This window comes from Caldovatus aquaticus (assembly GCF_019458025.1).
In the GTDB taxonomy this organism is placed as follows: Bacteria; Pseudomonadota; Alphaproteobacteria; order Acetobacterales; family Acetobacteraceae; genus Caldovatus; species Caldovatus aquaticus.
In genome coordinates, this window is record NZ_JAHZUY010000011.1 from 54,730 (window position 1) to 97,668 (window position 42,939).

The 42,939-nt window shown below is 75.8% G+C and carries 35 protein-coding genes (1 of these 35 only partly in view); 18 read left to right on the top strand and 17 right to left on the bottom strand.

Features of this window, described 5'->3' with window-relative positions; translation table 11 throughout:
- Both K1J50_RS06665 and K1J50_RS06670 read left to right on the top strand, forming a co-directional pair.
- Positions 1-348 carry the end of an NAD(P)-dependent oxidoreductase gene (locus K1J50_RS06665; RefSeq protein ID WP_220116927.1) on the top strand. Its footprint begins 585 nt before the window's first position, so only the last 348 of its 933 coding nucleotides appear in the window; its start codon lies off the left edge, out of view; its stop codon occupies positions 346-348.
- Entirely contained in the window at positions 345-1,145 is an 801-nt protein-coding gene (locus K1J50_RS06670) for an N-acyl homoserine lactonase family protein (protein ID WP_220116928.1), read from the top strand. The genes K1J50_RS06665 and K1J50_RS06670 overlap by 4 nt, the downstream gene beginning before the upstream one ends.
- 19 nt (positions 1,146-1,164) lie before the next feature.
- Here the strand turns inward: K1J50_RS06670 and K1J50_RS06675 are convergent, their stop codons facing one another.
- The 3 genes from K1J50_RS06675 to K1J50_RS06685 are packed head-to-tail and all read right to left on the bottom strand — an operon-like array spanning position 1,165 to position 3,419.
- Complete coding sequence (locus K1J50_RS06675; protein ID WP_220116929.1) at positions 1,165-1,794, bottom strand: thiamine pyrophosphate-dependent enzyme; 630 nt, start codon at positions 1,792-1,794, stop codon at positions 1,165-1,167.
- 16 nt (positions 1,795-1,810) lie between these two features.
- Positions 1,811-2,335: a phosphonopyruvate decarboxylase gene (locus tag K1J50_RS06680; protein ID WP_220116930.1), complete on the bottom strand. Its 525-nt coding sequence runs from the start codon at positions 2,333-2,335 to the stop codon at positions 1,811-1,813.
- Between the two features lie 22 nt (positions 2,336-2,357).
- Positions 2,358-3,419: a zinc-dependent alcohol dehydrogenase family protein gene (locus tag K1J50_RS06685; RefSeq protein ID WP_220116931.1), complete on the bottom strand. Its 1,062-nt coding sequence runs from the start codon at positions 3,417-3,419 to the stop codon at positions 2,358-2,360.
- 150 nt (positions 3,420-3,569) lie between these two features.
- On the opposite strand from K1J50_RS06685, the gene K1J50_RS06690 reads away from it, so the two are divergent.
- Together K1J50_RS06690 and K1J50_RS06695 are read left to right on the top strand one after the other, a co-directional pair.
- The gene (locus K1J50_RS06690) at positions 3,570-4,787 is read left to right on the top strand and encodes a CaiB/BaiF CoA transferase family protein (protein WP_220116932.1); all 1,218 of its coding nucleotides are present in this window, start codon (positions 3,570-3,572) and stop codon (positions 4,785-4,787) included.
- Positions 4,777-5,964, top strand: coding sequence for an acyl-CoA dehydrogenase family protein (locus tag K1J50_RS06695; protein WP_220116933.1), 1,188 nt, complete (start codon positions 4,777-4,779; stop codon positions 5,962-5,964). Before K1J50_RS06690 ends, K1J50_RS06695 begins: the two co-directional genes overlap by 11 nt.
- Positions 5,965-6,059: 95 nt before the next feature.
- Here the strand turns inward: K1J50_RS06695 and K1J50_RS06700 are convergent, their stop codons facing one another.
- On the bottom strand, positions 6,060-7,661 hold the full coding sequence (locus K1J50_RS06700; RefSeq protein WP_220116934.1) for a DHA2 family efflux MFS transporter permease subunit: 1,602 nt from the start codon (positions 7,659-7,661) through the stop codon (positions 6,060-6,062).
- On the bottom strand, positions 7,648-8,133 hold the full coding sequence (locus K1J50_RS06705; protein WP_369413535.1) for an HlyD family secretion protein: 486 nt from the start codon (positions 8,131-8,133) through the stop codon (positions 7,648-7,650). The genes K1J50_RS06700 and K1J50_RS06705 overlap by 14 nt, the downstream gene beginning before the upstream one ends.
- 446 nt (positions 8,134-8,579) lie before the next feature.
- On the opposite strand from K1J50_RS06705, the gene K1J50_RS06710 reads away from it, so the two are divergent.
- Complete coding sequence (locus K1J50_RS06710) at positions 8,580-8,726, top strand: hypothetical protein (RefSeq protein WP_220116935.1); 147 nt, start codon at positions 8,580-8,582, stop codon at positions 8,724-8,726.
- 153 nt (positions 8,727-8,879) lie between these two features.
- On the opposite strand, the gene K1J50_RS06715 is transcribed toward K1J50_RS06710, so the two are convergent.
- The gene (locus K1J50_RS06715; RefSeq protein WP_255575003.1) at positions 8,880-9,386 is read right to left on the bottom strand and encodes a MarR family transcriptional regulator; all 507 of its coding nucleotides are present in this window, start codon (positions 9,384-9,386) and stop codon (positions 8,880-8,882) included.
- Positions 9,387-9,483: 97 nt separating this feature from the next.
- The gene (locus tag K1J50_RS06720) at positions 9,484-10,326 is read right to left on the bottom strand and encodes an alpha/beta fold hydrolase (protein WP_220116936.1); all 843 of its coding nucleotides are present in this window, start codon (positions 10,324-10,326) and stop codon (positions 9,484-9,486) included.
- 108 nt (positions 10,327-10,434) lie between these two features.
- On the opposite strand from K1J50_RS06720, the gene K1J50_RS06725 reads away from it, so the two are divergent.
- The 3 genes from K1J50_RS06725 to K1J50_RS06735 all read left to right on the top strand — a co-directional run bounded on the left by K1J50_RS06725 (position 10,435) and on the right by K1J50_RS06735 (position 15,157).
- Positions 10,435-11,253, top strand: a complete 819-nt coding sequence (locus tag K1J50_RS06725) for a crotonase/enoyl-CoA hydratase family protein (RefSeq protein ID WP_220116937.1) — start codon at positions 10,435-10,437, stop codon at positions 11,251-11,253.
- Positions 11,254-11,624: 371 nt separating this feature from the next.
- Positions 11,625-14,765, top strand: coding sequence for a PAS domain S-box protein (locus K1J50_RS06730; RefSeq protein WP_220116938.1), 3,141 nt, complete (start codon positions 11,625-11,627; stop codon positions 14,763-14,765).
- A complete protein-coding gene (locus K1J50_RS06735; protein ID WP_220116939.1) occupies positions 14,762-15,157 on the top strand; it encodes a response regulator in 396 nt (131 codons plus the stop codon). Before K1J50_RS06730 ends, K1J50_RS06735 begins: the two co-directional genes overlap by 4 nt.
- Positions 15,158-15,188: 31 nt before the next feature.
- On the opposite strand, the gene secA is transcribed toward K1J50_RS06735, so the two are convergent.
- The gene (secA, locus tag K1J50_RS06740; protein ID WP_220116940.1) at positions 15,189-17,930 is read right to left on the bottom strand and encodes a preprotein translocase subunit SecA; all 2,742 of its coding nucleotides are present in this window, start codon (positions 17,928-17,930) and stop codon (positions 15,189-15,191) included.
- Positions 17,931-18,214: 284 nt separating this feature from the next.
- Between secA and K1J50_RS06745 the strand changes: the two genes are divergently transcribed.
- The 3 genes from K1J50_RS06745 (at position 18,215) to argJ (ending at position 20,896) form a co-directional block, all read left to right on the top strand.
- Complete coding sequence (locus K1J50_RS06745; protein ID WP_220116941.1) at positions 18,215-18,652, top strand: YnfA family protein; 438 nt, start codon at positions 18,215-18,217, stop codon at positions 18,650-18,652.
- The gene (locus tag K1J50_RS06750; protein WP_220116942.1) at positions 18,616-19,557 is read left to right on the top strand and encodes a peptidylprolyl isomerase; all 942 of its coding nucleotides are present in this window, start codon (positions 18,616-18,618) and stop codon (positions 19,555-19,557) included. Before K1J50_RS06745 ends, K1J50_RS06750 begins: the two co-directional genes overlap by 37 nt.
- Positions 19,558-19,651: 94 nt before the next feature.
- Positions 19,652-20,896 carry a bifunctional glutamate N-acetyltransferase/amino-acid acetyltransferase ArgJ gene (gene argJ / locus K1J50_RS06755; RefSeq protein WP_220116943.1) on the top strand — a complete coding sequence of 415 codons (1,245 nt, stop codon included), beginning with the start codon at positions 19,652-19,654 and terminating at the stop codon, positions 20,894-20,896.
- Between the two features lie 13 nt (positions 20,897-20,909).
- Here the strand turns inward: argJ and K1J50_RS06760 are convergent, their stop codons facing one another.
- On the bottom strand, positions 20,910-22,817 hold the full coding sequence (locus tag K1J50_RS06760; RefSeq protein WP_220116944.1) for an AMP-binding protein: 1,908 nt from the start codon (positions 22,815-22,817) through the stop codon (positions 20,910-20,912).
- 62 nt (positions 22,818-22,879) lie between these two features.
- On the opposite strand from K1J50_RS06760, the gene K1J50_RS06765 reads away from it, so the two are divergent.
- Positions 22,880-23,626 carry a 3'-5' exonuclease gene (locus tag K1J50_RS06765; protein ID WP_220116945.1) on the top strand — a complete coding sequence of 249 codons (747 nt, stop codon included), beginning with the start codon at positions 22,880-22,882 and terminating at the stop codon, positions 23,624-23,626.
- A gap of 8 nt (positions 23,627-23,634) precedes the next feature.
- Here K1J50_RS06765 and K1J50_RS06770 read toward each other — a convergent pair whose 3' ends face one another.
- Positions 23,635-25,134: a DUF294 nucleotidyltransferase-like domain-containing protein gene (locus tag K1J50_RS06770; protein WP_220116946.1), complete on the bottom strand. Its 1,500-nt coding sequence runs from the start codon at positions 25,132-25,134 to the stop codon at positions 23,635-23,637.
- A 214-nt stretch (positions 25,135-25,348) separates the two neighbouring features.
- Here K1J50_RS06770 and K1J50_RS06775 point away from each other — a divergent pair, with 214 nt between their 5' ends.
- The 3 genes from K1J50_RS06775 to K1J50_RS06785 all read left to right on the top strand — a co-directional run bounded on the left by K1J50_RS06775 (position 25,349) and on the right by K1J50_RS06785 (position 28,493).
- On the top strand, positions 25,349-26,416 hold the full coding sequence (locus tag K1J50_RS06775; RefSeq protein WP_220116947.1) for a glycosyltransferase family 2 protein: 1,068 nt from the start codon (positions 25,349-25,351) through the stop codon (positions 26,414-26,416).
- Positions 26,417-26,458: 42 nt separating this feature from the next.
- The gene (locus tag K1J50_RS06780) at positions 26,459-27,523 is read left to right on the top strand and encodes a bifunctional GNAT family N-acetyltransferase/(deoxy)nucleoside triphosphate pyrophosphohydrolase (protein ID WP_220116948.1); all 1,065 of its coding nucleotides are present in this window, start codon (positions 26,459-26,461) and stop codon (positions 27,521-27,523) included.
- A gap of 196 nt (positions 27,524-27,719) precedes the next feature.
- Entirely contained in the window at positions 27,720-28,493 is a 774-nt protein-coding gene (locus K1J50_RS06785; RefSeq protein ID WP_220116949.1) for a competence/damage-inducible protein A, read from the top strand.
- Positions 28,494-28,554: 61 nt separating this feature from the next.
- On the opposite strand, the gene K1J50_RS06790 is transcribed toward K1J50_RS06785, so the two are convergent.
- Positions 28,555-29,073, bottom strand: a complete 519-nt coding sequence (locus K1J50_RS06790; protein WP_220116950.1) for a cupin domain-containing protein — start codon at positions 29,071-29,073, stop codon at positions 28,555-28,557.
- 182 nt (positions 29,074-29,255) lie between these two features.
- Between K1J50_RS06790 and K1J50_RS06795 the strand changes: the two genes are divergently transcribed.
- Entirely contained in the window at positions 29,256-29,726 is a 471-nt protein-coding gene (locus K1J50_RS06795) for an Lrp/AsnC family transcriptional regulator (protein ID WP_220116951.1), read from the top strand.
- A gap of 82 nt (positions 29,727-29,808) precedes the next feature.
- Positions 29,809-30,504: a leucyl/phenylalanyl-tRNA--protein transferase gene (aat, locus tag K1J50_RS06800; RefSeq protein WP_220116952.1), complete on the top strand. Its 696-nt coding sequence runs from the start codon at positions 29,809-29,811 to the stop codon at positions 30,502-30,504.
- Between the two features lie 90 nt (positions 30,505-30,594).
- On the opposite strand, the gene K1J50_RS06805 is transcribed toward aat, so the two are convergent.
- From K1J50_RS06805 to K1J50_RS06830, 6 genes are all read right to left on the bottom strand, one after another.
- The gene (locus K1J50_RS06805) at positions 30,595-31,584 is read right to left on the bottom strand and encodes a tripartite tricarboxylate transporter substrate-binding protein (protein ID WP_220116953.1); all 990 of its coding nucleotides are present in this window, start codon (positions 31,582-31,584) and stop codon (positions 30,595-30,597) included.
- A gap of 596 nt (positions 31,585-32,180) precedes the next feature.
- Positions 32,181-33,986: a translation elongation factor 4 gene (gene lepA, locus K1J50_RS06810; RefSeq protein ID WP_220116954.1), complete on the bottom strand. Its 1,806-nt coding sequence runs from the start codon at positions 33,984-33,986 to the stop codon at positions 32,181-32,183.
- A gap of 207 nt (positions 33,987-34,193) precedes the next feature.
- Positions 34,194-35,267 (bottom strand): NAD(P)-dependent oxidoreductase, encoded by a 1,074-nt coding sequence (locus K1J50_RS06815; RefSeq protein ID WP_220116955.1) that lies wholly within the window; start codon positions 35,265-35,267, stop codon positions 34,194-34,196.
- A gap of 100 nt (positions 35,268-35,367) precedes the next feature.
- Positions 35,368-36,654 (bottom strand): thiolase family protein, encoded by a 1,287-nt coding sequence (locus K1J50_RS06820; protein ID WP_220116956.1) that lies wholly within the window; start codon positions 36,652-36,654, stop codon positions 35,368-35,370.
- A 58-nt stretch (positions 36,655-36,712) separates the two neighbouring features.
- On the bottom strand, positions 36,713-37,159 hold the full coding sequence (locus K1J50_RS06825) for an OmpA family protein (protein WP_220116957.1): 447 nt from the start codon (positions 37,157-37,159) through the stop codon (positions 36,713-36,715).
- Positions 37,160-37,181: 22 nt separating this feature from the next.
- A complete protein-coding gene (locus K1J50_RS06830; protein ID WP_220116958.1) occupies positions 37,182-38,423 on the bottom strand; it encodes a cupin domain-containing protein in 1,242 nt (413 codons plus the stop codon).
- Between the two features lie 126 nt (positions 38,424-38,549).
- On the opposite strand from K1J50_RS06830, the gene K1J50_RS06835 reads away from it, so the two are divergent.
- Positions 38,550-42,939, top strand: a 4,390-nt coding sequence (locus K1J50_RS06835; protein ID WP_220116959.1) for an NAD-glutamate dehydrogenase domain-containing protein, incomplete at its 3' end; no start/stop codon positions are given.

Consider the following 42,939-nt stretch of genomic DNA (forward strand, 5'->3'; position numbering starts at 1 on the left):
ATGGACCCGCTCGCGCTGTGGGAGGCGATCCGCCAGGGCGCGCTCGGCCGCCGCCGCACCTTCGACCGCATCGCCGACCAGTACCTGGTCGGCCGCTACGAGCCGCCGGCCTTCGCGCTGAGGCTCGCGCACAAGGACGTCTCGCTCGCCGTGCAGCTCGGACGCGAGCTCGGCGTGCCGATGCGGCTGTGCAACCTGACCCACGCCGAGATGACGGAGGCGCTGAACCGCGGCTGGGGCGCGCTCGACTCGCGCGTCTTCATGCGGTTGCAGAACGAGCGCGCGGGGGTCGAGATCGCGGCCGACCCGGAGCGCGTGCAGGCGGTGCTGAAGGCCGACGGCCGATGAGCGCGGCGGCGCCGACCTACGAGATCTACGCGCTGCGCTACGCGACGCGCGCGGCGCGCCGGGCGGAGCACTTCATCGGCGGCGACCCGCACGACGGGCCGATGCCGATGGACTACTTCGTCTGGGCCGCGGTCTCGCCCGGGCGCAGCTTCGTCATAGACACCGGCTTCACGGCCGAGGTCGCGGCGCGGCGCAAGCGCGAATGGCTGCGCTGCCCGGCGGAGAGCCTGCGGCTGATCGGCCTCGATCCCGACACGGTCGAGGACGTGATCCTCACCCACCTGCACTACGATCACGTCGGCAGCTTCCACAAGTTCGCCCGCGCCCGGTTCCACCTGCAGGAGCCGGAGATGCACTACGCGACGGGCCGCTACATGCGCCACCACCGCCTGCGCCACTCCTTCGAGGTCGAGGACGTGGCAGGCATGGTGCGCATGCTGTTCGCCGACCGCGTGGTGTTCCACGACGGCGACGCCGACCTCGCGCCCGGCGTCACGCTGCACGTCTGCAGCGGCCATTCCGCCGGGCTGCAGTGCGTGCGCGTGAACACGCGGCGCGGCCCGGTCGTGGTCGCCTCCGACGTGACGCACTTCTACGAGAACCTGGAGAGCGGGCGGCCCTTCACCACCGCCTTCCACGTCGGGGGGATGCTGGAGTCCTTCGACCGCCTGCGCGCCCTCGCGCCCTCCGCGCGGCACATCGTTCCGGGCCACGACCCGGAGGTGATGCGCCGCTACCCCGCCGTGCCGGGGCTCGAGGGCATCGCCGTGCGGCTCGACCTCGAGCCCGCGGCCTGAGCGCGGCCGCGGCGCGCCCTCAGCGGGCGCCGAGCAGCGCGGCGCGGAACCGCTCGCGGCAGGAGGCCGGGTCGAGGTTCCGCCTGTAGGCCGGCGGCTCGGTCGGCGCCACGCGCAGCAGCACGAAGCAGGTGCCGTTGCCCTGGCGGAGGAAGCGCGCGCCCTCCTCGAGTTCCGCCTCGCTCGCGATGGTGCGGGTGGCCCGGATGCCGGCGCCGGCGGCGATGCGCGCGAGGTCCACGCCGCGCGCGGTGTGGCTCCGCTGCCAGCCGGTCTCGCCGTAGTGGCCGTTGTCCACGCAGACGATCGCGAGGTTGGGCGGATTCATCACCGCGATGGTCGCCAGCGCGCCGAGGTTCATCAGCAGCTCGCCGTCGCCGGTCAGCACCAGCACGCGCCGGTCCGGCCGCGCCAGCGCGAGGCCGAGGCCCATCATGCAGGCCGCCCCCATCGCCCCGCCGAGCAGGTAGGCGTGCGCCCCGTCGTTGGTGAGCTGCGCGAGGTCCTTCGCGCTGCCCGCCAGCCCGCCGACGAACAGGAAGTCCTCGTGCCGGCCGATCAGCCGCGGCACCGCCTCGCGCCGGTCCAGCACGTAGCCGGGAGCGGCGACCGCGGCCGCGCGGCGCGCGGCGGATTCCGTCTTGTCCATCGCTTCCTCCCCCGCCTCAGAACGCCTTGGCGCCGATCAGCTTCTGCGTCAGCAGCACCGCGACCGCCTGGCCGCTCTTGAACACCATGGTGAGCGCCGCCGAGACGGTGGGGATCACCTCCTCCGGCCGCTCGACGCGCAGGCAGATCACGCCCATCGCCTCGAGCACCGGCTGCACCGCCTGGCCCATCGGGAACTGCCAGGGATTGCCCTCGCCGAAGTCGCCGCGCATCGAGACCAGGGTGAGGAACGGGAAGCGCCCGCCCTTCACCAGCGAGAGCAGGTTGACGCAGTTGCCCACGCCGCTGCTCTGCATCAGCAGCACGCCGCGCGCCCCGCCGAGGTCGGCGCCGGCGAGCAGCGCCACCCCCTCCTCCTCGGTGGTGAGCGGGATCGAGTGCGCCTCGGGGTCGGCGAGCGACTTGTCGATCAGCACCCGGTGCCCGGCGTCCGGCACGTAGGCGAATTGCGTCACGCCGTTCCGGCGAAGGAGGGCGTAGAGCTCCTCCTGCCAGCCCGGCGCCGTGGTCGCGGCTTCCATCCTCTCCCCCTCCTCGCCCGCTTCAGTTCGGCAGGATCACGCCCTTGCCGGTGGTCTGGGTGTCGAACACCCGGTACGCCTCCTCCGCCTGGTCGAGCTTCCAGCGGTGCGTGAACAGGCGGTCCACCTCGATGCCGCGGTCGGCGATGAAGCGCGCGCACTCCGCCTGGCCGACGGTGGAGAAGGTCCAGGAGCCGATGATCGTCACCTGCCGGCGCAGCAGGTCGGGGCTGACCTCGAGCGTCACCGTGTCGCCCTCGCCGACGTAGCAGGCCTTGCCCCAGGTGCGCACGCACTGCACCGCCTGCCGCCGCGCCAGCGGCGAGGAGGAGGCGTCGAGCGAGAGATGCGCGCCGAGCCCGTGCGTGACGTCGCGGATCGCGCCGACCACGTCGTTCGTCTCCTTGGGGTTGATCAGCACGTCGGCGCCGAATTCCCTGGCGCGCGCCAGCCGCTCCGGGCTGACGTCGAGGGCGATCACACGCGCCCCCATCGCCTTGGCGAGCTGCGTCGCCGACAGCCCGACCGGTCCCTGGCCGAAGATCGCGATGGTGTGGTCGCCCTGCAGGCCGAGCCGGTGCAGCGCCCCCCAGGCGGTGCCGGTGCCGCAGGAGATCGCCGCGCCGGCCTCGAAGGAGAGCTCGTCCGGCAGCGGCACCAGAGTGCGCGCCGGGCACTTCATGTAGTGGGCGTGGGCGCCGTGGCCGGTGGCGCCGTACACCTCCGCCACGCCCTCGTCGCAGAGCTGCATCCAGCCGGTCGCGCACTGCGGGCAGACGCCGCAGCCCCGGTAGTGGTGCTGCATCACGCGCTGGCCGATGCGCGCCTGCCGCGGCGAGACGTTGCGGCCCACCGCGACCACCACGCCGCAGGGCTCGTGGCCGCGGATGATCGGCCCCTCGATGCCCCCGCGGAAGCCGAGCGCGGCGGTGCCGCCGCCCGCCGGCGCGCGGTAGTACTTGAGGTCGCTGCCGCACATGCCGGAGGCCTTGATCTCCAGCACCACCTCGTCGGGTCCCGGCGTGGGGTCGGGGAAGTCCAGCAGCTCCACCCGGCGGTCACCCGGAAAGACGACACCCTTCATCGGACATCCCTCCCGCGCGGCGCGATCGCGCGTGGGCGCAGCCTATGCCGGCGCCCGCCGCGCGGCAATCATGCGCAAGGCGCGCCGCGCGGCGGCTTGCCGGCGCCCGCCCGCGCCGACATGATCGCGCCGGCAGGCACGGAGGCAGGCATGGCGGAACAACCGGCGGCGGAGGGCAGCGGGGGCGGGGCGCTGCCGCTCGCCGGCCTGCGCGTCGTCGAGCTCGGCCACAGCGTCGCCGCGCCCTATGCCGGCCTCATCCTCGCCGAGCTCGGCGCCGAGGTGATCAAGATCGAGAAGCCCGGCACGGGCGACGACGCGCGCGGCTGGGGGCCGCCCTTCCTCGCCGGCGCGGCGGCGGTGTTCCACGCGCTCAACCGCAACAAGCGCTCGGTGGTGGCGGACCTGCGCGATCCGCGCGACCTCGCCGCGCTGAAGGCGCTGATCGCCAGCGCCGACGTGCTGATCCAGAACCTGCGCCCGGGCCAGGCCGAGGCGCTCGGCCTCGGCCCGCGCGCGATGATCGCCGCCAACCCGCGCCTGATCTACGCGAGCATCGGCGCCTTCGGCGCCGCCGGGCCGCTCCGCGGCCAGCCCGGCTACGATCCGCTGATGCAGGCGATGGGCGGCATCATGGCCGTCACCGGGGAGCCGGGCGACCGCCCGCCGGTGCGCGTCGGCACCTCGATCGTCGACATGGGCGCCGGCAGCTGGGTGGCGATCGGCGTGCTCGCCGCGCTGCTGCGCCGCGCCGCGACCGGGCGGGGCGGCGAGGTCGCGACCTCGCTCTACGAGACCGCGCTCGCCTGGATGCTCTACCACGTCGCCTCGCACGCCGCGGACGGCAAGGAGCCGGGGCGGCACGGCTCGGGCGCCGCGACCATCGTCCCCTACCAGGCGTTCGAGACGGCGGACGGCTACCTCGTCGTCGGCGCCGGCAACGACAACCTGTTCCGCCGCCTCGCCCCCGCCGTCGGCCTGCCGGAGCTCGCCGAGGACCCGCGCTACGCCACCAACGCCGCGCGCGTCGCGAACCGCGCCGCGCTGATCGAGACCCTCGCCGCGGTGTTCCGCACCCGCACGCGCGCCGAATGGACCGCGGCGCTGCGCGCGGCCGGCGTGCCCTGCGCGCCGGTGCAGCAGGTGGGCGAGCTCGCCGACCACCCGCAGACCCGCGCCCTCGGCATCCTGCGCGGCGAGGGCGATCCGCGGCAGCTCCGCACCGTCGGCCTGCCGCTCACCTTCGACGGCGCCCGCCCGGCGCGCGACGCCCCGGCGCCGGCGCACGGCGAGGCGACCGCCGAGTTCTTCCCCCACCGCGCCGCCGCGGCGGCCGAGCAGGACCGGGACCGAGACGATGAGCGCTGACGCCACCGCCGTGCCGAGCGTGCCGCTCGGCGAGGACTACCCCGAGATCCGCGCCGCGATCCGCAGGATCTGCGAGGGCTTCCCCGGCGCCTACTGGCGCGAGAAGGAGGAGAAGGAGGCCTATCCCGCCGAGTTCGTCCAGGCGCTGACCGAGAGCGGCTACCTCGCGGCGCTGATCCCGGAGGAGTACGGCGGCGCCGGCCTGCCGCTGCGCGCCGGCTGCGTGATCCTCGAGGAGATCCACAAGGCCGGCTGCTCGGCCGGCGCCTGCCACGCGCAGATGTACATCATGGGCACGCTGCTGCGCCACGGCTCGGAGGAGCAGAAGCGCCGCTACCTGCCCGACATCGCCTCCGGCAGGCTGCGCCTGCAGGCCTTCGGCGTGACCGAGCCGACCAGCGGCACCGACACCACCAGCCTCAAGACCCGTGCCGTGCGCGACGGCGACCACTACGTCATCACCGGGCAGAAGGTCTGGACCTCGCGCGCGCTCCACTCCGACATGATGCTGCTGCTCGCGCGCACCACGCCGCTCGAGGAGGTGAAGCGCAAGTCGGACGGGCTCTCGGTGTTCCTCGTGGACCTGCGCGAGGCGCGCGGCAAGGGCCTCGAGATCCGGCCGATCAAGGCGATGATCAACCACAACACCACCGAGGTGTTCATGGACGGCATGCGCGTGCCGGCCGCCAACCTGATCGGCGAGGAGGGCAGGGGCTTCCGCTACATCCTCGACGGCATGAACGCCGAGCGCATCCTGGTCGCCTCCGAGGGCCTCGGCGACGGGCGCTACTTCATCCGCAAGGCGGTGGATTACGCCAACAGCCGCGTCGTGTTCGGCCGCCCGATCGGGCAGAACCAGGGCATCCAGTTCCCGATCGCGCGCGCCCACGCCGAACTCGAGGCGGCGGAGATGATGATCCGCAAGGCGGCGACGCTGTTCGACGCCGGCCTGCCCTGCGGGCCGGAGGCCAACATGGCGAAGATGCTGGTCTCCGAGGCCGCCTGGCACGCCGCGGAGGCCTGCATGCAGACCCACGGCGGCTTCAGCTACGCGCGCGAATACGACATCGAGCGCAAGTGGCGCGAGATCCGGCTGATGCAGATCGCCCCGATCAGCACCAACCTGATCCTCGCCTACGTCGCCGAGCACGTGCTCGGCCTGCCGCGCTCCTACTGAGCCCGGGGCGGCGCCGACCGCGGACGGCGGGCGCGCGGCGGCCCCGCCGCCGGGCGGGACCCGTTGCGGCGGGCGCGGCCGGGCGAAGGAGGGCTCTAGCCGCGCGGCGGCGCGGCAGCGGGAAGGGGCGGGCGCCGCCGCGTCATCAGCCCCGGCGCCAGCGCCGCCGCGAAGGCGAGGGCGAGCGCCAGGAAGGCGTCGCGGAAGCCGAGCATCCCCGCCTGCGCGGCGACGACGCGGCCGAGGTAGTCCTCCGCCCCGGCGCGGCGCAGCGTCTCCGGCAGGCCGTCCTGGGCGAGCAGGCCCTCGATCAGGCGCAGCGCCTCCATCGTCGCCGGGTTGCCCGGATGCTGCGTCGCCGCCAGCGCCTCGGCGTGGAACTGCGTCCGCTGCTCCAGCAGCACCGAGAGCAGCGTCACGCCGAGCGCGCCGCCCAGCATGCGGGTGAAGCTGATCGCCCCGGCGCCCTGGGCGAGGAGCCGCGGCGGCAGGGCGCGCAGCGCCCCGGCGTTGATGCTCGGCATCGCGAAGCCCATGCCGGCGCGCCCGATCATCGTCCAGAGGGCGAAGGTCCAGAACGGCGTGTCGGTGTCCCCGCCCGCCATCAGCCAGCAGGAGACGGCGAACACGACCAGCCCGAAGACGATCAGCTTCCAGCCCGGCACCTTGTCCGACAGCCGTCCCGCGACCGGGAACACCACGCCCGCGACCAGCCCCGCCGGCATCAGCAGCAGGCCCGCCCGCGTCGCCGTGTAGCCCTGCACGAGCTGCACGAAGAGCGGGATCAGGTAGGTCGAGCCGAACATGCCGGCGCCGTAGATCAGCGAGGTCACGGCGGAGGCGCCGAAGCCGCGCTCGGCGAAGACGCGCGGATTCAGGAGCGGCGCCGGCGCCTTCGCCTCCCAGGCGAAGAAGACGGCCCAGGCCGCGCCGGCGACGCAGAGCGCGGTGACGACGAAATCCGACCCCCAGCCCTCGCGCTGGCCGCTGGACAGCGCGCCGAGCAGCGTGCCCAGCGCCAGGGCGAGCAGCCCGAAGCCGAGCCAGTCGAAGCGCCGCATCGGCGCCTCCTCCTGCCGCCCGGGCATGAACATCATGCCCAGGCCGAGGCCCGCCAGGGTGAAGGGCACGCCGAGGAGGAACACGAAGCGCCACCCCCAGTCGTCCACCAGCAGCCCGCCGATGCTCGGCCCGAAGGCCGGCGCCAGCACCACGCCCATGGCGTAGAGCCCCATCGCCGCGCCGCGGCGGTCGGGCGGGAAGACGGCGAAGATGATCTGCATCGCCATCGGCTGCAGCACGCCGGCGCAGGCCCCCTGCAGGATCCGGCTCGCGATCAGCGTGCCCGCGTTGGGGGCGAGGCCGGCGGTCACGGAGGAGAGCGCGAACAGCCCGATGACGACGACGAAGACGGCGCGGAAGCCGAAGGATTCCACCAGCCAGGCGTTGAGCAGCATGGTCCCGGTGGTGGCGGCGAGGAAGCCGGCCGAGATCAGCTGCGCCTGGTCCTGGCCGATGCCGAAGGCGCCCATCACCTCCGGCAGCGCGACGTTGGCGATGGTAGAGGAGAGCACCGTCGCCAGCGTCCCCATCAGCGCCGTGCCGGCGACGAGCCAGCGATAGGCCGGACCGTAGCGCGCGAACAGCGCCTCGACGCTGCGTCCGCCGCCGGCCTCGGGCGCCTCACTCCCGCGCATCGGCCTCGACCCGCACCAGCATCCCGGGGCGGAGCAGCCCCGGCTCGGGCGGCGGCTGCAGGGCGATGCGCAGCGGCAGGCGCTGGGTGATGCGGGTGAAGTTGCCGCTCGGGTTCGGCGCCGGCAGCAGGGCGAACTCGCTCGTCGCCGCGGCGCCGACGCGCTCCACGACGCCCTCGAAGCGCCGGCCCGGATAGGCGTCCACCGTGACGAGCACCGGCTTGCCGGGGCTGAAGAAGCGGACCTCGGTCTCCTTGACGTTGGCCTCGACGCGCACCGCCGAGGGGTCGTAGAGCAGCAGCAGCCGCTGGCCCGGCGCGACGTATTCGCCGGCGTCCACGAACACGCGGGCCACCACGCCGTCGAAGGGCATCGGGATCGTGCGGTCGGCGAGGTCCATCTCCGCGCGCTCGCGCTGCGCGCGCAGCTCGCGCTCCTGCGGCCCGAGCGCCTCGAGCTGGCGCGCCAGCACGTTCAGCTCCTCCCGCGCGGCGGCCGCGGCGGCGGGGGGGGGGGGGGGCGGGGGGGGGGGGGCGCCGGGCGGGGGGGCCGCCGGGGGCCGGCCGCGCGGCCGCCCGCCCCCCGCCGCGCGCCGCCCCCCCCCCCGCGGCCGAGAGCACGCGCTGGCGGGCGGATTCGAGCTGCGCGCGCGTCTGGTCGAGCCGCTGGCGGGTGCCGGAGCCGCTGCCGATCAGGTCGCGCGCGCGCGCGAACTCGGCCTCGGCGAAGGCCCGTTCCGCCTCGGCCGCCGAGAGGTCGGCGCGCGCCGCCGCCAGCCGCGCGCCCTGCGCCTCCTGCTCGCTCCGCGTCTGGCGGTCCACCATCTCGATCCGCGCCTCGATCTCGCGCCGGCGCGCGGCGAGGCCGGCGAGGCGCGCCGCGATCTCGCGCAGCGCGAGCTCGGTCTCGCGGCCGTCTATGCGCACCAGGACCGCGCCGCGGCGCACCTGGTCGCCCGCGATCGCGCGCACCTCCGTCGCCCAGCCGGGCACGCGGCTGGCGAGCGTCACCATGTCCGCCGCGATGCGCGCGTCGTCGAGGAGGACGTGGGTGTACTGCCGGTAGAGCCAGTGCCCGCCGGCGCCCAGCGCGGCGAGCAGCAGCGCGCCGAGCGCGAGCATCCGCAGCAGCCGCCGCCCCGCATGGGTGCGGAGCGAGAGGCGTCCCGCCGCGCGCGGCGCGCCCGGCGCGGCGCGCTCCAGCACCGCCGGGGCGCCGCTAGGCTGCCCGATGTCCACGGGCGTCCTCCTCTCCGCCCGCCGGCTCCTCCGCGTCCGGCGTCGCGGCGAGGTTGAGCGCGGCGCGCTCCAGCACGCGCAGGCAGGTGGCGAGGTCGGCCTCCGGGATGCCGGCGAGGATCTCCGCCCGCACCCTGGCCGCCACCTCCTCGATGCGGCGCAGGAGCGGCGCGGCCTTGGCCGTCAGGTGCACGGTCTTGGAGCGCCGGTCGTGCGCCACGCCGCGGCGCTCGACGAGGCCCTCGCGCTCCAGCCAGTCGAGGGTGCGCACCAGGCTCGGCGCCTCGATGGCGAGCCGCGCCGCGAGCTCCTTCTGCGTCACCCCGTCGCCGTTGCGGGCCAGGTCGAGCAGCGCCAGCCAGCGCGCCTCGGTCAGGCCGAAGGCGGCGATGCGCGCGTCGAGCCGCGCCCGCCAGCGGCGGGCGACGCGGCCGATGGTGCGGCCGACGCGGTAGCGCAGCTGCGCCTGGGCGCTCATTTCGACCATCGCTGGATTTGTAGCGCCCTGGCCGATAGCTAGCCAACTAACAAACCGGACACCTGCCCCGCGCCCCGCGCGGGGCAGCGCCCCGCCGGCCCGCCCCTCACTCGTGATGCACGACCCCGTCCACCTCGCCGCAGAAGTGCCGCAGCGCCCTCGCGCAGGCCGCCGGCATCAGCACCTGGATGGCGTGGAAGCGCGTCGGCAGGTGGAGGATGCGGATGTGCGGGATCCCCGCGCGCAGCCGCGCCTCCTCCGCGCCGGTCACGATCCCGGCCTCGGGATAGAGGCCGAGCACCGGCACGCGCACCCGCGGCAGCCAGGGCTCGGCATCGGTGCGGATGGACATGTCGGCGAAGGCGATCATCGCCTCGACGTCGGTGCGCCCCATCTCCGCGGCACACCAGCCGAGCAGGCCGGGATCGGTGCCGGGCGGGAAGCGGGAGGAGCCGTTCGCCGCCTCGGTCCAGCCGCGCGTGCCCATCGCGCGCAGCGCCGCCTGCCAGCTCGGATGGCCGAAGGCGAAGCGCTCGCGCACCGCCTCGCGCATGGCGAGCGGCGTCGCGAGCAGCGTCAGGCTGCGCAGCCGCTCCGGCGCCGTCGCGGCGAGCAGGAGGCCGAACACGCCGGCGAAGGATTCGCCGCAGTAGTGCACCGGCGCGCCGCCGGCGACCGCATCCATCACCGCGCACAGGTCGCCGACGAACTCCTCCGGCGCGAAGCAGGCATGCGGGTCGAAGTCGAGCGGCGAGCGGCCGAAGCCGCGCAGGTCGGCGCGCACCACCCGGTAGAAGCGCGCGAGGTAGGGCACCCAGGCGCGCCAGAACTCGGCCGAGCGGCCGTAGCCGTGCTGCAGCATCAGCCAGGGCGCCTCGCGCCAGGGGTCGGTGTAGTCGTCCACCACGTAGTGGATGGCGGGCTTGCCCGGGCGCTCGAGCAGCGGCATGCGTCCCTCCCCTCGCGTTGCGCGGCGCGTCGCGCCATGATGGCATGCGGCGCCCCCCTGGGAAGACGCGACGCCGCCCCGCGCGGCGCGAGGCACGAGGAACCGCGCATGACGAGCGAAGCCGAGCCGCCGCCTGTCCTGTTCTCGCGCGAGGGCGAACACCTCGCGGTCATCACGCTGAACCGCCCCGAATCGCGCAACCCGCTCGACCTCGACACGCAGGACGCGCTGATCGCGGCCGTCGCGCGGCTGGAGGCCGAGCCCGGCATCCGCGTCGCCATCCTCACCGGCGCCGGCAGCGCCTTTTCCTCCGGCGGCAACGTCCGGCGCATGAGCGCCGCGGCCAGCGGCCCGGCCGAGCGCACGCCGGCCGAGGCGCGCCGCTACTACCGCCACGGCATCCAGCGCATCCCGCTCGCCCTCGAGCGCTGCGAGGTGCCGATCATCGCCGCGGTGAACGGCCCGGCGGTCGGCGCCGGGCTCGATCTCGCCTGCATGTGCGACATCCGCATCGCCGCCCGGTCCGCCCGCTTCGCCGAGAGCTTCGTCAAGCTCGGCATCATCCCGGGCGACGGCGGCGCCTTCCTGCTGCCGCGCGTGGTCGGCTTCGCCCGGGCCGCCGAAATGGCGCTCACCGGCGACGCGCTCTCGGCCGAGGAGGCGCTCGCCTGCGGCCTGGTCTCGCGCGTGGTGCCCGATGCCGAGCTGATGGACGCGGCGCGCGCCCTCGCCGCGCGCATCGCCGCCAACCCGCCGCAGGCGGTGCGCATGACGCGGCGCCTGCTGCGCCTGGCCTGGAACGGCTCGCTGGAGACGGTGCTCGAGCTCTCCGCCAACATGCAGGCGGTCGCGCACACCACCGCCGACCACAAGGAGGCGATGGCGGCGCTGCGGGAGAAGCGCCAGCCGGTGTTCAGGGGAGCGTGAGCCGCGGCGGCGCAGGCCGCGGCGTTGCGCGCGCGGCCTGTCCGCGTGCTCGCCGAACGCATGCGAGACCTCGCGCCCGCGGGCCCCGGGCGCCCATGCAACCCGGGCGCTTCCCTCGCCCGCCGCGGTGCGCCCGGCCGCCGTGTCGCGGGGCGATCACGGTGAAGTGAGGCAAACGCCGGCGCCGATCCGCGCTAGCCACCCCCTTGTCGGGGGAATGGATGCGGACCGGTGCCGTGGATCACGGCCGCGTCGGCAGCGAAAGCAACCGGCGCCAGGCGCGGGCGGGCTTTGTCGCCCTGGCGGGACTCGCCGCGACCCGTTCGCGCGCGCGGGCATCGCCGCGCCACGCGGCCCGGAGCGGGCGCAGCGTGCGCGTCTATCTCGTCGCGCTGGTCCTCGCCCTGCTGCTGCCGGCCTGGGCCTTCGCGACCCTCACCGCGGTCCGTCTCGCCGAGGCCAAGCGCGAGGCGGCCGTCGCCGGCGGGCTCGAGACGGCGCGCGCCGTCGCCGCGGCGACGGAACGCGAGATCGGCGCCCTGCACGCCAGCCTGGTCGCGCTCTCCACCTCGCCGGCCCTGGCGGCGGGCGACCTGGCGCTGTTCCATCGCCAGGCCAGCACCCTCGCCGTCGCGATCGGCGCCCAGGTGATGCTGACCGCCTCCGATGGGCGGCAGCTCGTCAACACCGCGCTCCCCTTCGGCCGGCCGCTGCCGCGCGCGGCCTGGTCCGACGGGGTCCAGGAGGCGGGCCTCGTCACGCCGGCCGCGGAGACGCCGGTCTCCGAGGTGTATCGCTCGCCGGGCGGCGGACGCGCCACGGTCGCGGTCAGCCTGCCGGTGCGGCTGCCGGGCAGCGAACCGGGCGGCGAGCCGGGCGGGTCCCCGCACATGCTCTCGATCGGCGCCGACGCGGTGCAGTTCTGGTCCCGCGCGCTGCGGCAGGTGGTGATGCCGCCGGGCTGGACCGCCGTGGTGCACGACCGGCGCGGCACGATCCTCGCCCGCCAGCCGGACCCCGAGCGCTTTGTCGGCCTGCCGGTGCACGCCGAGGCGCTGGCGGTGGTGGGCGCCGCCCCGGAAGGCGCCCGGTCCGGCTGGGGCCGCGCGACGGCGCCGGGCGGCGCGGCGGCCGACGGCCCCGTCTATGTCGCCTGGCAGCACCTCGCGGCCGCGCCCTGGACCGCGCTGGTCGGAATTCCCGAGGCGGTGGTGGACGGGTCGGTGCGGCGCTCGCTGATCTCGGTCGGCGCCGGCGGCGCGGTGGTCGTGTTCGGCATGTCGCTCGGCCTCGCCCTCTGGGGAACGCGGCGCATCGTGCAGCCGCTGGCGCGGCTCGAGCACGCCGCCGCCGCGGTCGGCCGCGGCGAGGTGCCGAGCCCGGGCGCCGCCACCGGGCTGCGCGAGCTGGACGCGGTGGCGAGCGCGCTGGCCGCCGCCGCGGCCGAGCGGCGCGCGCGCGAGGCCGAGAGCGCGGCGCTCGCCGCCCGCCTCGAGTCGGTGCTGGAGAGCACCACCGACGGCGTCCTGGTGGTGGATGCGGAGTGGCGCCTCACCTACGCCAACGGCCGGGCGCGGCAGATGCTCGGCGGCCGCGCGGACGCCTCCGGCACGCCCGGCGCGGGAGGGGCGGGAGCGCCGCTCGGCGCCAGCCTCTGGGACGCCTTCCCGCGCGACCCGGACAGCCCGTTCGAGACGGCCTTCCGCCGCGCCATGCGCGACCGCCGGCCGCGGGGGATCAGCGGCTACCATGCGCGCCTCGGCCTGTGGATCAGCGCCGACGCCTTCCCCGGCGCGGATGGCGGCCTCACGCTGTTCTTCCGCGACGTGAGCGCCGCCCGGATCGCCGAGGCGGCGCTGCGCGACAGCGAGGCGCGGCTCAAGGCGGTGCTGGAGCATGTCCCGGTGGGCGTGCTGCTGGCCGAGGCGCCCTCCGGCCGGGTGCTGCTGGCCAACCGCCAGGCGGCGGAGATCCTCGGCGAGCGCACCGTCGCTGCCGCGGAGGACGGCGGAGAGCCGGCCGGCTGGGAGGCCTATGACGCCGAGGGCCGCCGCCTCGCCCCCGCGGACCTGCCGCTCGCCCGCACCCTCGCCAGCGGCGCCCACGCCCAGGGCGAGATGCGGCTGCAGCGCCCCGACGGCAGCGCGGTCTGGATCCGCGCCTGGAGCGCGCCGATCCGCGACACCGCCGGGCGGCTGACCGGGGCCGTCGTCGCCTTCGCCGACATCGGCGCCGAGCACGCCGCGGCCGAGGCCCTGCAGCGCCAGGTCGCCGCCGAGACCGCGGCGCGCCAGGCCGCGATCGCCGCGGCCGAGGCGCTGGCCGCGAGCGAGGAGCGGTTCCGCCGCTTCGCCGAGGCGAGCCCCGACGGTCTCTGGATCAGCGATCCCGAAGGCCGGCGCATCGAATATCTCAGCCCGGCCTTCGAGCGCATCTGGGGTCTCGGCCGCGCGACGCTGGTGGTGGAGCCGTGGCGGTGGCTCGAGCGCGTCCATCCCGAGGACCGCGACCGGGCCGCCGCCGCGCTGCGGCGCGCCGCGGCGGGCGAGGCGCCGGCGATCGACAGCGAATACCGGCTGCTCCGCCCCGAGGGCGGGGCGGCAGCCCCGGACGACGACGCCCTGCCGCCTTCCGCGGCGGCGGACGACGTCGCCGCGGAAGGCGCCCCTCCTCTCCGCTGGGTGCGCGACATCCTGTTCCCGATCCGGGACGCCGCCGGGCGCGTGGTGCGCATCGGCCGCCTGGTGCGCGACGTCACGGCGCGCAAGCGGTCGGAGGAGCGCCAGGCGATGCTGATGGGCGAGCTCAACCACCGGGTGAAGAACACGCTGGCGACGGTGCAGTCGCTCGCCCGCCAGACGGCGCGCGGCCGGCTCGGCGACGGCGGCACGGCGCCGGACGAGGCGGCCGCGGCCCCGCCGCGGCCCGGCGGCGCCCAGGCCCTGGAACGCTTCCTCGCCGACTTCCAGGCGCGGCTGCTCGCCCTCTCGCGCGCGCACGACCTGCTCACCGCGCGCACCTGGCGCGGCGCGACGCTCGGCGAGGTGGTCACGGCGGCGCTCGCCCCCTGGCGGAGCGCCGAGGGCGGCGCGCTCGCGACGCGGATCGTCGAGGAGGGGCCGGTGCTGTGGCTCGCGCCGCGGCAGGCGCTCGGCCTCGCCCTCGGGCTGCACGAGCTCGCCACCAACGCGGCGAAGCACGGCGCCCTCTCGCGTCCCGGCGGCACCGTCACGCTGCGCTGGGAAGCGGCGCCGGCGGCGGGCGCGGCCGGGGAGCGGGGCGCCGGCTCCCCCGGCCTGGCCTGCCTGATCTGGCGCGAACGGGGCGGCCCGGAGGTCCGCCGGCCGACGCGCAGCGGCTTCGGCACGCGCCTCCTCGAGCGGGGCCTCGCCGGCGAACTGGGGCGCGACGCCTCGGTGACCCTGCGCTATGACCCCGCCGGGTTCGAGGCGTTCATCCGCTTCCGCGCCGCCCCCCCCGGCGCCGCGGCAGCCAGCGAGGGCGTTGCATGAGCGTGGGACATCTGGGCGGACGGCGGATCCTGGTCGTCGAGGACGAGGCGCTGGTCGCGATGCTGGTCGAGGACGCCCTGGTGGACGCCGGCTGCGAGGTGCTTGGTCCCGTGGCCACCGTCTCCGACGCCGTCGCCCTGCTGGAGAGCGAGGCCGCGCCGGACGCGGCGGTGCTCGACCTCAACCTGGCGGGCGAGACCTCGGTCCCGCTGGCGGACGTGCTCGCCGCGCGCGGCGTGCCGTTCGTGGTCGCGACGGGCTACGGCGCCGCCGGCCTGCCGCCGGAGCATAAGGACGCGCCGGTGCTGGCCAAGCCCTACGACCCGGCCGAGCTGACCGCGACGCTCGCGCGGCTCTGCGCCGGCAGGAAGGCGACGCCGGACGGCGGCTGAGCGGCGGCGCGGCGGTTCCCCCGCCCGCCGCTCAGGCCACCCGCCCGTGGCAGTGCTTGTACTTGCGCCCGCTGCCGCAGGGGCAGGGGGCGTTGCGCGGCGTGCGGTGCCAGGTCGCGGGGAGGTTCGGGTCCACCGCCTCCGCCACCCGCGGCGCCGGCGGCGCGGGCGCCCAGCCGGCGCCGCCTTCGCCGTTCGCCCAGGCCGGCTCGAGCTCCGCGCCCGCCATCGCCGGGTCCGGATGGCGCATGTCCAGCACCCGCACCGGCTCGGGCAGCGGCGGCGGCGCCTCCGGGCGCAGCTCGATCCGCATCATCAGGCCCGTCACCCGCTCGCGCAGCTCGCCGAGCATGGCGTTGAACAGGGCGAAGGCCTCGCGCTTGTACTCGTTCAGCGGGTCGCGCTGGCCGTAGGCGCGCAGGCCGATGCCCTGGCGCAGGTGGTCGAGCGCGAGCAGGTGCTCCTTCCACACCTGGTCGAAGACCTGCAGCAGCAGGCTCTTCTCCACCATGCGCATGAGCTCGGGGCCGATGTTGGCGACCTTGGCGGCGTAGGCGCGCTCCGCGGCCTCCAGCAGCCGCTCGCGCACCTGCGTCTCGTCGATCCCCTCCTCGCGCGCCCACTCGGCGACCGGCAGGTCGAGGCCGAGCACCTCGGCGACCTTGCGCTGCAGCCCCTCGACGTCCCACTGCTCGGGGTAGGCGTTCTCCGGGATGGCGCGCGCGACCATGTCCTCGATGGTCTCGCGGCGCATCTCGGCGACGGTCTCGGAGACGTCCTCGGCCTGCATGAACGCCCTGCGCTGCGCGTACACCTCGCGGCGCTGGTCGTTCATCACGTCGTCGTACTTGAGCAGGTTCTTGCGGGTGTCGAAGTTGCGCGCCTCGACCTTCTTCTGCGCCTTCTCGAGCGCCTTGTTGATCCAGGGGTGGATGATGGCCTCGCCTTCCTTGAGGCCGAGCTTCTGCAGCATCCCGCCCATGCGGTCGGACCCGAAGATCCGCATCAGGTCGTCCTCGAGCGAGAGGAAGAAGCGCGACGCGCCCGGGTCGCCCTGGCGGCCGGAGCGGCCGCGGAGCTGGTTGTCGATGCGCCGGCTCTCGTGCCGCTCGGTGCCGATCACGAACAAGCCGCCGGCGGCGATGACCTTCTTCCGCGCCTCCTCGACCTCCGCCTTGCGGCGGGCGAGCGCGGCCTCGAACTCCGGCCCCTCGGTGGCGCCGCCGGCGTCGTGCCGCGCCAGCATCTCGGCGTTGCCGCCGAGCTGGATGTCGGTGCCGCGGCCCGCCATGTTGGTCGCGATCGTCACCGCGCCGGGCCGGCCGGCCTGGGCGATGATCTCCGCCTCCTGCTCGTGGTAGCGGGCGTTGAGCACGTTGTGCGGGATGCCCTTCTTCCGCAGCAGCCCGCTCAGCAGCTCGGACTTCTCGATGCTCGTCGTGCCGACCAGCACCGGCTGGCCGCGCGCGCGGCACTCCTCGATCAGCGCCAGCACCGCGTCGTACTTCTCGCGCGCGGTGCGGTACACCTCGTCGTCCTGGTCCACGCGCGCGACCGGCAGGTTGGTGGGGATCTCCACCACCTCCAGCTTGTAGATCTCGGCGAATTCGTCCGCCTCGGTCGCCGCCGTGCCGGTCATGCCGGCGAGCTTCGGGTAGAGGCGGAAGTAGTTCTGGAAGGTGATCGAGGCGAGCGTCTGGTTCTCCGGCTGGACCGTCACGCCCTCCTTCGCCTCGAGCGCCTGGTGCAGCCCGTCGGAGTAGCGGCGGCCCTCCATCATGCGGCCGGTGAACTCGTCGATGATGACGATCTTGTCCTGCCGGACGATGTATTCGACGTCGCGGTGGAACAGCGTGTGCGCGCGCAGCGACTGCTGCACGTGGTGCACCAGCGTGACGTTGTGGATGTCGTAGAGCCCGCCCTCGGTCAGCAGGCCCGCCTCGCGCAGCATCTCCTCCACCCGCTCGCTGCCCAGCTCGGTCAGCGAGACGGTGCGGAATTTCTCGTCCTTCTCGTAGGTGTCCTTGTCCTTCACCAGTTCGCGCACCACCGCGTCCACCTTGCGGTAGAGCTCGGAGGTGTCGTCGGTCGGCCCCGAGATGATCAGCGGCGTGCGCGCCTCGTCGATCAGGATCGAGTCCACCTCGTCCACGATCGCGTAGTGGAAGTCCCGCTGGACCATCTCCTCCAGCCGGTACTTCATGTTGTCGCGCAGGTAGTCGAAGCCGAACTCGTTGTTGGTGCCGTAGGTGACGTCGCAGGCGTAGGCCTCGCGCCGCTGCTCGTCGGTCAGGCCGTGCACGATGACGCCGACGGAGAGGCCGAGGAAGCGGTAGATCCGCCCCATCCACTCGGCGTCGCGCTTCGCCAGGTAGTCGTTGACGGTGACGACGTGCACGCCCTTGCCGGCGAGCGCGTTGAGATAGACCGGCAGCGTCGCGACCAGGGTCTTGCCCTCGCCGGTCTTCATCTCAGCGATCTTGCCCTCGTGCAGCACCATGCCGCCGATGAGCTGCACGTCGAAGTGGCGCAGGCCGAGGGTGCGCCTCGAGGCCTCGCGCACCACCGCGAAGGCCTCCGGCAGCAGGTCGTCGAGGGTCTCGCCCTGGGCGAGCCGGGCGCGGAACTCCGCCGTCTTGCCGCGCAGCGCCTCGTCGGAGAGCGCCGCGATCGCCGGCTCGAGCGCGTTGATCGCCGGCACGCGGGCGCGGTAGCGCTTGAGGGCGCGGTCGTTCGAGGTGCCGAAGATGGCGCGGGCGAGTCGGGCGAACATGCGAGGCGGGGTCTCCGGGGCGGACGGCGCCCGCCTGGGCGTCATCCGCGAAGGGCGGGGGAGACATGACAAACGCCGCGCCCGGCCGGACCACCAGCGGGTCCGTCCGGGCGGCGGCGCGGCATCCGAGAGATAGGAAGGCGCGGCGGCGGCGTCAACGCCGCTCCGCCGCTCGCGCGCGCCGCGCCCCGCCGGGCGGGCCGGCGCCGGATCGCCGCCGCGCGGCGCGGCGGCTCTGCTGCGCGGCCCGTGCGCACCGGCGCCTTCCTCCCCGCGCCGGGATCATGCCCTCGTTCCTCGCCTTCGGCGCGGCGGCGCTGGCCGAGATCGCCGGCCGCTTCGCCTTCCGGGCCTGGCTCCGCCTCGGCCGCTCCGCCTGGTGGCCGCTGCCGGGGCTGGCCCGCCTGGCGCTGTTCGCCGTGTTGCTGACGCGCGCCGAGAGCGCGGCCGCGGGCCGCGCCTACGCCGCCTGTGGCGGGATCTGCGTGGCCGCCGCGCTGCTCTGGCTCTGGGCGGTCGAGGCGGTGCGGCCCGACCGGTGGGACCTCCTCGGGGCCGCCGTCATCCTCGGCGGAGCGGCGATCATCCTGTTCGGGCCCCGGCCGGCCTGGGCCGCCGGGCAGACTTGTGGCCGTGCGGCGCATCCGCCATGGTCCCGGGCCACCCTGGAAGGGTCATCCCTCCGATGCGTCGTTTCGTCGCGGCCCTCGCCGCCTCGCTGATCGCCACCGGCGCCCCGACCCCGCGGGCGCAGCAGCCCTCGCCGCCGCCGCAGCCATCCCCGCCCGCCGCGCCCTCGCCCGACACCGTCGTCGCCCGCGTGGACGGCGAGCCGATCACGCTCGGCGACCTCGGCGAGGCCACGCTCCTCCTGCCGGAGCAGCTGCGCGCCGCGCCGCCCCAGGTGCTCTATCCCCTGCTGCTCGACCAGCTCATCACGCAGCACGCCCTGGTCGCCGCCGCGCGGCGCGCCGGCCTCGACCGCGACCCCGCGGTCGCCGCGCGCATCCGCCGCGCCGAGGAGCGGGAACTGCAGCAGGCGCTGGTCGGCCGCGAGATCGCCGGCCGCCTCTCCGAGGCGGCGCTGCGCGAGCGCTACCAGCGCGAGATCGCCAGCCGGCCGCCGGAGGAGGAGATCCGCGCCCGCCACATCCTGGTGCCGAGCGAGGAGGAGGCGCGCGCCGCGCTCGCCGAGGCGCGCCGCCCCGGCGCCGACTTCGCCGAGATCGCCCGCCGCCGCTCGACCGGTCCCGGGGCGCAGGAGGGCGGCGACCTCGGCTTCTTCAAGCGCGGCGACATGATCCCGGAATTCGCCGAGGCCGCCTTCGCCCTCCGCGCCGGCCAGGTCAGCGAGACGCCGGTGCAGAGCCCGTTCGGCTGGCACGTCATCAAGGTCGAGGAGCGCCGCCCCGCCGCGCCGCCCAGCTTCGAGGAGGCGCGCGAGACGCTGCGCCAGCAGATGGCCGAGGAGGAGGTGAGCGCCGTGGTGGAGCGCATCCGCTCCGCGGCGCGGATCGAGCGCTTCAACCTCGACGGCACGCCGCAGCGCGCCGCGCCGCCGAGCTCGGGCGGCGGGAGCCTGCTCGACAACGCGACGCCGCCCCCCGCCGCCCCGCAGCGGCGCTGAGGGGGCAAGGAGCATTGCCAGCGGCGCGCCGGCCGCCGGGGGTGGCCCGCGCGCGCGATGACGACCCCAGCAGCGACCAGGAACGAGGACCGCCATGGCCGCAGGCCCCCTGCCCGTCTCCCCGCTCGCCGTCCCCTTTCCGGAGATGCCGCCCGTGCCGGGCGTGCGCCTCGCCACCGGCGCGGCGGAGATCCGCTACCGCGGACGCGAGGACGTGATGGTGATGGCCTTCCCGCAGGGCACGACGGTCGCCGGCCTCTTCACCCGCAACCGCTGCCCGGGGGCGCCCGTGGACTGGTGCCGCGCCGCGCTGGCGAGGGGCGGCGGCAAGGCGCGCGCCCTCGTGGTCAACGCCGGCAACGCCAACGTCTTCACCGGGCGCGCCGGACGCGAGACCTGCGAGGCCACGGCGCAGGCGATGGCGGAGCTGCTCGGCTGCCGCCCGCGCGAGGTCTTCCTCGCCTCCACCGGCGTGATCGGCGAGCGCCTGCCGACCGGGAAGCTGACCGGCGCCCTGCCCGGCCTGATGCCGCGCCTCTCCGAGGCGGCCTGGCCGGCGGCGGCGCGCGCCATCATGACCACCGACACCTTCCCCAAGGGCGCGACGCGCACCGCGCGGATCGGCGACGCCACGGTTACGATCAACGGCATCGCCAAGGGCAGCGGCATGATCGCGCCCGACATGGCGACCATGCTCTGCTTCGCCGCCACCGACGCGAAGCTGCCCGCCGCCGTGTTGCAGCGGCTGCTGAAGCGGGCGGTGGAGCGCTCCTTCAACCGCATCACCGTCGATTCCGACACCTCGACCAGCGACACCGTGCTGCTGTTCGCCGCCGGCACGGCGAGGCACCCGCGCGTGCCGGCCACGGGCGGCGCCATGCTGCGCGACTTCGCCCGCGCGCTCGACGAGCTGCTGCACGATCTCGCGCTGCAGGTGGTGCGCGACGGCGAGGGAGCGCAGAAGCTGGTGCGCATCGCCGTCACCGGCGCCGTCAGCGCCCGCTCGGCACAGCGCATCGCCCTGGCGATCGCCAATTCGCCGCTGGTCAAGACCGCGATCGCCGGGGGCGACGCCAACTGGGGCCGGATCGTCATGGCGGTCGGCAAGGCCGGCGAGCCGGCGGACCGCGACCGGCTCTCGGTCGCGGTCGGCGGCGTGTGGATGGCGCGCGACGGCGGCGTGGTGCCGGACTACGACGAGACGCCGGTCGTCGAGCACATGCGGGGGCGCGAGGTCGAGATCACGGTGGACATCGGCCTCGGCCGCGGCGAGGCCACGGTGTGGACCTGCGACCTCACCCACGGCTACATCGACATCAACGGCAGCTACCGCTCCTGAGGGCGCGACGCGCTCAGCGCATCGCCGCGCGCAGCACCGCCGCCACCTCGTCGAGGATCGCCGGGTCGTCGATCGTCGGCGGCACCGTGTAGCTCTCGCCGTCGGCGATCTTGCGCAAGGTGGCGCGCAGGATCTTGCCGCTGCGCGTCTTCGGAAGGCGCTGCACCACCCGCGCCTCCCGGAACGCCGCCACCGGCCCGATCCGCTCGCGCACCAGCGCCGCCAGCTCGGCGGCGATCTCCGCCTCGCTCCTCGTCGCCCCCGCCTTCAGCACCACCAGGCCGAGCGGCACCTGGCCCTTCAGGCTGTCCTTCACGCCGACCACCGCGCATTCGGCGACGTCCGGGTGCGAGGCGAGCACCTCCTCCATCGCCCCCGTGCTCAGCCGGTGGCCGGCGACGTTGATGATGTCGTCGGTGCGGCTCATCACCCAGACGTAGCCGTCCTCGTCCACCATCCCCGCGTCCGCGGTGCTGTAGTGGCCGGGGAAGGCGGAGAGATAGGCCGCGCGGAAGCGCTCGTCCGCGTTCCACAGCGTCGGCAGGGAGGCGGGCGGAAGCGGCAGCCTGATCGCTAGCGCGCCGATCTGCCCGCGCGGCACCTCGCGCCCCGACTCGTCGAGCGCCACCACCGCATAGCCCGGCGCCGGCTTGCCGCCGGAGCCCGGTTTCACGGGAAACAGCCCGAGCCCGCGGAAATCGCCGGTGATCGCCCAGCCGGTCTCGGTCTGCCACCAGTGGTCCACCACCGGCCTGCGCAACAGCGCCTCGGCCCAGACCACGGTGTCCGGGTCGCAGCGCTCCCCGGCGAGATAGAGCGCCTCCAGCCGCGACAGGTCGTGGCGCGCCATCAGCGCGCCGCGGGGGTCCTCCTTCTTGATGGCGCGGATCGCGGTCGGGGCGGTGAACAGCACCTTCACCCCGTGCTGCGCGCAGACGCGCCAGAACGCGCCGGCATCCGGCGTGCCGACCGGCTTGCCCTCGTAGAGGATCGTCGTGCAGCCGGCGAGCAGCGGCCCATAGACGATGTAGGAGTGCCCCACCACCCAGCCGACGTCGCTCGCCGCCCAATAGACGTCGCCTGCGCCGACGCCATAGACGAGCCCCATCGAGTGGTGCAGCGCCACCGCGTGCCCGCCGTTGTCGCGCACGATCCCCTTGGGCGCCCCCGTCGTGCCGGAGGTGTAGAGGATGTAGAGCGGATCGGTGCTCTCCACCGGCACGCACGGATGCGGCGCCGCGGCCGCCTCCGCCTCGAGCAGGTCCTCGTCGCGCCCGGGGCGCAGTTCGCAGGGCGCCTGCTCGCGCTGCAGGATCAGCACCGTCCCCGGCTTGTGCGGCGAGAGGTCGATCGCGGCGTCGAGCAGCGGCTTGTACTTCACCACCCGCCCGGGCTCGAGCCCGCAGCTCGCCGAGACGATCGCCTTCGGCCTGGCGTCGGCGATGCGGGCGGCGAGCTCGGCGGCGGCGAAGCCGCCGAACACCACCGAATGGATCGCGCCGAGCCGGGCGCAGGCGAGCATCGCGATCGGCGCCTCCGGCACCATCGGCATGTAGATCACCACGCGGTCGCCCTTGCCGACGCCGCGCGCCGCCAGCGCGCCGGCGAGCTTCGCCACCCGGGACTGCAGCCCGGCGTAGGTCAGGGTCTCGCAGCGGCCGGTCATCGCGCTGTCCCAGACGATCGCCGCCTGCCCGCCGCGCCCCGCGGCGACGTGGCGGTCCACCGCGTTGAAGCAGGTGTTCAGCCGCCCGCCCGGGAACCAGCGGCCATAGACGCCGAGCGCGGGGTCGAAGATCCGCTCGGGCGGGCGGTCCCAGGCCACGCCGCGCGCCGCCTCGGCCCAGTAGCCCTCGGGGTCGCGCCGCCAGGCCGCATAGACCTCGTCGTAACGGCTGCCGGTGCTGCCTTCGCCCGCCATCTCCGTCCCTCCCTCGCTGTCGCCTTCCCCTGCCCCCTCCCGCGCCGGCGCGCAAGCGTGCGATGCTGCGCCCGACCATGGCCGGCCGCCGCCCCCCGCTCGTCCCCCGGCTGCGCCGCCTGCTGGGCGGCCTCGCCCGGCACCTCCACGCGCCGGGCGTGACCGAGCTCCTGGCCACGCAGGCGCATTTCCACGCCCCGCTCCCGTCCGGTCCCCTCGCCGCGCAGCACTACGTCGCCTTCGACCTGGAGGCGACCGGCCTGCACCCCACGCGCGGCGACGCCATCGTCGCCATCGGCGCCGTGCGCCTGCGCGGGATCGAGCCGGCCGACCGCTTCTTCACCCTGGTCAACCCCGGCCGCCCGATCCCGGAGCGCGCGCGCCGCTACCACGGGATTGACGATGCGATGGTCGCCCACGCGCCGCCCGAGGCCGAGGCCGTCGCCGCCTTCGCCGCCTTCGCCGGCGACGCGGTGCTGGTCGCGCACAACGCCGCCTTCGACCGCACCCTGCTCTACATGGCCGAACTCCGCGGCGCGCCGCCCCTCGCCAACCCCGTCCTCTGCTCGATGGTGCTCTCGCGCTGGCTCGATCCGCAGGAGCCGGACCACTCGCTTGACGCCGTGTGCGGCCGCCTCGGCATCGTCATCGCCGGCCGCCACGATGCGCTCGCCGACGCCGCCGCGACGGCCGAGCTCTGGCCCCGCCTGCTCGCCCGCGCCGCGGCGCGCGGCATCGAGCACCTGCCCGAGCTGGTCCGGCGCACCCGGATGGAGCGCGAGATCGCCGCCGCCGCGCGCCATTTCTAGCGCCGCGGCTACCATGGGCTGCCGGAGAAGGTCGCCAGCGCGGTCCGGGAGAAGCTGCGCACCGTGCGCAGGGCCTCGCGCAGCCGCGTCCGCGCCGCCCGGTCGAGCGCGGCGGTGTCCACCAGGTTGCCGGGCAGCCGCCCCTCCGCGTGGTCGGCGAGCTGCTGGCGGAGCAGGGCGTCGAGCAGCACGCCGCGCGCCTCCTCGAGCTCCGCCGCCTCCGCCCCGCCGAGCACACCGAGCGCCGCGAGGCCGGCCAGCCGCGCCGCCGTCCCGCTGTGCGTCACGCCGTGCCGCAGCGCGAGCAGCCGCGCCGCCGCGACCAGGGGCATCAGCCCGTGCAGCTTGAGGTCGGTGCGCCGCCCCGGCCCCGGCTCGTCGTCGGCGAACCCGCCCCACAGGGTCAGCCCGACGCCGAGCCGCGCGTCCTGCGCCGCCAGCGCGTGCAGGAGCGCGGGGGCGGCGCGCAGCAGCGCGTGCAGATGGGCCCGCAGCAGCGGCGCCGGCGCCGCCTCGCCCCAGGCGGTGCGCACCTCGCCGGCCTCGTCGGTCAGCGCCCCGCCGCCCTCGGGCCAGGCCTCGGCGGCGGCGGCGAAGTCGAAGGCGATGTCGGCGAACAGCAGCGCCGCCCCGGCGCGGCGGCGCGTCCACAGCGCGAACTGCTCGCGCCATTGCGGCAGCGTCTTCCGCCACAGGGGGTTGCGCGCCATCACCCCGCCCTTGCAGAGCGGGAATCCCGCCGCGTCCAGGGCCGCGTTCAGCGCCTCGGCGAAGGGCCGGAACCAGGCGTCCACGCGGTCGTGCTCGGCGTCCGGATAGTCGGCCAGGATCAGGCCGTTGTCCTGGTCCGGCCGCAGCAGGCTCTCGCCCCGCCCTATGCTGCCCATCAGCAGCAGGGTGAAGGGCACCGGCGGCGGCGTCGGCTGCGCGGCGAGCACCCGCTCCAGCACGCGCCGGTGCAGGTCCGCGTTGATGCCGCTCACCAGGCCGACGATCTCCGCCGCCGGCACCCCTTCCGCCAGCAGCGAGCCGGCGAGCCCGGCCTGGGCGCGCTTGACCGCCGCGTCGTCGCCCGCGAGCGCGTCGAGGTGCGCGATGCGCCAGCCCGCGGTCGCGACCAGCAGCGCCTCGCGCCCGAGCACCCCGACGCAGCGGCCCGCGGCGTCGAGCACCGGCAGGTGGCGCAGCCCGCGCGCCCGCAGCAGCGCGAGGGCGCGCCAGAGATGCTCGTGCGCCCGGCAGGCGATGACCGGCGCGCTCATCGCGGCGGAGAGCGGCGCCTCCAGGGGCAGCAGCCCGGCGACGCGGCGCAGCACGTCCTGCTCGGTCAGGATGCCGACCGGCCGGCCCGCGGCATCGAGCGCGAACAGCGCCGAGGCGCCCGCCGCGCGCATCGTGGCGAGCGCCACGCCGAGCGGCGTGTCCGGCGGCAGCCCGGGCGGGGGTGGCGCCATCGCCTCGGCGACCCGTCGGGTGAGGGCGGCGGCGGGGGAGGAGGGAGCAGGCATCGGGCCCCTTCCGGATGACGGCCAGGCCCCGAGCCTGTCACCCGGGCACGGCGGGCGGAAGAGGCGCGATCCGCACCGCGCGGCCACACGGCGGCGTGCCTCGATGTTGACGCGGTTCCGCCCCATCCTAGTGTGGCGCCGCCGCGCCCCGGCCCGCCGCACCCCGCGCGGGAGGTCCCGGCCCGGCGCACGGAGCCCCCGCCCGCTGCCGCCCATGCCCGACACCGCCAGCCTCGCCCCGGTCCCCGCCGCGCCCGCGGCGGAGGCGCCCCGCCCCGCCCTCTCGGTCGTCGTCCCGGCCTACAACGAGGAGGCGGTGCTCGACGCCTTCCACGCCCGCCTCGCCGCGGCGATGGACCGGATCGGCCTGCCCTGGGAGGTGGTGTACGTGAACGACGGCTCGCGCGACGGCACGCTCGCGCGGCTGCTCGCGCTCCGCGCCGCCGATCCGCGCGTCGCGCTGGTCAATCTCAGCCGCAACTTCGGCAAGGAGATCGCGCTGACCGCCGGCCTCGACCACGCCGCCGCGACCGACGCCGTCGTGGTCATAGACGCAGACCTCCAGGACCCGCCCGAGGTCATCCCCGAACTCGTCGCCGCCTGGCGCGAGGGCTACGACGTCGTCTACGCCCAGCGCACCGCCCGGCACGGGGAGGGCTGGTTCAAGCGCCTGACGGCCGCCGCCTTCTACCGCCTGATGCAGCATGTCGGCGGCCGCGTCGAGCTGCCCAAGGACACCGGCGACTTCCGCCTGATGAGCCGCCGCGCGGTGGACGCGCTGCTGCGCCTGCGCGAGCAGCACCGCTTCATGAAGGGCCTGTTCGCCTGGATCGGCTTCCCCTCGCGCGCCGTGCGCTACGAGCGCCACCCGCGCGCCGCCGGCACGAGCAAGTGGAACTACTGGCGGCTGTGGAACCTCTCGCTCGAGGGCATCACCAGCTTCACCGTCGCCCCGCTCAAGATCGCCACCTATCTCGGCCTCGCGACCTCGGTCATCGCGCTCCTCTACGGCCTGCAGGTGGTGGTCAAGACAGTGCTGTTCGGCAACCCCGTGGCGGGCTATCCGAGCCTGATGACCGTCGTCCTCTTCCTCGGCGGGGTGCAGCTCATGACGCTTGGCATCATCGGCGAGTATCTCGGCCGCGTGTTCAACGAGGCCAAGCAGCGCCCGCTCTACATCGTCGAGCGCCACCTGCCGAGCGGCTCGCCGGCGGCCGAGGCGGAGCCGCCGCGCCCGCCCGGCGGCGCGGCGGCCGCCGCCCCCGTGCGCGCCGCCGGCTGAACCGCCCCGGACCGCCCGCCGAGCCAGGATTGCCGCCGCCGCATGTCAGGTTCCCGCCCCAGGCCCGCTCCCCCCGAGGCCGCGCCGCCGCCCCCGGCGCCGGAGCCGGACTTCGCCCCGCTCACCACCGAACGCCTGACCCTGCGCCCGCTGCGCCCCGAGGACGCGCCCGCCCTGCACCGCCTGGTCAACGACTGGGAGGTGGCCAAAAATCTCGCCCGCGTGCCGTTCCCCTATCCGCGCGAACTGGCGGACGAGTGGATCGCCTCCACCCGCGCGCGCCTCGTCACCGGCGAGGGCTACGACCTCGCCATCGTCGGCCGCGACGAGCAGGACCGCGAGGTGCTGCTCGGCTGCGTTGGCCTCCGGCTCGACACCCGGGCGCCGCGCACGGCCGAGCTCGGCTACTGGGTCGGGCGGCGCTTCTGGGGCCACGGCGTCGCCACCGAGGCGGCGGGGCGGCTGCTGCGCTGGGGCCTCGCCCATCTCGACATAGACCGGGTCGAGGCCGAGGCGCTGCCGGACAATGTGCGCTCGGCCGCCGTGTTGCGCCGGATCGGCTTCCGCGAGGCCGGGGAGGGCGTGACGGAGTTCCTCTCCCGCGGCGGCCCGCTGCCGGTGCGGCGGTTCGTGGCAGGGCGCGAGGACCTGCCCGGGGCGGAGGGCGGCCAGGAGGCGGCGCCGGCCGCGGCGGCCCCGGCCCAGGGCAAGCCCATCGTCCTGGTCGCCGCGGTCGCGCTGATCGACGCCGACGGCCGCGTGCTCCTCGCCCGCCGGCCGGAGGGCAAGCCGCTCGCCGGCCTCTGGGAGTTCCCGGGCGGCAAGGTCCACCCCGGCGAGACCCCGGAGGCGGCGCTGATCCGCGAGCTGAAGGAGGAGCTCGGCATCGACGTCGCCGAGAGCTGCCTCGCCCCCTTCGCCTTCGCCAGCCACGGCTACGAGCGCTTCCACCTGCTCATGCCGCTCTATCTCTGCCGGCGCTGGAGCGGCGCGGTGGTCGCGCGGGAGGGCCAGGCGCTCGCCTGGGTGCGGCCGCAGCGCCTCGGCGACTACGCCATGCCGCCGGCCGACAGGCCGCTGGTGGCGCTGCTGCGGGACTTCCTGTAGCGGGCACCGCCTCCCCGGTGCTTTCATCCCCGGCGACGGCATCGGAGGCCGGCCGCATGCGCCCGATCCGCGCCCGCGCCCCGGGGGAGGGAGGCCGCGCCCCGGCGGCGCGGGGCGAGGGCGCGCCGCACCCCGGCCCCCGCCGCCGCGCCGTCCGGTCCGCGGCCGCCGCCTGCCTTCCGGAGTCGGAGCCCCCATGACGACGACCGCCAACCCCACCGCCTGCGTCCTCATCATCGGCAACGAGGTGCTCTCCGGCCGCACCCAGGACGCGAACCTGCAGTATCTCGCCCGCCGCCTCGGCGAGATCGGCATCGCGCTGCGCGAGGCGCGCGTCCTGCCCGACGACCGCGCCGCGATCGTCGCCGCCGTCAGCGAGGTGCGGGCGAGGTACGACCACGTCTTCACCACCGGCGGCATCGGCCCGACGCACGACGACATAACCAGCGAATGCATCGCCGAGGCCTTCGGCGTGCCGTGGGAGCCGCATCCGGCGGCCTGGGCGCTGCTCGAGAACTACTACCGCCATCGCAACCCGCCGGGCGACTTCAACCCGGCGCGCCAGCGCATGGCCACCATGCCGCGCGGCGCGACGCTGATCGAGAACCCGGTCTCCCTCGCCCCCGGCTTCACCATCGGCAACGTCCACGTGCTCGCCGGCGTGCCGCGCGTGATGCAGGCGATGTTCGAGTCGCTCGCGCCGCGGCTGCGCGGCGGGCCGCCCATCGTCTCGCGCACGGTGCACGCGGACGGGCTGATGGAGGGCCGCATCGCCGAGGGCCTGGCCGACATCCAGCAGCGCTGGCCGGCGGTGGAGATCGGCAGCTATCCCTACTACCGCCCGGCGGGCGGCGGCGTCGCGGTGGTGGCGAAGGGCACCGACCCCGAGCAGGTGCGGGCGGCCGCGCACGACGTGGCGGCGTTCCTGCGCGCCTGCGGCGGGCATCCGGTGGAGGGCGAGCCGGCGTAGGCCGCGCGCGGACGGCCGGTTCCGCCCGGGCGCGAAGGCGGGGGAGGGGCGGCCGCGCGGCCTACGCCGCCGGCGCGGCCTCGACCGCCTCGTAGGGATCGCGCCTCACGCGCTCCATGTTGACGCCCTCGATGCGCAGCAGGCGGGTCGGCCCGTCGCGCCGGGGCGAGTGCAGCACGCCCGGCTCGTAGAGGTGCGCGTCGCCCGGACGCAGCACGTAGTCGCGCAGGCGCCGCGCCTTGCCCGGCCGGCCTTCCGCCGGACGGGCGACGCACTCCCAGTCGGTCATCACCGTCTCGCCCGCCACCTGGCCGTAGATCGCCCAGGAGGGGCCGTGGTCGTGCGGCGGGCTGCCCTTCGGCCCCGCATAGCCGTGGGCGAGGATGGCGAAGCCGAGCTCCGGGTCCTCGTAGAGCACCTTCCGCTCCGGCGTGCCCTCCGGGATGTAGGCGGCGACGAAGGCCGGATCCCGCAGCGCCTCCTTCACCAGGGCGCAGACCCTCTGCCGGCCCTCGGGGCCGGGATGGGCCATCAGGGCCTCGCGGCACCGCGCCGCGAACTGTTCGAGCGGGATGCCCATGGGCGGAACCTCCGGGGCTTCGCGTGGCGGATGCGGCGAGGCTAGCAGCCCCCGGCCCGCGCCGGGAAGCGGCAACCCCGCCGCGGCGCGGCGGAAGCCCTCGCGCCCTTCGCGTCACCCTTCCCGCGCGAATCTCGCCCTCTTCCGTTCCGCCCGCCCCGAAAGGCGCATATCCTCCGGCCATGGACGCGATAGACCGGAAGATCGTCGTCGCCCTGCAGCAGGACGGCAGCGCGGGGCTGGCGGAACTCTCCAAGGTCGCGGGGCTTTCCGTCTCCGCCACCGCGGAGCGGGTGAAGCGGCTCGAGGAGCGCCAGGTGATCCGCGGCTGGCGCGCCGACCTCGACCCGGTCGCGGTCGGCTGCCCGCTGCTCGCCTTCGTCTTCGTCGCCCTGCGCGGCGGGACGAAGGAGGAGGCGGCCTTCCGCAAGGCGATGCGGCGCGAGGAGACGGTGCTGGAATGCCATCAGGTCAGCGGCGCCTGGACCCATCTGCTGAAGCTGCGCCTCGCCGACCTCGCCGCGCTCGAGGCCTTCCTCGCCGGCCTGCGAGGGCAGTCCGCGGTGGACCGGACGGAGGTGCTGGTCGCCCTCGCCACGGCGAAGGAGACCGCGATCCTCCCCGTCGCCCCCGCCCCGCCGGAGGAGGAGTGACCCGCCGCCGTCCCGCCGCCGTTCCCGCGGCGCGGCCTCCTGCGGCATACTCGCTGCCGAGGTCCGCCGTCACCGCCGCGTCATGAGCCGCCGCGCCTTCGAGATCACCCCCGAGCTGATGCTCCGCGCCTACCGCGCGGGCCTGTTCCCGATGGCGGAGAGCCGGTCGGGGGAGCGGCTCTACTGGCTCGATCCCGAGCTGCGCGGCGTGCTGCCGCTCGATGAGGGCTTCCACCTGCCGCGGCGGCTCGCGCGCACCGTGCTCTCCGGCCGCTTCCGGGTGAGCGCGGACGCGGACTTCGCCGCCGTGATCGCGGGCTGCGCGGCGCGCGCGCCGGGGCGCGAGGACACCTGGATCAACCCGGAGATCGAGCGCCTGTTCGGCGCCCTGCACCAGCAGGGCCACGCCCACTCGGTCGAGGTCTGGAACGCCGAGGGGCGGCTCGCCGGCGGCCTCTACGGCGTGGCGCTGGGCGGGGCGTTCTTCGGCGAGAGCATGTTCAGCCGCGAGCGCGACGCCTCCAAGGTGGCCCTGGTGCATCTCGTGGCGCGGCTCCGCCTCGGCGGCTTCACGCTGCTCGACACCCAGTTCCTGACCGCGCACCTCGCGCAGTTCGGCGCGCTGGAGATCCCGCGCGCGGAGTACAGGCGCCGCCTCGCCCGGGCGATGGAGGTGCCGGCGCGCTGGCTGCCCGCCGTGCCGCCCGCGGCGCTGGAGGCGGAAATCCGCAGGATGCGGGCCGGCCCGGCGGAGGCCGGGCCGGGCAAGGAGCCGTAGAGCCGGTCACGGACGGGGCGCCGTCGCCGCGCGCCCGGCCGCGGGCGGCGAGGCGGCAGCGGCCCTCGCCGCCGGGCGGCCGCGCCGCCGTCAGTCCGCGTACTGGCCCGCCGCCTGGATCAGCGGCCGCCAGCGCGCGATCTCCGCCATCCAGAACTGGCGGTGGAACTCCGGCGTCGCCTGCTCCTCCGGCACCGGCGTGGTGCCGAGGTCGGCGAAGCGCTGCACCACCTTGGGGTCCTTGAGCGCCGCCTGCAGCGCGCGCGAGAGCCGCTCGATCACCGGCCGCGGCGTGCCGCGCGGCGCGTAGAGCCCGTGCCAGATCGTCACCTCGAGGTCCGGCAGCCCGGCCTCGGCCGCGGTCGGGACGTTCGGCAGGCTGGGCACGCGCTCGCGCGTGGTGACGGCGAAGACCTTGATCTCGCCGGCGCGGATCTGCTCGGTGGTGTTGGTGGTCTGGTCGCACATCAGGTCCACGCGGCCGGAGAGCAGCTCCTGCATCGCGGGCCCCGTGCCGCGGAAGGGCACGGTCGTCATCGGCGCGTCCACCTTGCTCATCAGCAGCAGGCCGCAGAGGTGCGAGGCGGCGCCGATGCCGGCGTTGGCGTAGTTCAGCTTGTCGCGCTCGCGGCGGATCACCGCGATCGCCTCCTGCAGGGTGTTGGCGGGGAAGTCCTTGCGCGCCACCAGCGTCATCGGCACCGCGGTGATCAGGCCGATGGTCTCGAAGCCGTTGATCGGGTCGTAGGGCAGGCGCCGGTAGAGGGTGGGGATGGTCGCCATGCCGATGTGGTGCAGCAGCAGGGTGTAGCCGTCCGGCCGCGCCTGCGCGACGCGCGCGGCGCCGAGCGTGCCGCCGGCCCCGCCGACGTTCTCCACCACCACGGTCTGGCCGAGGTCGCGGCTCATCGCCTCGGCGATCAGGCGCGCCACGGTGTCGGTCGGGCCGCCGGCGGCGAAGGGCACCACGATGGTGACGGTGCGGGTGGGGTAGGAGGCCTGGGCGCGGGCGGCCAGCGGGGCGGCCGCAAGGCCCAGCACGGCGGGCGCGACGAGCGCGCGCCGGGAGAGTGTTGCCATGGCGGGTTCTCCTCCTTCGTGCAGCGCCGGTGCCGTGCGGCCGTTCCCGGGCCTGTCGGGCGGCCGGGACGGCTGTCAAGGCCGTCGCGTCGCGCGCGATGGCCTTTCCGCCCCACCGCCTCCGGCTCTGCGGCGCCGGGATTCACGGTCCTGTTGCAACAGTCTAGCCTGTTCCCATACCGAATCCAGACCCGCTCGGCCCGCTGCTCGCCTGCGCGGCGGCGGTGCGCCGGGATCCCCGCGCCAGCCCGCTCGTGCGCGAGGCGCCCGGCCGCGCGCCGGCCGGGGCGGACCCGGCGCCATGAGCAACGCCGCCGGCAGGACGCCGCCGCGGCCCGCCCTCTTCGCCGCCCACGACCCCGCGCCGCGCACGCCGGAGCGCATGGCCCCGCGCGCCCCCGGCTGCTCGCCCTGCTCGCGGCGGCGCGGGCGGCGGCGGCCCTGCTGTTCCACACCACGGCGAACCGGCTGCCCGAGGCGGAGCGCGAGGCGCTGCGCGCCGCCTTCCGTGCCGGGATGGAACGGCTGGCGGCGGCCGGCCGCGCGGAGGAGTAGGCCGGGCGCCGCCCGAGCGGGCCGGCGCGGCGCCCGCCCGCTCAGGCGTCCATCTTCAGCGCCGCGATGAAGGCGCTCTGCGGGATCTCGACCTTGCCGAACTGGCGCATGCGCTTCTTGCCCTCCTTCTGCTTCTCGAGCAGCTTGCGCTTGCGCGTGATGTCGCCGCCGTAGCACTTGGCGGTGACGTCCTTGGCCAGCGCCGGGATCGTCTCGCGCGCGATGATGCGCCCGCCGATCGCCGCCTGGATCGGGATCTTGAAGAGCTGGCGCGGGATCAGGTCCTTCAGCTTCTCGCAGATCGCCCGTCCGCGCCTCTCCGCCGCCGAGCGGTGCGCCATGAAGGAGAGCGCGTCCACCGGCTCGCCGTTGACGAGGATCGTCACCTTGACGAGGTCGCTCTCGGCGTAGCCGTCCATCACGTAGTCGAAGCTCGCGTAGCCGCGCGAGACCGACTTCAGCCGGTCGTAGAAGTCGAACACCACCTCGTTCAGCGGCAGGCGGTAGACCGCCATGGCGCGGCTGCCGACGTAGGTGAGCTCCACCTGCTGCCCGCGCCGCTCGTTGCAGAGCGTGAGCACGGCGCCGAGGTAGTCGTCGGGGACGAGGATGGTCGCCTTGATCCACGGCTCCTCGATCGCCGCGATCCGCGTCGGGTCCGGCATGTCGGCCGGGTTGTGCAGCTCGGTCACGCGCCCGTCGGTCCAGCGCAGCCGGTAGACGACGGAGGGCGCGGTCGCGATCAGCTCGAGGCCGAACTCGCGCGCGAGGCGCTCCTGCACGATCTCGAGGTGCAGAAGGCCGAGGAAGCCGCAGCGGAAGCCGAGCCCGAGCGCGGCCGAGGTCTCCGGCTCGTAGTGGAAGGCGGCGTCGTTGAGGCGGAGCTTGGCCAGGCTGTCGCGCAGCTTCTCGAAGTCGTCGGCGTCCACCGGGTAGAGGCCGCACCACACCACCGGCACGCTCGGCTTGAATCCGGGCAGCGGCTCGGCCGCGGGGTTGCGGTCGTCGGTGATGGTGTCGCCCACCTTGGTGTCGGCCACCGTCTTGATCGCCGCGGTGAGGTAGCCGATCTCGCCCGGCCCCAGCTCCTCCACCGCCACCATCTTCGGGGTGAAGACGCCGACCTGCTCCACCGTGTGCACCGCGCCGGTGGACATCATGCGGATGCGCTGGCCCTTGCGCAGCCGCCCGTCCTTGACGCGCACCAGCACGACGACGCCGAGATAGGGGTCGTACCAGCTGTCCACCAGCAGCGCCTTGGTCGGGGCCTCCGCGTCGCCCCGGGGCGGGGGGAGGCGCGTCACGATCGCCTCCAGCACCGCCTCGACGTTGAGCCCGGTCTTGGCGCTGATCGGGATCGCCTCCGAGGCGTCGAGGCCGATCACCTCCTCGATCTGCTGCTTGACCCGCTCCGGCTCGGCGGCGGGGAGGTCGATCTTGTTCAGCACCGGCACGATCTCGTGCCCGGCCTCGATCGCGTGGTAGACGTTGGCGAGCGTCTGCGCCTCCACCCCCTGCGAGGCGTCCACCACCAGCAGCGAGCCCTCGCAGGCGGCGAGGCTGCGGCTCACCTCGTAGGCGAAGTCCACGTGGCCGGGCGTGTCCATCAGGTTCAGCACGTACTCCTGCCCGTCCTTCGCCCGGTAGCGCAGGCGCACGGTCTGCGCCTTGATGGTGATGCCGCGCTCGCGCTCGAGCTCCATCGAGTCCAGCACCTGCTCCTTCATCTCGCGCTCGGAGAGCGCGCCGGTGAGCTGGATCAGCCGGTCGGCCAGCGTGGACTTGCCGTGGTCGATGTGCGCGATGATCGCGAAGTTGCGGATGCGGGCGGGCGGGATGTCGGTCATCGGGAATCCGGCGGGCGCCGGCGGGCGGGGGCGGCGGCCGGCGGCTGTTTCCGCTCAGATAGGCCAGACCGCCCGGAATTCAAAGCTTTGGCCCGCGGCGCCGCAGGGCGCCGGCGGGGCCCGGCCGCGACGGCGGGACGCCCGCGGCGGCGTGCTCTCCGGCGGCCGCGCCGGGAGGGAGCGCGGCCGCCCCCGCTCCGCCCGGCCTCAGAATGCCGGCGCGCGGCCGAACGCCTCCGCCCAGCGGGCGCGGTAGCGCTCGAGCGCCTGCGGGTTCTGCAGCCGTGGCGGAAGGCGGCCGGCGGCGATCTCGGCGAAGGCCTCGACCGCGTAGCGGGCGATGCGCCGCCGGCTCTCCTCGGTCACCCCCGCCGTGTGCTGGGTGGCGATCACCCGCGGATGGGCGAGCAGCGGATGGTCGGTGGGCGGCGGCTCGTCCACCCAGACGTCGAGCCCGGCGCCGGCGAGGTGGCCGGATTCGAGCGCCTCGAGCAGCGCCGCCTCGTCGTGGATGCCGCCGCGCGCGGTGGTGACGAACACCGCGCCCCGGCGCATCGCGGCGAAGGCCGCGGCGCCGAACATGCCGCGCGTCGTCGCGTCGTAGGGGCAGTGCAGCGAGACCACGTCGCTCTCGGCGAGCAGCGTCGGCAGCTCCACCTTCTCCGCCCCGCGCGCGGCCACCGTCGCGGCGTCGAGATAGGGGTCGGCCGCCAGCACCCGGCAGCCGAAGGCCGCGCGCAGGATCGCGGCGACGCGCGTCCCCACATGGCCGATCCCGACCAGCCCGACCGTGCGCCCCGCGATCTCGCGCCCCATGAAGGCGGCGCGGTCCTCGGCCCGCCCGGCGCGCATCGCCGCCGCCGTCTCCGGCATGCGCTTGAGCAGCGCGAGCATCATGCCGACCGCGTGCTCGGCCACCCCCTGGGCGTTGGCGCCGGCCTGGTTGACCACCGCCACCCCGGCATCGGTGCAGGCGGCGACGTCGATCGGGTCGAAGCCGGCGCCCGAGCTCACCGCGGCGAGCAGGTTCGGCACCGCCGCCAGGAACTCCGCCGTCACGTGCATCGGCCGCGGCAGCTCCTGGCGCGAGGCCCGCACGTAGTAGGCGTGGCAGGAGCGGAGCTGGGCGCGCATCGCCTCGCCCGACTCGCTCGGCGCGATCTCGACCAGTTCGAGTTCGGGGTGGGCGCGCGCCGCCTCGAAGAAGGAGGGGTGCGGCGGCCTGCCGAGATAGCCGATCCTGAGCCGCGCCGGCGCGCCGCCGGCCCTGCTGTCCTGCATCCGTCCCGGGTCCCTGCGCTGGAAGACGGCGCCACCATGCCAGCCGCGGCGGCGGCCGGCTAGAGGCGCCCCCGGCCCGCCGCCTGCGCCGGCGCCGCCGTCAGCGCACGCCGGTGCCGCCCGCCTCCGGGTTCTCGATCAGCAGCGCGATGCCCTGGCCGCCGCCGATGCAGGCGGAGGCGATGCCGAAGCGCCCGCCGCTGCGCCGGAGCTCGCGCGCCAGCGTCACCGCGAGGCGCAGGCCGGTCGCGGCGAGCGGATGGCCGATCGCGATGGCGCCGCCGTTCACGTTGAGCCGGTCCTCGTCGATCCCGAGCTCCCGCGCGCAGGCCATCACCTGCGCCCCGAACGCCTCGTTGATCTCGAAGCGGGCGATCTCGCCGAGGGCGAGGCCGGTGCGGGCGAGCAGCGCGCGGATCGCCGGCACCGGGCCGATGCCCATGATCTCCGGCGGGCAGCCGACGGCGACCCCCGCCACCAGGCGCGCGAGCGGGGCGCGGCCGCGCGCCCGCGCCCAGGCGCCGGAGACGACCACCGCCGCCGCCGCGCCGTCCACCATGCCGGAGGAATTGCCGCCGGTCTGCACCCCGCCGAAGGCCGGCCGGATCCTCGCCAGCGCCTCCACCGGCGAGGGGCGGACATGGGTGTCGGCGGAGACCTCCTCGACGCCGCGCGGCAGGGCGATGGCGCGCTCGGCGCAGCCCTCGCGGGCGAAGACCTCGTTCCGCACCGGGACGATCTCGCCCGCGAGGAAGCCGCTCGCCTGCGCCGCCAGCGCCCGCTCGAAGCTGCGCGCGGCGAAGGCGTCCACCTCGGCGCGGGTGATCCGGTAGCGGCGCGCGAGCTCCTCCGCCGTGCCGCCCATGGTCGCGCCGGGCGCGGGGTCGTGCAGCGCCTCCCACAGGAAGTCCTTGAACTCCACCCGGCCGAGCGGGAAGCCGGTGCGGTGGGTGAAGGCGGCGATCGGGTTGCGGCTCATGCTCTCGGTGCCGACGCAGAGCGCGACCGCGATCCCCTCCTTGTGCGTCACCGCGTCGGCGGCCTGGATCAGCGCCTCGATGCCGGTGCCGCAGAGCCGCTGGACGAGCACCGAGGGCACCGCGATCGGCACCCCGGCGTAGAGGCCGACGTGGCGCGGCAGGTAGAGCGCATCGAAGCCGCCCGGGGCGAGGCTGCCGGCGATCACCGTGTCCACCTCCTCCGGCGCCACGGCGGCGCGCGCGAGCGCCTCGCGCGCCGCCTTGATGCCGAGGTCGGTCGGCGAGACCTGGGCGAAGGGGCCGCAGAGATCGGCGAAGGGCGTGCGCACCCCGTCGAGCAGCCAGGCGTCCTCCCAGGCGGAGCCGAGGGCGCGGTCCGCGGGGCGCGCGGGGGCGGCGTCGGGCATCGGTCGGTGCTCTCCCTGCGGCAAGACGGCCGGCGGCGATCCTCGCCCGGGGGCCGCGCTACGGCGTCACCGGCGCCGGCAGGACGACGACGACCGCGCCGCGCGCGGCCGCGGGGTCGCGCCGCAGGCGCGGGCTGAAATTGGCGTGGCGGGCCTCCGCCCGGATGCGGTCGCGCTCCACCCCCATCGCCGCGAGCCGCTCCGCCACCGCGCGGGCGCGGCTCGCCGCCAGGCGCTGGCCGGTGGTGGCGCCCCCCTCGTCCGGGGCGGCATGGCCGAGCACGCAGACCAGGCGTTCCGGCTGCTCGCGCGCGAGCTGCGCCGCGGCGGCGAGCGGGCTGCGCGCCGCCTCCTCGATCGTCGCGCCGCCGCGCGCGAAGGGAACGGCGAAGACGTCGTCCTCGAGCCGTTCCGCGCCGACGCAGCTGAACGAGCGCGGCTGCGCCGCCGCCGGCGGCGCGGCGGCGAGCAGCAGCGCCAGCGGGAGGAGGAATGCCGCCGCCATGTCCGCCGCCGCGCGCTCCCGCTCAGGCGGCCACCGCGGCGAGCACGCCCGCCGCGCAGAGCCGGGCGAGCAGTCCGGGCGCGTCCACCGCCGGGTGCGCCGCGCGCAGCTCGGCCTCGGTCACGTCGGGCCGCGCCAGGATCCAGCCGGCCGCCGCCGCCTCCGCGGCGGAAAGCGGCAGCGCCGCCCCCCCCTGCGGCCCTTTCAGCACGAACTCCGCGCCGCGCCGCACCGGCCGCGCGCCGTTCGCGACCACGCGGAAGACCGCGTCCTCCCCGCGCCCTGCCTCGGCGTCGCCCGCGGCGGGCGGCGCCAGGCCGCGCGCCGCGAGCAGGTCGTAGCCGCCGCGACGGAAGCGGAACTCGCGCACCATCCGTTCGAGCGCCGCCGTCACCGCCGGGTCCCGGCACAGCTCGGCGAGGCGCCCGCCGAGCTGCGCCGCCCGGGCGGTGAGCGCGAACCTCGCCGCCGCGCTGCCGTCCTGGCGCGGCAGCGGCTTGCGGAATTCCACGTCGTGCAGCACGCGCTCGAGCAGCACCTGCAGGAAGTCCATCCCGAGCGGCGCGTGCACGCCGTAGGCCACGTGCACCGAGGCCGGCGCCTCGGCCAGCGCGTCGTGGTACCAGCCGCGCGGCAGGTAGAGCAGGTCGCCCGGCCTCATCACCACCCGCGCGCGCAGCGCCCCCTTGGCGCGCTCGTGGTGCTCCTGGCCCTCGGCACGGAACGCCGGATGGGCGATCGGCCACTCGGCGCGGCCCTCCCAGATGTTCCAGGTCTTCTCGCCCTCGACCTGCACCGCCCAGACGTCGTGGGTGTCGTAGTGCGCCGGGAAGGCCTTGTGGCTCTGCCAGGAGATGTACACGTTGGCCTGCGCCTTGCCGAGCCCGGCCGCCTCCAGCGCCTCCGACACCGCAGCGAGGCCCGGGGTGAGGCTGTCCACGTCGTTCATCACGACGGAGGCGCCGCGCCGCACCCACTCCTGCACGCGGCGGGCGTCGGGCTGCAGGCCGGGCACGCCCTCGCGCGTGGTGGCGCGGACGCAGTACTGCTCGGGCGGCACCGGCACCCCGTCCAGGACCAGCCGCAGCGAGTGGCTGGTCCAGATGTGGGTCATGTCGAGCAGCCGGTTGATCTGGCGCCAGGACAGGACGGAGGCGAACTTCGCCGCCTCCCCGCGCAGGTGCAGCGGCTGGCGGTCGTGGTACTCGGCGAAGAAGGTCTCCGGCGCCATCGGCGCGAGGAGATCGGCGAGCGTCAGCGTCATGGTCCGACCCTAGCAGAACGCCCGCCGCGGCGGCAGGGCCGCCCCCGGGCGGCCGGGGCGGGCGCGCGGCGCTTGCCGCCCACCGGCCGCCCGGACGATCCTGGCGGCGCCCTGGGAGTTCCCCCGATGCCCGACGACGACCGAAGCGGCGGCCTCGACCTGCAGGACACGGCGCGGGAGGAGCTGCTGCGCGCGGCCGAGGAGGCGCTCTTCCGCCTGGCCCCCGACCTCCCGCCCGACGCCGCGGCGCTGCTGCGGCGGATGCACGCCGCGCTGACCACCGCCGAGCTCGCGGCGGAATCGCCGGAGTCGCTCGCCGCCGCCGCCGCCAGCCTGTGGTCCTTCGCCGCCGAGCGGCCGCCGCGCACCGCCAAGGTCCGCATCCTCCCCCCCGGCCCCGGACGCGGCCCGCGCGCGGTGGCGGAGATCGTCACCGACGACATGCCCTTCCTGGTGGACACCGCGCTCGCCGCGCTCTCGCTGCGCGGGCGGACGGTGCGGCGCCTGCTGCATCCCGTCGTCCCGGTGCGCCGCGACCCGGCGACCGGCCGCCTGCTGGCGATAGACCCCGCCTCGCCCGAGCGCGAGAGCATGATGCGCATCACGCTCGGCGGCGACGGCCCCGGCGCGGCCGCCGCGGCGGCGGGGGAGGACGACTGGGCCGGGCTCGAGGCGGCGCTGCGCCGCGCCATGGCCGACCTGCGCGCCGCCGTCGAGGACTTCCCCGCCATGCTCGCGCGGCTGCGCCAGGCCGAGGCCGAGCTCGCCGCCGCCCCGCGGGCCGCCGGCGACGGCGCCCTCGATCCGGCGGTCGCGCGCGAGTTCCTGCGCTGGCTGGCCGACGACAACTTCGTCCTGCTCGGCCACCGCCGCTTCGACCTCTCCCCGCAGGGCGGCCTCGCGGTGGCCGCGGCGGAGAATCTCGGCCTGCTGCGCGACCCCGCGGTGGCGGTGTTCGACGCCCTGCGCGACCTCTCGGCCGTCCCGCCCGCGGTGCGCGCGGCGCTGCTCGACCCGGCGGCGCCGCTCACGGTCGCCAAGGCCAACATGCGCGCCACCGTGCACCGCCCGCAGCACGCCGACGTGGTGGCGACGCGCATCTTCGGCGAGGACGGGCGGGTCCGGGGCGCGCGGCTGTTCCTCGGCCTGTTCGCCGCCTCCGCCTACAACCGCAACCCGCGCTCGATCCCGCTGCTGCGCGAGAAGACCGAGCGCATCCTCGCCATGGCCGGGGTCGAGCCGGACAGCCACGACGGGCGGGCGCTGCGCAACATCCTCGACACCTGGCCGCGCGACGAGCTGTTCCAGGCGCCGGAGGCGGAGATCCTGGCCGGCGCCCGCCGCGCCCTCGACCTGCAGATCCATCCGCGCGCGGCGCTGGTGCTGCGGCGCGACCCGTTCGGGCGCTTCGTCTCGGCGATCGCCTGGCTGCCGCGCGACACCTTCGACACGCGCCTGCGCGAGCGCGTCGGCGCCATGCTCGCGCGCGCCCATGCCGGCCGCCTCTCGGCCAGCTACGTCGCGGTCGGCGACGCCCCGCTCGCCCGCGTGCACTACATCATCGCCACCACCCCGGGCCGCGTCCCCGCGGTGGACGCGGCGGCGCTCGAGGCCGCGATCGCCGAGGCCGCGCGCGGCTTCCGCGACCGCCTGGCCGAGGCGCTCGCCGCGGAGGCGGGCGAGGCCGCGGCGGCGCGGCTGCTCGCGCGCTGGCGCGAGGCCTTCCCCCCCACCTACCGCGAGGTCGCCACCGCCGCCCAGGGCGTCGCCGACCTCCATCTCGCCGAGCGCGCGCTCGCCGCGGGCCGTCCCGCGGCGCGGATCGAGCGCGCCCCCGGCGCGCCGGCCGAGGCGCTGACGCTGCGCGTCGCCAACCCGGGAGGCGCCATCGCGCTCGCCGACGCGCTGCCGCTGTTCGAGAGCCTCGACCTGCGCGCGATCGAGGAGGTGGCCTACCGCCTGACCCCGGCGGACGCGGCGGAGGTGGTGCTGCACGTCTTCGCGCTGCGCGCCGCGGCCCCCTGCGGCGAGGAGCGCGACGCCGCGCTGCTCGAGGCGCTCGCCGCGCTGCAGGAGGGCCGGGCGGACGCGGACGGCTTCAACCGCCTGGTCCTGCGCGCCGGTCTCACCTGGCGCGAATGCTGGCTGCTGCGCGCCATGTTCCGCTGGCTCAAGCAGGTCGGCTTCCCCTTCGCCCAGCCGAGCGTCGAGGCGGCGCTCGCCGCCCACCCCGGGGCCGCGCGCATCCTCGTCGAGCTGTTCCATGCCCGCTTCGACCCCGCCCGGCCGCGCGATCCGGCGCGCGAGGCGGCGCTCGCGGCCGAGTGGGAGGCGCTGCTCGCCGGCGTCGAGAGCCCGGACGAGGACCGCATCCTCGCGCGCCTGATGACGCTCGCGCGCGCCGTGCTGCGCACCAACTTCTACCAGGGCAAGGACTATCTCGCGCTGAAGATCGCGAGCGGCGAGGCCGGGGAGATGCCCGCGCCCCGCCCGTGGCGCGAGATCTTCGTCCTCTCGCCGCGCATGGAGGGCTGCCACCTGCGCGCGGGTCCGGTGGCGCGCGGCGGGATCCGCTGGTCCGACCGGCGCGAGGACTTCCGCACCGAGATCCTCGGCCTGATGAAGGCGCAGGTGCTCAAGAACGTGGTCATCGTGCCGACCGGCGCCAAGGGCGGCTTCGTCCTCCGCCGCCCGCCGCCCGCCGCCGACCGCGAGGCGCTGCAGGCCGAGGGGATCGCCGCCTACCGCACCCTGATCCGCGCCATGCTCGACCTCACCGACAACATCGTCGGCGAGCGGATCGTCACGCCGGCCGGCATCGTGCGGCGCGACGGCGACGACCCCTACATCGTCGCCGCCGCCGACAAGGGCACCGCGAGCTTCTCCGACATCGCCAACCAGATCGCCGCCGAGTACGGCTTCTGGCTCGGCGACGCCTTCGCCTCCGGGGGCTCGACCGGCTACGACCACAAGCGCATGGGCATCACCGCGCGCGGCGCCTGGGTGATGATCGAGCGCCACTTCCAGGAGGCGCTCGGCCGCGGCGTGCACGAGGCGCCCTTCACCTGCGTCGGCGTCGGCGACATGAGCGGCGACGTGTTCGGCAACGGGATGCTGATCAGCCGCAGGACGCGCCTGCTCGCCGCCTTCGACCACCGCCATATCTTCGTGGACCCCGACCCCGACCCGGAGCTCTCCTACCAGGAGCGCGCGCGCCTCTTCGCCCTGCCGCGCTCCTCCTGGGCCGACTACGACCCGGCGAAGCTCTCCCCCGGCGGCGGCGTCCATCCGCGCAGCGCCAAGACCGTGCCGCTCTCGCCCGAGGCGCGCGCCCTGCTCGGCATCGCCGAGGAGAGGCCCGAGCCCGCCACGGTGATCCGCGCCATCCTGCGCGCGCCGGTGGACCTGCTCTACTTCGGCGGCATCGGCACCTACGTGAAGGCGAGCACGGAGAGCCACGCCGAGGTCGGCGACCGCGCCAACGACGCGGTGCGGGTGGACGGGCGCGAGGTCCGCGCGCGCGTCGTCGGCGAGGGCGCCAACCTCGCCTGCACCCAGGCCGGCCGGGTCGAGTATGCGCGGCTCGGCGCCGGCGGCCAGGGCGGGCGGATCAACACCGACGCGCTCGACAACTGCGCCGGCGTCTCGACCTCCGACCACGAGGTCAACATCAAGATCCTGCTCGCCGACGCGATGGCCGAGGGCGTCCTCACCCGCCGCCAGCGCGACGAGCTGCTCGCCGCGATGACCGACGAGGTCGCCGCGCTCGTCCTGCGCGACAACCACCGGCAGTCGCTCGCCGTCAGCCTCGAGGCCCTGCCGGGCGCGGAGGAGCTGCCGGCCCAGGCGGCGCTGATGGCGCGGCTCGAGGCCGAGGGCCTGCTGGACCGCGCGCTCGCCGGCCTGCCGGACGCGGCGGCGCTCGCCGCGCGGATCGCCGCCGGCCAGGCGCTGACGCGCCCCGAGATCGCCGCGCTGCTCCCCTTCGCCAAGCTCTGGCTCACCGACGCCATCGCGCAGGGCGGCCTGCCCGACGACCCGGCGCTCGAGCCGCTGCTCCTCGCCTACTTCCCGGCGCCGCTGCGCGAGGAGCGCTTCGCCCGCTTCGCCCGCCGCCACCGGCTGCGGCGCGAGCTGCTCGCCACCCTCCTCGCCAACGCGGTCGCCAACCGCCTCGGCTGCGCCGCGCTCGGGCGGCTGACCACCGAGGCCGCGCCGGCCCGCGCTGCCCGCGCCGCCTGGCTCGCCGACGCCGCCTTCGGCCTCGAGGCGGCGGCGGAGGCGATCGACGCCGCGCCGGCGCCGGCCGCGACCCGCCTCGCCGCGCTGCTCGCGCTGCGCCGGCTGCAGGAGGGGGCGGCGCGCGAATGGCTCGCCGCCGCGCCGGACCCCGAGGCGCCGCTGGCCGAGGCGGTGGCGCTGCTGCGCCCCGGCGTGGCGGCGCTCGTCGAGGCCGAGGCGGCGCGCGCCGGGGCCGCGGCGGCGGGCCTGCGCGCGGCGGGGCTGCCGGCGGAGC

Bases quoted from the DNA above. Each gene is read 5' to 3' on its own strand.
- K1J50_RS06670 (WP_220116928.1), top strand. From the start codon at position 345: ATGAGCGCGGCGGCGCCGACCTACGAGATCTACGCGCTGCGCTACGCG.
- K1J50_RS06675 (WP_220116929.1), bottom strand. From the start codon at position 1,794: ATGGACAAGACGGAATCCGCCGCGCGCCGCGCGGCCGCGGTCGCCGCT.
- K1J50_RS06680 (WP_220116930.1), bottom strand. From the start codon at position 2,335: ATGGAAGCCGCGACCACGGCGCCGGGCTGGCAGGAGGAGCTCTACGCC.
- K1J50_RS06685 (WP_220116931.1), bottom strand. From the start codon at position 3,419: ATGAAGGGTGTCGTCTTTCCGGGTGACCGCCGGGTGGAGCTGCTGGAC.
- K1J50_RS06690 (WP_220116932.1), top strand. From the start codon at position 3,570: ATGGCGGAACAACCGGCGGCGGAGGGCAGCGGGGGCGGGGCGCTGCCG.
- K1J50_RS06695 (WP_220116933.1), top strand. From the start codon at position 4,777: ATGAGCGCTGACGCCACCGCCGTGCCGAGCGTGCCGCTCGGCGAGGAC.
- K1J50_RS06700 (WP_220116934.1), bottom strand. From the start codon at position 7,661: ATGCGCGGGAGTGAGGCGCCCGAGGCCGGCGGCGGACGCAGCGTCGAG.
- K1J50_RS06710 (WP_220116935.1), top strand. From the start codon at position 8,580: ATGCGCACCAGGACCGCGCCGCGGCGCACCTGGTCGCCCGCGATCGCG.
- K1J50_RS06715 (WP_255575003.1), bottom strand. From the start codon at position 9,386: ATGGTCGAAATGAGCGCCCAGGCGCAGCTGCGCTACCGCGTCGGCCGC.
- K1J50_RS06720 (WP_220116936.1), bottom strand. From the start codon at position 10,326: ATGCCGCTGCTCGAGCGCCCGGGCAAGCCCGCCATCCACTACGTGGTG.
- K1J50_RS06725 (WP_220116937.1), top strand. From the start codon at position 10,435: ATGACGAGCGAAGCCGAGCCGCCGCCTGTCCTGTTCTCGCGCGAGGGC.
- K1J50_RS06735 (WP_220116939.1), top strand. From the start codon at position 14,762: ATGAGCGTGGGACATCTGGGCGGACGGCGGATCCTGGTCGTCGAGGAC.
- secA (WP_220116940.1), bottom strand. From the start codon at position 17,930: ATGTTCGCCCGACTCGCCCGCGCCATCTTCGGCACCTCGAACGACCGC.
- K1J50_RS06745 (WP_220116941.1), top strand. From the start codon at position 18,215: ATGCCCTCGTTCCTCGCCTTCGGCGCGGCGGCGCTGGCCGAGATCGCC.
- K1J50_RS06750 (WP_220116942.1), top strand. From the start codon at position 18,616: ATGCGTCGTTTCGTCGCGGCCCTCGCCGCCTCGCTGATCGCCACCGGC.
- argJ (WP_220116943.1), top strand. From the start codon at position 19,652: ATGGCCGCAGGCCCCCTGCCCGTCTCCCCGCTCGCCGTCCCCTTTCCG.
- K1J50_RS06760 (WP_220116944.1), bottom strand. From the start codon at position 22,817: ATGGCGGGCGAAGGCAGCACCGGCAGCCGTTACGACGAGGTCTATGCG.
- K1J50_RS06765 (WP_220116945.1), top strand. From the start codon at position 22,880: ATGCTGCGCCCGACCATGGCCGGCCGCCGCCCCCCGCTCGTCCCCCGG.
- K1J50_RS06770 (WP_220116946.1), bottom strand. From the start codon at position 25,134: ATGCCTGCTCCCTCCTCCCCCGCCGCCGCCCTCACCCGACGGGTCGCC.
- K1J50_RS06775 (WP_220116947.1), top strand. From the start codon at position 25,349: ATGCCCGACACCGCCAGCCTCGCCCCGGTCCCCGCCGCGCCCGCGGCG.
- K1J50_RS06780 (WP_220116948.1), top strand. From the start codon at position 26,459: ATGTCAGGTTCCCGCCCCAGGCCCGCTCCCCCCGAGGCCGCGCCGCCG.
- K1J50_RS06785 (WP_220116949.1), top strand. From the start codon at position 27,720: ATGACGACGACCGCCAACCCCACCGCCTGCGTCCTCATCATCGGCAAC.
- K1J50_RS06790 (WP_220116950.1), bottom strand. From the start codon at position 29,073: ATGGGCATCCCGCTCGAACAGTTCGCGGCGCGGTGCCGCGAGGCCCTG.
- K1J50_RS06795 (WP_220116951.1), top strand. From the start codon at position 29,256: ATGGACGCGATAGACCGGAAGATCGTCGTCGCCCTGCAGCAGGACGGC.
- aat (WP_220116952.1), top strand. From the start codon at position 29,809: ATGAGCCGCCGCGCCTTCGAGATCACCCCCGAGCTGATGCTCCGCGCC.
- K1J50_RS06805 (WP_220116953.1), bottom strand. From the start codon at position 31,584: ATGGCAACACTCTCCCGGCGCGCGCTCGTCGCGCCCGCCGTGCTGGGC.
- lepA (WP_220116954.1), bottom strand. From the start codon at position 33,986: ATGACCGACATCCCGCCCGCCCGCATCCGCAACTTCGCGATCATCGCG.
- K1J50_RS06815 (WP_220116955.1), bottom strand. From the start codon at position 35,267: ATGCAGGACAGCAGGGCCGGCGGCGCGCCGGCGCGGCTCAGGATCGGC.
- K1J50_RS06820 (WP_220116956.1), bottom strand. From the start codon at position 36,654: ATGCCCGACGCCGCCCCCGCGCGCCCCGCGGACCGCGCCCTCGGCTCC.
- K1J50_RS06825 (WP_220116957.1), bottom strand. From the start codon at position 37,159: ATGGCGGCGGCATTCCTCCTCCCGCTGGCGCTGCTGCTCGCCGCCGCG.
- K1J50_RS06830 (WP_220116958.1), bottom strand. From the start codon at position 38,423: ATGACGCTGACGCTCGCCGATCTCCTCGCGCCGATGGCGCCGGAGACC.